Origin of the sequence: Peribacillus sp. FSL R5-0717 (genome assembly GCF_038002945.1) — a bacterium.
Classification (GTDB): Bacteria; Bacillota; Bacilli; order Bacillales; family DSM-1321; genus Peribacillus; species Peribacillus frigoritolerans.
Genome location: NZ_JBBOOF010000001.1, coordinates 3,744,560 through 3,802,230, shown reverse-complemented (window position 1 = coordinate 3,802,230; position 57,671 = coordinate 3,744,560). Strand labels below are relative to the sequence as shown.

Below are 57,671 nucleotides of genomic sequence, written 5' to 3'. Positions count from 1 at the left end.
CATTCCCTGCATCGAAAGATTCCTTTAGGACGATGGGACGCTTAAAAAGCCCATGTTATCCTTTGTTGGATCAAGCTCTCGCATGTCGGATGAAATGTCCGCCATGGATTTCAGATAGTTAATATCTTCTTCCAAAAATACCTTTTACATTTAACTGCGAGTTCCCTTGTAATGGCATCCTTCATTAAAAGTTTGCTGTATGCATAGCATCGCCTTTGTTCTTGGTGATTAAACGGCAGAATGTCGACGCTGCATCCTTCTGGTATATTACCCTCATCCCTATTAAAGGAACCGAGGACTGCAATAGCCGCTTCTCCACTTCTTGTTACACAAGCCGTATGCACAATTACTGCTCACTGATTAAGGCAACAGTTTCGGCGAAATTGTCCTTAACGATTAAAAGGTCTGCCCCGTTTGTTCATTATTAAGCGACATTTAATTTCCATTCATCTATTATAACTATACGTCAAAACTATCATTTTAGTGTCAGTACAACGTTATTAGGAAAGATGTTAATTGCATATCCATACCTAGTATTATCTACTAGTAACAACCTCTTTATTTCAAATGTATAAAGCAAAAAGAATTCCCAGAAAAACAAAATCTTTTGTGAAATACTGAACAAAAAGATACATCATCGGTGTCTATTATATTATGTATTAAGGAGCCAATCATAAGGAAACTTATACTCATCCCTAATGTCTTATGATAACCATGCAATGTTTTATTTGCATGGTTTAATTTGTAGCCAAAAGGGTTCCTATCTAAATTTTAAACCAAAGTTAGTAGGAACGAAAGGTGCAAACGCGCCAAGGAGGCTCACGGACCGCCCGGGGAAAGCGAGTGCCTGGGGGGAATCAACGTTTAAATTGGACAATTCCTAAAAACAGTAAACAATCTCTTTAACAAATATTTTGTTGGTAATCCTAACATTCTCCGGGAGCCTGCTCCTTGAATATATGCCAACTTCACACTCTTTTCTGAGAGAAATAGATTTTTTATTGATTGATTCTTTAAAATAATGGCATTACATTTTCATTCAAGAGATTAATCATAAATACCCAGGGTCATTTTCCCTAACCATAAATCCAGACAACAACATCCTTTTTTTACCACAAATGAAAATCGTGTCCATATTCCCATTTTTCCGGTTACACATGGTAAATGATTAACTGGAGGGGAAAAATGAAAAAAATAAATATTCTACTGGTGGCTGTTCTTGTTTTGTCTTTATTCACTGGACTTAAAACAACTGAGGCAGCCTCAAATGTAAAGGTACATTTCATCAACGTTGGATAAGGAGATTCAATCCTGATACAAACCGCTAATGAAAACGTTTTAATCGATGGAGGCGGTAAAGGAAAGGGTGACGAGGTTGTTGCCTACCTAAAAAAACAAAAGGTAAAAACACTTATTGCATTAGTTTCCACTCCCAGATGCGGATCATGTTGGCGGTCTTGCTCATGTGATTAAATCGCTTAATGTAAAATCTGTGTATGCCCCTAAAGTTTCACATACTACCCAGGCATACAAAGACTTTTTAACGGCTGTCAAGAAGAAGAAGCTTACAATAAAAAAAGCGAAGTCGGGCGTGGAAATCAACACTAAAGCAAAGGATAATTCCCTTAAATTCATTGCACCTATTAATGACTATGCTAAGTCTGACTTAAACAATTGGAGTGCTGTCCTGTTGCTTAAACACGGCAAAAAAACATTCTTGTTTACAGGTGATGCCGAAGAAAAAGCAGAGAAGGATATGCTGGCTAAAAAACTGGGACCAAGTGTGGATGTACTTAAAGTAGGCCATCAAGGTGCAAAAACATCGACAAGTTCAGCTTTCATCAACAAAACAAAACCGAAATATGCCGTAATCAGTGTAGGGAAAAATGGCTATGGGCACCCTACTTCCACTGTAAAACGGTTGAATTCAGTGAAAGCCAAAACTTATCGAACAGATAAATCAGGTAACATTATTTTTACTTCTACAGGTCAGAAAATTACTGTAAAGACGGTGAAATAATTGGTACAAGGAATTATTGATCGCTTCGAAGGTAAGATCGCTGTCGTTGAAATCGATGGTGGTGACATGAAGGATTTCCCTAAAAGTGCTCTTCCCAAGGGAGCAAAAGTAGGAGATATGCTGATTATCGATGGTGATACCATCACCATTTCCAAAGAAGGAACTGAAAAATTAAGAAAAGAAATTGACGATTTAATGGATGAATTATTCGAAGATTGATTCCAGGGCCCTTCTTTAATAAGAAGGGCTTGCTTTAAATTTGATTATTCCCGTTTGCATTCTTCTCTGATTTTCCCCCTGAACCCCCTCTTATCGCGGTATATACTTTGAGATTACCTCTGAAGCCTTGACTCCATTAGCATCAGTGAACAGATAAAAGGATTTCCTCTTTGTTTCCTCAATCCTCTGGATCAATTTCGTTTTTAAAAAAGAGGTCCGGTGCAGCTGGTTTTCGAAAGAGCTGCATGACACTGCTATTTCGATGGTTTGTCTATTCCTGAATGTGATGGTTGTATGTTTGGAATCCAGGCGCTCATAGGATACCACATGTTCATGTGATAACCAGATGCATTGAGGACGTAACGGAGATGTAGTTGGAAAGAAGAATATCGAACTGGTCGGATCAATCGCGATCGGTGCTTTATGTGTGATGTTTATGAGCTGTTTCGTGCCTTGCTTGCGTCCTTCATAACTTGATCCGAAGAACTCGCAGCTTTTCTTTATTATTTCCATAGGTTTAAACGGGGAGATGAACTCGTCCTCCATTTCAATGATACGGGCATATATTTTACTGCCGTAATTAATTGGCGCAACCATTAGTGTATGTGGCGTGATTTCATATTCCTCGATGATTCCCTGATTGTTTTCCTTCATTTTTAATCCACCTCTTCCTCATTGCTAAACATCGCTATCACTTTCCAAAGCTTATATTCTTAATTGCTTGTACCCTTCCATTCCTGTCCAAGAAGAGTGAAGGGGGATAGTAAATGTATGTTAAATTACTCACTATAATAGCATAGACCTTAAACATATAAAGCAAGTTCACAAAAAATTTGAAATTCTTTTATATAGTGGCTTTTTCGTCATCTAAACGACACATTCTCTATCATAATTTAAATTTTTTAAATTTTCAGTTGATTTTATCCACTCAAATCCATATAATAATAAAAAGGGTCAGGGGTGGTAACTTTGAAAAATGAAAAATCTTATTCAGAGTCAGTGAAGTCCTTATCAATGAGCGAAATGAAAAACGATGCCGTGGTTCAGGAAATGTTAATTGATATGATTATTCAGGAAGCCGTCCTTACTACCAAAAAGAATCTCCTTGCAAAACAGATCGATGATGCCTTGGATATGAAAAACAAACCTTTATTCTTAAAACTAAGTTCTGAAATGAACGTTTTACTAAAACAATTTGGAAATTAACATTCATGATCAAAAAAGCCTCCCATAATGTCAGGAGGCTTTTCTCATTATCATCACTCTTTATGAAACATACCCATGACCTCGGCAGTTTCGGTTATATTAACAAAAGCATTCGGATCCACTTCTTTTATCATCGTTTTTACATCGGTTAACTGATAACGTGTAATGACTGTCATCATTACTTTGCTCTTTTCTCCTGAATATGCACCTTCACCATCCATGACTGTAATTCCACGATATAGGTTGGTCAGGAGCTTCGTTTTCATTTCGTCACTCTTTTTGGTAACGATCATCAATGTTAATTTAATGTGATTGGAATGGATCGTATCGATCACCTTTCCTGCTGCATAAATGGAAATCAGCGTATATAATGCGGCATCCCAACCGAAGATGAAGCCTGAGATTACCACCACAACAGCATTCATCACCGAAAGCAATGTACCAAGCGGAAAGTCGCTCTTCTTAGCCAATAGCATGGCAATGATATCAAAGCCGCCCGAAGACCCCGAAGCGCGAAAGACGATGCCTATACCGATTCCCGATATGATTCCGCCAAATAAAGAAGACAAAATCGGTTCAGTGGAAATACCGTGAACTGGAATGAGGTATAAACTGATGGAAATCACGACAACTGATAATATCGTATAGGTGATAAAGCGTCTCCCTAATTTCAGGTAACCAAGAATAAGCAATGGCAGGTTCATCAGAAAATTCAATATCCCTGTGTTGACTGGGGTGATGATTCCGAACATGATCGCAAGTCCACTAAGTCCGCTGCTTAAAATTAAATGTGGTATCAAAAATAAGTTGTAGGCCACTGCCACAAGCACTGAGCCTATAGTGATCAAAAGTACATTATACATATCCGATCTCCTTAAAACGAACTAGGAATTTAATTTATTATAGTAGAGAACCTAAGATTTTTTAAAATAATAGTTTTTTCTGAAAACGACTACAAACTTCCACTTTCCGAAGAAAAAAAGCCAGCTGGTTTTCAGCTGGCTTTCACTCACCCTTTGAATCTGCATTTTCAACCGTTGAAATCCGTTCGAGCATGGTCGGATGGGAATACCGCAGCCATTTAACCAGGAATGGCGGGTTGACCTGACTCAAACCCGACCTCGTGAGTTCCTGGAAAGTCGTGATTGCTGATTCTTTGTCCCCGGTCATTTCAATGGCATAACGGTCAGCCCTTGTTTCCTGATATCTGGAAACATAATTGGACAGCGGACTCGAAGCAAAGAGCAGCACAGACGTTATCAAGAGAAATAACGGAAGAGATGATATGCTGTCAACCGAACGGACCTTTAACTGATGGCCCCAGCGACCAATGATAAAATTCATGATTTTCGAAGTCAGCCACAAACCGATTAATGTCAGTCCTAAATAACCTGCAATCCCTATATAAATGTGCTTTTCCACATAATGAGCCATTTCATGTGCCATGATAAAAAGGATTTCATCTTCCTTCAGTTTGTTCAGGGTCGTATCCCAAAGAACTATTCTTGAGTTGGAACCTATACCGGTCACATATGCATTCAAGGCATTTGTCTTTTCCGCCATATTTACTTCATACACGTGTTCAGCCGGAATCTCAGCCTGTGAGGCTAGTGCCAATATTTCCGTTTCCAGCTCTTTATTTTTGAGAGGATAGAATTCATTGTACAGCGGATCAATCAATACAGGCTGAACGAACATCAGGAACAAGGAAAAAGGAATGGACAACATCCAAGCATAGAGCCACCACTTCTTCACACTTTTCTTCATTAACCAATATAAAACGGAAACGATGATGAACATCATCCCAAAATTCACCCAGAATTCGATGACTCCATCCTTCATCCACGAGGTGAAACTTTGTGTACTTATGTGGTAACTCTTGCTCATCCGATATCCAATGAAACTGATTGGAAATAGAGCCAGGTATGAAATAACGGAAAGCCAGAATAAGTAAATGCCCGTTCTAATCGCTTTCCGTCTCGAGACTGCCATTGACGATTTTTCAAATGCCTTTGAAAAACCGAATAATAATATGAAGAAATACAGAAGCCATTCATATGGCGTCGATACGAAAAAAATAAAATTCCGCAGTCCTGAATACTCTTCACTAAGCTTTAGTTCCCTTGCATTCAGGAATGTTACAGGATCTGCTGCCGTTCCACGCAAAGCTTCGGGAATGGTCGTATCCGCTCCATAAAAAATATACCAATACATCGCTGCTGCATAAAGGATATATAATATAATCGCTCTTCCAGCCCATTTTCTAACCATGATTACCTCCTTAAAACGAATCTCCCTCTTAATAGTTTAATCCAAAATGGACAGGTTAGAACCGGATTTCCTTTATTATTCACTTCTTACAATTCCCATCATTTTGTTGAATATTTCACAGAATACACCATCAGTCAAACATGCACTTCCGGGATGGGAGGCAAAATATGTTTATGCAGAAACACTAAAAAACGGAGGGATGGGAGTTTTAAGGCAACGACGAACTTATTCCTTTGCCTAATTGCTAAGATGAAAATATCAAAGGGAGTTTGATTTATAATGAATGAGACCGATTAACGGAACGGCGGGCATGATTGGTCATCCCTTCATCCCGCTATTTTGCAAACCATACAAAAGTGCCATAAGCTCCGGTCGATTATTAACATTCAGTTTTTTGTAAATACGGCTTATATAGTTTTTTACCGTGCCGATCGATAGAAAAAGTTTTTTGGAAATTTGCTGATTCGTTTCGCCTTGGGTTAGCAGGATAAGCAGTTCATGCTCGCGTTTAGAAAAAGCCCCCAATTTTCCGATTGCCTTTTCCAAAGTTACTGGTGATCTTTCAACATCCCGCTCCAGCCTTTTCATTAAAATTGATTTGAATGAGGCAGGATAAACGATCTGACCGTTGGCACATTGACGGATTGCCGACAACACTTGTTTCATTCCGCCATCCTGTAACACATAACCTGCTGCACCATGGCCTATTGCCTCGATAAGATAGTGATTTTCTGAATAGTCAGTAAAAACGACGAAAGGAGTGGATGGGTGTTTTTCCTTAAGGACTTGCATGACTTCCTGTCCATACTTCCCTGATGAGCGGGCATCAATAAGAATGACATCTGGTATGACTGATGTATGATCAGAATCAAGAAGGTCCATTTCATTTCCAGTCATCCCCATGACCTTAATGTCACCTTCTTGTTTGATGATTCCTCAATTCCTCCCTGACCACCATATATCATTAGCTTAATCGACTTCATAACCTCACCTGTTACTTTCTTTATTTGTTATTAATCCGATAGTTTTTTATAATTGTTCGCCATGGAATAGTTCTAATGGTCTATATTTTACATCATTAATTCACCTGTTAACAAATTTAAACTGTAAAAAATACTTTTAATAATTGTGTTCCTCCTGACAATAAAAAAGGCTATCAACCCGTTTGACTTCAGGATGATAGCCTTTTTCTTTGTTCCTCATCTATGAGCGTATCAAGTTTCATGATGCTTTCCTTTGCCCGGGGAAAATCAATTTTGCGATAATGGTGTTTTCCACCTTCTTCTTCATCTTTTTCGTCGGCCCATTTGACGACTTGCTGAAGCGGTGTACGAATAATATCATTCGAAGGTAAGAACGAATCGGTATGAAATAAAATGGCGAGGGAAATGGTCTTTGCCTTGATCGGGTTTTCTCCCAAGCGGATTAACAGTTTATGTGCTCGTTCGGCACCTTTGATGGGGTGAATATCATTTTGTTTATAAAGATCATAATCCCATTTACCATTGCGATACCAGGTGAAATGACCCATATCATGCAATAGCCCGGCTTTAGCGGCAATATCAGGGTCGACATTATATTCATTTGCTAAGTGAAACGCATGGTATGCTACCGCAATCGCATGTGCCAGACCTGAACGGTTCAAGTATTTTTGAGCAATGGGATGTGTAAAAATATCCAAAAGTTTTACATCTCTCATCTAACCCCTCCTTACAATATTGTGGAAATTTTTAATGACAATCATAACTCTTTTCGAAACAAGAATCAAGGTTTTAAGATTCTTCAATATATTTTATGCAACCTCATACACTTTGGTTGTACAAAAAAGGACCATTGCCGGTTATAGGCAATGATCCCCTCATGATCAATGTAATTCAGTTTTGCAGTACATGGTTTTTCAAGGAACGTCGTAAAATTTTACCAGTCGCGTTTTTTGGAAGTTCATCCAAAAACTCAATTTTTGCCGGCACCTTATATTTGGCCAAGTGTTCCATGCAATGGGCAAGCAGCTCTTCCTCGGTCAATGCATTGTTTTTCTTTACCACAAAGCATTTAACCACTTCCCCCTGATTGGGATCGGGAACGCCAATGGCTGCTGCCTCAACTACTTCAGGATGGGCATACAAAACCTCCTCCACTTCACGTGGATAGACATTATAGCCACCGACGATGATAAGCTCCTTTTTACGATCTACAATGAAAAAGTAGCCTTCATCATCCATCCTGGCTAAATCGCCTGTATATAACCAGCCATTTTTCAAGACAGCGACTGATTCTTCAGGCATTTTATAATAACCTTTCATTACATTCGGACCCCTGACAATCAATTCTCCTACACCATTGATCGGCACTTCTTCTCCAAGCTCATTGACCACTTTGTTTTCCACCCTAAGGATGGATGTTCCGATGGAACCCGCCTTCCTTGGACGGTCCAAAGGATTGAAGCAGGTAACAGGGGAAGCTTCGGATAAGCCATATCCTTCTGAAACCCTAACATTAAATTTCCGCTCGAATGATTCAAGCAGGGACACTGGCATGGCGGATCCGCCAGATATGCATATCCGCAAAGACTTCAAAGCATCCTCTTTCGCATCTGGATATTGAAAAAGAAAGTTATACATCGTAGGCACGCCAGCAAAAACGGTCGCATCATATTTTTTGATTTGCCTGAATATTTCCTTTGGACTGAATTGCGGGACAATTAAAAGCGTACCTCCGCTTATCAACGGGGCATTCACAACTACCGTTAAACTGAAAACATGGAACATTGGCAATGTCGTAATGACACGGTCACTTTCCGTGATATTTAAATATTCACCAATATCATGTGCATTGGAGTAGATATTGGTATGTGTGAGCATGGCCCCCTTTGGTTTCCCCGTTGTCCCGGAAGTATAAAGTATGATTGCCGTATCTTCAGGATCCAGTTCAGGACCTTTAAAGCCTTCATCCCCCGATTCGACCATTTTTGTAAACGATTTCATTTTATTGCAGATGTTAAATTCGCTACTATCCCCACTATGCAGCTGCGTTTCACAAATTACATATTGTTCTACGCTTGAAAGGATAGGGTTCATTTTCTCCAGTAAGGGTAAAAGCTTATCTAATGCCACAACAACCTTTACATCGCCATTATTCAGGATATAACCAATCTCGTCAGGTGTGTATATTGGATTGACGGGAATTACGGTCGCCCCTGCTCGCATAGCTCCATACAATGAAATGATGAAATGTGGAGAGTTGCCTAATAACAGCGCAATGTTATCACCTTTTGAAACACCAAGCCTATGTAATTCGTCCGCGAACTTCGTAACGGCTTTATCCAATTCCCCATATGAAGTGGATTGATCCAAAAAGTAATATGCTGGCTTATCCGCCTTTTTTAAAGCCATTTGATGAAGCTGTTCAGATAAATTCATCTTTCTCCCTCCCCTGCAAATAGCATGAATGAATGGTCATTCATTTTTATGGTGAACTAAATACATTTTTATTATATTAAAAGAATGCGATCACAGCAACCATTTTATCCATATTCAAGCAATTACTGTCATTATTAGTCACAAAAGCCGTCCTAATAAGTCGGGACGGCTTTCAGGCTTAATATATTAAAGCCAATATTTCTTCTTTTGTTACATTGCCAAAATAATGACGAACATCGATCTCATCCAGTACTCTGCTGATTGCTTCCTTTTCATAGCGTGTTCCAGTAAGCATTCGTTCAATATCCGCGACCTCTCCAACCCCGAAGAAATCACCGTAGATCTTGCAGTTTTCAATGATTCCCCTGTTCACTTCAAGGCGGATATCAACAGATCCCACAGGAAATCTATGTGAGTTTTGCAAGTTGAATTTAGGTGATTTTCCGTAATTCCACTCCCAATTTTGATACCTATCTTCCGAGATTTCATGAATTTTTTCCCAATCCGTTTCTGTTAAAACATACTCTGTAACCTTTCCGGTTTCTTTGAAAATATTTTGCAGAAGGAATGAACGGAATTCTTCAACAGACATCGGTTCTTTTAGAAAATCGGCGATATTACCAACACGGCTTCTTATCGATTTGATCCCTTTGGACTCGATTTTATCTTTTTTCACTTTTAAAGCGGATACAATGTGATCCATTTCTGATTGAAACAGCAATGTTCCATGACTGAACATTCTGCCCTTCGTTGAAAACATCGCGTTTCCCGAAATTTTCTTTCCTTCAGCCAGAATATCGTTACGACCGCTCAATTCAGCATGTATTCCTAGTTTCTCGAGCGTTTCCACGACAGGCTGGGTGAATTTCTTGAAGTTATGGAAACTATCCCCATCGTCTTTCGTAATGAAACTAAAATTGAGATTCCCTAGGTCATGATAAACCGCTCCACCCCCGGAAAGGCGACGAACAACTGTAATGCCCTTTTCATCTACATAATCGGAATTGATTTCTTCGATCGTATTTTGATTTCTGCCTATGATGATTGAAGGTCGATTAATGTAAAATAAAAGATATGTTTCATCTATGTTTAAATGTTTAAGCGCATATTCTTCGATGGCCAGGTTAATTCTTGGATCTGTAATTCCCTTATTATCAATAAAAAGCACAGTTGTTCCTCCTTGTAGACTTCATATCACTGATGTTTCATTTATAGTTGGAACTCGAGATTGGTTTTGGCTACAGCTATTTCCCTTTTGAATACCTCGGATGCTTCTTTTTTCAGTTGATCGAGATTCCCATAATGAGGGAGGTGAGTTAACAGCAAAAGCTGGACGTCAGCCTTTTCTGCCAGCATGCCCGCTTCCCTTGCCGTCATATGCCCCGCCTTTGAACCATCCATATCACTGTAAAAGTTACTTTCACATAATAAAACATTTGCGTCTTTAGCGAAATCTGCAAGTTCATCCATATATGAACTGTCACCTGTGTAAACTATCGAATGATTTTCAGCTTCGATCCTCATTGCAAAACAAGGGACTGGATGTTTTGTTTTCATGAACGTAAATTTACACGGTCCAATGGTTAAGGGGTGATCAGCAGAGATGGCTATCCCCTTTGTCACGTCTTTGTATGTTAACTTACCAAATTCGACTTCGTCCAAATCATGACCATATATAGGAATCGTCCTTTTTTCGCTGCCCAATATCTGCTGTATGAACGCAGCGTGCTGCAGGACACCAATATCCGCTACATGATCAGGATGATAGTGGGATAATACAACTGCACCAAGATCCTCCGGCTTCATATGGTTTTGAAGCTGTGATAGGACACCGCTGCCACAATCAAGCAGAATGCGAAAATCTTCATATTCAAGCAAATAGCCGGAACTTGCCTCATTTTTAGCTGGATAACCGCCCCAGCACCCAATTACGGTGATTTTCATTCTTAGGCACTCCTTTTTTTCTCTCAATGACTTCCCCATTAATATAAACTATTCTTGCCCTTATTTCACCTTTTTTACTTATGTTATAAAACATTCGTTGACATCTAAAATCTGTTATAATACAATAAAACCATAGAAAAGCGAATAATAAAAAAATTCAGGAGATGATGTTCATGATTCAAAGTAGCGTTGAGTTCTTTAAAAATCTGCCACCGAAACAATGCACGGAATGCGGAAAAAAAATTGAAGAACAGCACGAATGTTATGGAAACCACTGTGATCATTGCCTTTCTGGAGAGTAGTAGTCTTTATGTTTCACCATCCTCTTCCCAAATAGCAGGATGAATTCATAGATGTTTCGGTTTCGCAGCTGAAAAAAACCCCAATAAAAGAAGAGATACCGATAATCGGCATCTCTTCTTTTATTAGGGTTCATTGCCTATCAGCAAAAAAATTGAATGATTACGTAACGGATAATCCTTTGAACAAATATATTTTAAATAGTTCAGCAATTTCCTCTTTCTCTAATGGGGCATGGTTCCTTTCCCAATCAAAGATCAAGGCAAGGTACATCTTTAGCATCAGGAAAGCTGTTATCTCCGGATCGCAAGGTTGTATATGGCCCTTATCAATCGCTATTTTTAGTTTTTCCTTAATGTAGGATACAATGGCTTCTTCCATTTCATTAACCATTTCCTGAACGGCCGGCGTACCAATTTCCCGCTCTTCCTGAAGAAGTTTTAATGATAATTGATGTTCCTGCCTGAACTCCAGAATTCGATAAACGGCCCGATGCAGGTTTTCAAAAAAGGAAAGTTGGTCATCCAAAGATTGTTCCGCCTCATATTTCATTTCCTCTATCATCCGCTGAACGATTTCTTTAAATAGCTCTTCTTTATTTTTATAAAAGGTATAAATGGTCCCTTTTCCCACATTGGCAATTTTAGCGACTTGATCCATCGTCGTTGCCTTATAGCCAAAAAGTGAAAACGACTTGGTCGCAGCTTCCAAAATTAATTTTTTACGATCAACAGACATTTCCCACCTCAATTCTGACCAGACGGACAAAACAGTCATTATGTTCAACGATATCATACCAAAAATTTTCAGTTTTTTCAATTATATTTTCAATTCCCAAGAGAAACAATGGCCATCCCCGTTACTGGACAGCCACTTTTCGAAAATACATATTTATTTAAATCTGCAAGGCCAAAGGTAGCGTCGCTTTTCCAGTGAATAACATAACTTCAAATGAAAATATGCAGAGCACATGGCAAGCATGGTTAAACTAATTTCCCCCTATTGACTGATCATTTTTCCTGTAATCTGTTTAAAATGATCGTGGCCAAAGCATCGATGAATTCAGGTTTAACATTGGGCATATCCGGCCTATAGTAGCCTGCGCCAATCTCTTCCGTCACAACCTTACATTCATAATCGTTATCATAGAGGACTTCAAGGTGCTCGGCAACAAAACCAACAGGAATATATATGAAAGCTTTATAACCTTTTGCTTGATGAAGATCTCTGGTTAAATCCTGTACATCGGGTCCCAACCATGGTTCAGGAGTTTGTCCAGCGCTTTGCCAGCCTACTGCATAATTGGTAACCCCTGCGCCTTCAGCGATCATGTCTGCCGTTTCTTTCAGTTGATTTGGATACGGATCTCCCGATTGCAAGATTTTTTCCGGGAGGCTATGTGCCGACACAATCAAAGCGAAATTATCGCGTTCTTCCGAGGTCATTTTCCCAATCACTTCTTTTACCTGTTCTACCCAATATTGGATGAATTTTGGCTCATCATACCAACTTTCAACGGAAGTGATGGTCAGATCCCCCAATTTAGCGGCTTCATCCTGGGCACGTCCATTATAAGACTTCACGCTGAATGTTGAAAAATGCGGTGCCAATACGATACTGACCGCTTCTTTGATTCCATCTTCATGCATTTGTTTCACTGCGTCTTCAACAAAAGGTTCAATATGCTTCAGGCCAAGATATGCCTTGAATTCAACTTCCTCCTGAACGGAATTCAATTTCTTTTCAAGCGCTTCAGCTTGTCCTGCCGTTATTTTTGCAAGCGGGGATAATCCACCGATCGCTTCATATCTGCCTTTTAGGTCGGCAATCAATTCGTCGCTTGGCCGTCTCCCATGACGAATATGTGTATAATACCTTTCAATATCCTCTTCAGTGTATGGAGTACCATAAGCCATGACTAAAAGGCCCATTTTTTTTCTTGACATGAAGTTACACCTCTTTTAAAGATTTCGTTCTTTTATTGTGCATCCAATTAAGGAGTTTTAGCAAATGGTTCGCTCACCTTACTTCATTTTTGATGAATATTCATGAATGAAAGCGGTCAGCCTCTTCAGTGTTTCCGGATTTACGGAAGGGAAAACCCCATGACCAAGGTTAAAGATGTAGCCGTCCTGCTCCATGCCCTGATCGAGGATCCTTTTCGTCCGTTCTTCTATAACATCCCATGATGATAATAGCAGGGCAGGATCTAGATTACCTTGTACCGTTTTCTGGATTCCCATTTGTCTTGCTTCTGTAATTGGCAGTCTCCAATCAAGCCCGACTACATCAATCGGAAGATCATTCCACTCAAGTGCCAAGTGACTTGCGCCGACCCCGAACATGATTAGCGGTACATTTTCTTCACGCAATGATGAAAAGATACGAGTCATGATCGGCTTGATAAATACGCGGTAATCTTCAACATTCAAAGCACCCACCCAGGAATCAAAGATTTGGATGGCTTTAACGCCGGCTTTGATTTGCGACTTGACATAGATGATGATCATATCCGCTAACTTATCCATTAATGCAAACCAGGCCTTTGGCTCGGAATACATGAAAGCTTTCGTCTTATTGTAGTTTTTGGAGGGGCCGCCTTCAATCATGTATGAAGCAATGGTGAAAGGAGCCCCTGAGAAACCGATCAAAGGAACGGACAATTGCTCCGTGGTCAATAATTTAATCGTGTCCAACACATATGGGATGTCTTTCTCTGGGTTCAATTCACCTAATTTTTCAACATCTGTCACCGATTGGATCGGATTGGCTATGACTGGACCGATTCCGGACTTAATCTCAACATCGACACCAATGGCTGGTAGCGGTGTCATTATATCTTTATATAAAATCGCAGCGTCTACATCATATTGCTCAACTGGCAATCTAGTTACATAAGCGCATAATTCCGGCTGATGAGTAATTTCAAAAAGTGAGTACTTCTCTTTCAATTTACGGTATTCCGGCTGTGAACGGCCAGCCTGACGCATATACCAAACAGGCACATGATCCGTTTTCTCTCCTCTTGCAGCTTTTAAAAATGTATCATTCGTAATTTCCTTAGACATTAATATCCACCTTTCAAGCAATCACGTTTCTATTTTTATTCATTACCTACATAGAATATCAGAAGGATGTTGAATTTCAAATCGAATCTCCTTAAACTATAGCTTTTTCTATAATATATTTGTCAAAAAATCGACTTTTATATATGTATCTTACCGGTTTACCAGCTTAATGGTTAGTTTGGAAATGGTAAAAGCACTATTCATTGGGTAAAATGGGTATAAAGGTACTATATAGAAATTGGAGGGGAATTTATGAATGTATTCATCACATCAGGTACTTATGATTTTTTGAAATTAAAAAAAGATAAACACCCGAATGAAAAAATATTACTTATGCAGAATGCTCAAAACACAGTACTTTTACATGAAACTACAGGTAAAACGCTCTTCAGCTCGCCACGAAAATATGAGGTAGTCGATGGGAAGGGAACTCTTCAAGATCATGGATATGTGGTCATGAACAATATCCCTGTCAGTGAGGAAGGACGGCCGGTATTTGAACACCGTTTTAAAAACAGGGCCGGATTCATTGAAAATGAACCAGGCTTCGTTGCCCTTCGTATCCTGCGTCCAATCAACTCTGAAACATATGTAATCTTAACGATTTGGGAAAAACAATCGGACTTTATGAACTGGAAGAAATCCAGTTCATTCCAGCAGGCGCATAACAGTGACTCCAAACCTCCTGTTACGAATTCCAGCCAGAAGTTGTTTTCAGGTGAAGCCTTTGTAACGCAGTATACATTGGTGAAAGATTCTGAGGAATAGACTATTTAATGCTTAATAAGGGGCCCATCCTAAAGGATGGGCCCCTTATTAGTAATGCAGAACGTTATTTGGACGCTAAAAGTCATATAACCCTATAACAATCCGACAAATTCCTTCTTTATTTCCGGGGAAATGCAACCGATATTTACATATATTTCATCAGATCAAGTGGCCACGCAATGGTGGGCATTATTTTCTTCAGTATGGTCCTGCTGATCGGTGTCAGCAGGATCGTTATGAAAGTTCACTTTCCAACTGATATCTTGGCAGGTTTTGCATTAGGGGCGGCATATAGTTTAATCTTGTTTAAATTGTATAAATTCAATTCCTGGGATCTAGATGCTTTGATTTTCAGGGCGCACTCTTTTAACATAATTTTTTACCCATTCGTTTAACACATCACCCTCAGCAATTCCGATAGAGAAGACGGCCATGTTCCAATAATCCTTCTTCATTATCCACAAATATAGAACACATAATATGCTTCCAAAACCAATGAACTTGGATTTCCCAAGATAGGTAATGGACTTGAAGAAAGTGAGCGAAAAAGTATTTCCCCTACGGATAAAAGTTCCGTAATATATGTATCGAACGCTAAAGCCTCCACCCTTTGGACTTCATGCATTAAAAAAAAGAATAGCAACACGCAAAGCAAAAACCAAAGCAATCGAGAAATATTTAATCAATATATATCTCTCCTGAAGGTATTTAATACACTTTGGATCATTCAGAATATGATATACTACTTACAATTAATCCAATCATTGGGAGGTGCAAAATGATACAGCGATTACACGATCTTCTGGATGGTTCATATGAAGAAATGGTTTCCATCAGGCGTTATCTTCATCAACACCCCGAGCTTTCTTTTCAAGAAACCCAAACGGCGGCCTTCATCGCTGGATATTATGAAAAACTTGGAATCGAACACCGGACGAATGTAGGCGGTAATGGTGTTATCGCCAAGGTCACAGGCAGTAAGCCTGGTAAAACCGTAGCCCTGCGCGCTGATTTCGACGCCTTACCCATTCAAGATGAAAAAGAAGTTCACTATAAATCTTCCGTACCCGGGGTCATGCATGCGTGTGGACACGATGGCCATACAGCGACACTCCTTGTCCTTGCTAAAAACCTGAATGAACTGAAGGATGAGCTCGAAGGTGAATATATATTTATCCACCAGCATGCTGAAGAATATGCTCCAGGGGGTGCCAAACCGATGATTGAGGCTGGCTGCCTTGATGGAGTGGATGTAATTTTCGGCACCCATTTATGGGCAACGGCCCCAACCGGAACAGTCCAATACGCTTATGGACCCCTTATGGCCGCTGCTGACCGTTTTGAAATCACCATTCAAGGGCAGGGCGGGCATGGAGCCCAGCCGCATAAAACCCGTGATGCAATCTTAGTCGGCTCTCAACTCGTCATGGCCCTGCAGCAAATCGTAAGCCGCCGCCTAAACCCAATAGATTCGGCAGTCATTACCGTCGGGTCCTTTGTAGCAGATAATGCCTTTAACGTCATTGCAGATAAGGCTAAAATAATCGGGACCGTCCGCACATTCAAGGAAGATGTCCGTTCATTCATTAGCGAAGAAATGGAGCGGATTGTTAAAGGAACCTGCATAGCTGCGGACTGTACCTATGAATATCAATACTTTCAAGGCTATCCAGCAGTTATTCCACATGTCGAGGAAACTAAATTCCTCATCGAAAGTACTGAGTCAGTCAAGGAAGTTTTGGTTACAGAGGAAATTGACCCGGATATGACAGGTGAAGATTTTTCTTATTATTTACAAAATGTAAAAGGTACATTCTTCTTTACGGGAGCCAGGCCAAAAAATGAACATACATATCCACATCATCATCCTTTGTTTGACATTGATGAAAATGCGATGCTCATTGCAGCCAAAATATTAGGCACTGCAGCGGTGACCTATCACAATAAAAAACAATCATCCCAAATGGTGAATGAATCTTTATTGCGGTAATAGTGAAGGGACGGGTTATCCCCGTCCCTTACTGTTTAAGAAGTCTGATTCGGTAACAATGGACAGCCGTTTCCCCAAGATGTTCCAACAAATGATGGTTGGCATAACCACCGACAGCTGCCCCAATACCTGGAACGAGCTGGAACATTTTGATGACATCTATGTGATCGCGATATTCCTGCTGAAATTCTTGCCAGTCTATTTCCGGCCATTTCCCTGAATCCCATTCCTCTATTACCCGTAATGTTTCAAATTTCTTCTCCTCGCTTGAAAATGCCATCTGGAAGATATGGAGAATGAATAAACGTTCCTCATATTTATTTGGATCGAAACCGTATATACGGGATAGTTCGAATAATAATTTCATCTTGATGCTAAGCAGTAATGGGAAATCAGCCAATCCAATTAAAAGCCCTGCCGCTCCGGTTCCCACACCTTCTATAACGGCCGTTTTCCGATATGCCGTTACAGTTTCCGCAACCCACTCTTCTTTTTGCTGCAAGGTTAGTAGCACTACATTTTTTTCTTTAGACATATATTTAGAACCTGATAATACGGCCTCTATCATCCCTTTAATACTATCAGTAATTACTTTGTGCACTCGGTCTGGAATATAACTATTCAATTTGATTTGCGCCTTTTTGGACATCCGCTCAAGCCTGCCGGGTTTCTTGGCTACTTTCTTTTTCCATGATACTAGTTCAGATAATGCCTTTTGTTCATATTCATCCATCATTCAACACCTCCGTTAAAATATGTATATACCCCCTATGAGGCTTTTAGTTTCAATTTTCACTTCTTAAAAGAATAAAATAACTAAAACGTTTTTTGGGGGTTGTAAAAGTATCCAATGTTGTTTTCCACTCCAGACTGGTCCATTTCGAACCAAATTTTAGAATAGGTGATCCTTGATATTTTTACTGTAATCCTTAATGGATGGAAGAAATTTGCGGCACCCTGCCGAAAAACTGGCTAGCCGAGACACCCCAGAAGCTTGCGTCGAGGAGGCTTGGCGGACAGTCGGCGGAAAGGGAGCGAATTTCTGAATTCAACTGAAACCTTAATAAAGAAAAGCTGATTTTATGAAAAATCAGCTTCAGCTTAAAAGTTTTTTATTTTCTTTGTTGCATAAATTTTAAAGCCTAATATGAAAACAAGTCCCATTGCCAAGGCGGCTAAAGCGGACATCCATTCCCCTTTCACTAGCAGGACCAAACTGAAGACAAGGTCCTCAAATAATAGGAAATAGGAAATTAGTTTTATTACTGCAGATTCTCTCATTTTTGCTGGCAATGGATACAATGAGACCCATACTTTCCACTCATGTGCCTTCCAAACCGGCAGCAGTTGCAGGGCTGTCATGAATAAGAACATGAACGTAACAATCAAATGTGCAAATATGTTAGTGAATACACTTAAAATCACGGATCCCATGATCGTTAAACGAAAACAAAGTCCCACATAATCATTGGATCGCAGAAGAGTACGGGCGTAAAGATAGGTATAAGTTGACTTATCACCATACGGAATGAGTGCTAATAGCCAGTCCATCCATTTCCTTCTCGCTACCTTCCCTTTTAAATGAGGAACATCAGTAAACATGTTCGCTATTCGATAGAAGGAATTCATCCGTTTGTTTTCCAGTTCCACCAGCCGTTCCCACTTTAACACGAAACCTTTAGTCGCGCTTCGGTAATACATGTAAAGTACTAACAATAATAAGAAGGTTATAAGTGCAAACAGTATATTTGCCCTTGAACAGATGAAATAAAGAATCACGCCATTAAGTAAAAAGCGGATGAGAGAGTCCCAATGGCTCACTGATGTATCCTGATATTTCAATACCAGCCAGCGCATGGTCAAATTCAAAAACTTCAAAATAAGTAAAACGGCCAGGATGATTCCAAGGTCCTTACCTCCTGCACCCGTAACCTTCGCATACATCGGTATCGATGCAATCAGGACAACCAGAAGAATAAAGCCCTGCATGACCCAGCTTAATATCAATGAATTCTTGAAATAACTTCTCAACTTCGTTTCAAGCGGAAGCAGGAATACCGTATCGGGTTCTTTCAAGAAAGTATTTATCGGGCTTCTGGTTACAATGATCGATAAAACAAAGGCCATGATCAATGCAGCAGGGAAATCATTGTTTAACGTCTTCACCCAATCACTGTAATAATAAGCCAACCCACCAAGAACCAAAACCATGACAAAAACAAGATGGCCATTAAAAATATAACGAAGATATTTTTGCGTTTCATTTATATAGCCTAAATATCTTTCCTTCCAGAGATTTTGACTATTCATGACCGATTTCTTCTTTCGTCAATTGGATATATAAATCGTCCAGAGTTGCCCCTGGCATGGAAAATTGTTCACGAAGCTGCTCAAGATTGCCTTTCGCCCGAATCTCTCCATTATGCAGTATGATGAAAGAATCACAATACCTCTCGGCTGTCGCCAGAATGTGTGTAGACATTAAAATTCCCGCTCCGCTCTCTTTCATCTTCCTCATCAAATCAAGCAGGGATTGAATGCCTAGTGGATCAAGACCTACGAAGGGTTCATCGACGATATATAAAGACGGCTGCACTAAAAAGGCGCACATTATCATGACCTTTTGCTTCATTCCCTTTGAAAAATGGGCCGGGAACCATTTAAGCCTTTTCTCCATATGGAATTCCTTTAACAGAACGTCCATCCTTTCTTTAAATGTGGCTTCCGCCAAACCATGTGCCATGGCTGTAAGCTTTAAATGCTCCTCAAGTGTAAGCTCATCATACAAAATGGGCGTTTCTGGAACATAAGTGAATTGTTTTCGATATGTATCCGGGTCCTGAGCTAGTGTTTTACCATGAATCGAGACGCTTCCGCCTTTCGGCTCCATGAGTCCGATGATATGTTTAATCGTCGTACTTTTCCCAGCCCCGTTAAGCCCAATTAACCCAACCAGCTCATTTGGCTGAATGTCAAAACTTATTCCTTTTAAAACGGGCGTTTTCGTGTATCCGCCCACTAACTGCTTTATTTCCAATAAGGACATATAAACGACCCTTTCTATATAGAGGTTCTTATTTCCATTTTATCAAATTCTCCTGCTTTTATATAGTCGAGTGTTCCGGAACTCAATTTCCATAAATAACTAATTATATTTTTCCTGCTTGATGGTCATCATAAATAAGGAAGAAGGGGTTAGTCATTACGTGTGATTCACATCATATTGTAAATGAGGTGTCAGTTAAAGACGTATTACACTGAAATACCCATAAGGTTTATTACAAATGATTTACATCATATTGTAAATGAGGTGTCAGTTAAAGACGTATAAACTGAATTAAACCAGAAGCTTCATAACAAAAATCGCCTCGAGCAAGGAGATGGTTCTCTTGCACGTAAAAGCAGAAAAATCATTCAATAATTATCAATTATGCTTTAAAAGTTGATGAAACTTTAAAGATATAGGAGATGGTTGCTTTGAATGGAAAATCTCTATTTAGATAATAACCATATTTACTACAATGTAGATGAGGTGTTTGTCGCAGAGAATTTATGCTAATGCGAATTTTGAAGCAAAACCCCCTTTTTCGACAGGCAGGGTGCAACTTAATGTTGCATCCTGTTTTTATATTTTTCCTTTTCTCAACGATTCAAGCTATGGTACGATTAACCAAATACATTAACTTTTAAAGGAGCGTTATTCATGAGCGATTGCATTTTTTGCAAAATAATCGATGGGGAAATTCCAAGTAGTAAAGTTTTCGAAAATGAACATGTTTTGGCCTTTCTCGATATCAGTCAAGTAACGAAAGGCCATACGCTAGTAATACCTAAAGTACATAAGGAAAATCTTTATGAGTTGACACCAGAGATTGCCAAGAACCTTTTTGAAGTGGTGCCGGAAATTGCCCGCGCCATGAAGCAGGAATTCCAACCTGTAGGCTTGAACCTTTTAAATAATAACGGTGAAGCTGCAGGGCAGTCCGTTTTCCATTTTCATATGCATTTAATTCCTCGGCATGGGGAAGGTGACGGCTTTGGTGCAGTTTGGAAAACAAATACCAGCGACTATACACCGGATGACCTGAAACAAATCGCTGACTCCATTGCACAGCATATACAATGAGACTGCAATAGCCTGTGAAGAAGGTTTCTTTCTCCTTTCGTTGCTTGAAAAAATGATCCCGAGTTGGTCCTCACTTTAAAGTGCAGGACCTTTTTACTTTGGTCTATCATTAAAAAACGGATTTAAAATTCTAAATTTTCCTCCAATTGAATTTAGTTTTCTGGTAGGATATATGAATAGTCTCAAATACTTTATCACATAGTCGCATAGGAGGAAAAAAATTGAAACGTGCACGCAATTTTAACGCTGGGCCAGCCGCCCTTCCTTTAGAAGTTTTACAAAGAGCCCAAAATGAATGGTTGAATATTGAGGATTCCGGTATGTCTGTCATGGAATTAAGCCATAGAAGTTCCGAATTCGAAAAGATTCATAACCATGCCATTCAATCATTAAAAGATCTTATGGAAATTCCTGAAAATTATGAAGTTCTCCTGCTGCAAGGAGGGGCAAGTCTACAATTTTCCATGATTCCCATGAACATTTTGAAAGATGGAAAAAGGGCAGATTATGTCCTCACTGGTTCTTGGTCGGAAAAAGCATTAAAAGAAGCCAAAAAGGTTGGTGAAACGGCCGTAGTCGCTTCATCCAAAGATGAAAAATATACGTTCATCCCTAAAGTGGAAGATATCAAATTGAATGACGATGCTGCCTATCTTCATATCACAAGCAATAATACGATTTACGGAACGCAATGGAAGGATTTCCCGGAAACAGGCAACATTCCTCTAGTAGCCGATATGTCGAGTGATATTCTCAGCAAAAAGATTGATATTAGTAAATTCGGCATCATCTATGCTGGTGCACAAAAGAATCTAGGCCCGTCGGGAATCACTGTCGTTATCATCCGTAAAGATTTAATAACGGATAATGACAAAATCCCATCCATGATGAACTATTCGATCCATGCGAAAAATAATTCTTTATACAACACTCCTCCGACATTGGCCATTTACTTATTGTCCCTTGTGTTGGATTGGGCAAAAGATCAGGGCGGAGTGGAAAAGATTGCTGAAATCAACGAAGAAAAAGCAAAAGTCATTTACGATGCCATCGACGGCAGTGATGGTTTTTATAAAGGCCATGCCCTACCGGACAGCCGTTCATTAATGAACGTAACGTTCACGCTTCCGTCTGAAGAAGCTGAAGTGCAATTCCTTAAAGAAGTGAAGGAAGCCGGATTCGTAGGACTGAACGGTCACCGTTCCATCGGCGGCTGCAGAGCATCCATCTATAATGCGGTCCCTCTATCCCATTGCCAGGACCTTGCTGATTTCATGAAGAAATTCCAGGAATCGTATAAAGCGAAGGAGGCACAAACTCTTTAATTCAAACAAATATAACTTCTAAAAAAATAGGTCTTATGATATACTATTTTAAACTTCTTGCAACAAGCAATAGTGCATTGTTGAAGAAAAGCTGTTAGTTGAGATGAGAATAGGAGAGATGAGTAAATGAAAACGAAAACCCTTGTGTCACTGTCCCTATTAATCGGGATTGGGGCTGCCCTGCATTTTATCGTACCTGGATTCTTCCTTGGAATGAAACCGGATATGATGCTGTTGATGATGTTTTTGGCGATTACCCTGTTTCCCGCTAAGAAGAATGTATTCATTGTCGCCCTGGCAGCAGGAGCCATCTCTGCCATGACAACTACATTTCCAGCAGGACAGATCCCAAATATCATAGACAAATTGGCAACAGCCTTTCTGTTTTACCTTTTATTCATCAGTCTAAAGAAGTTTTCAACATCCGTTGTCACCGTCAGTATCTTGACTGCCGTTGGAACATTGATTTCCGGCGCTGTCTTCCTTGGTTCGGCTTATTATATCGTTTCCCTTCCAGGGCCTTTCGTTGCACTTTTCGGAGCTGTTGTGCTTCCTGCCGTATTGTTAAATACAGTTGCGATGGTCATCATTTATCCAATTGTGAACGGCATCGTAAGAAAATCAAATATACCCATTAATGCTTAAGCAGCAGGATCATCATACCTAAAAAAGCACCGGACAGTCCGGTGCTTTTTTTTCCAATCATATGAATCTGGAATTCTAGTCAGAATCATCCTCCAATGGTCAATGAATCAATATCCACATAAACCAAATGAAAAGCAGTAAAACCCCGGGGATACCCATAGCGAAGGCTCTAGCCTGGAGCACCCTCCTAGGCGGATAGATGCCAGGAGATTTAGCTTGCCTTAGAAAATACCCCATTCCGCACAGGCATACCAAGCCTAATAAAAAAATGATTTTCATTATTAACCCACCAGTGCCATCCAAGTTCCGACAGCTTGTTTTTATTATCTATATGCCGCTCCTCCCTTTATATGAAGCATTATTATTAAAGCTTCAAGTTATTTTTAAATATTATATATTTACTCTCTAAGTTTAAAAAAATATTTTTGTGATATAAAGATAAAATGGTCGATTCTCTTCCATAAGGATGAAAATTATGGTATTTTGATATCAATAGTATTTCTCTCCCTATTTATCATAATTTCCAATTGATGCAGCAGGGATTAAGACCATGGAAAGCGAAAACATATTATAAAATGAGGTGATCCTAATGAAAGCAAAATCATTACTAATTGGCTTTTTGACCGGAACAGTAGTAGCTGGTGCGGCAACCTTACTTTCGACACCAAGTTCAGGTAAAGACCTACGGACCCGCATCAAGACGAATACCGACGAAATTAAGACTACAATTGATGAATTAAAGGTAAAAATGCAGAATATTAAAGATGACACGATGGAAGCTTCACAAATCAGCAAAGAAACGGTAAAAACATTCATTTCGGATGTTCAGGTCGTCATCGAGAACTGGAAGCGGGAAATCGAACCCAATAAGAATGAATTATTAAAGAACGTACAGGAAATTGAAAATTCTTTGAAAGAATTGGAAGCGGCCGCCCCTACTTCTAAAAATAGCTGACATCGTCACACAAGCTTGATTCTCCATTTTTCCCAATAAATTACATGGTTTATTGGAGAAGAATGGAGAATTCATTAAAAAACTAAAATTTTCTAAAAATTTTGCAAATATTTTTCTTTATTAATTTTTATTTTATTGTCATAATAAATATATAGAATCTTATAAGTAGGTGAGCCCATAATATGCAGAATAAAAATTATTCTATGAAAGAAGCAATGATTTTTAGTCAACGAATTGCACAATTAAGCAAAGCATTATGGAAATCGATTGAAAAAGATTGGCAGCAATGGATCAAGCCCTATGATTTAAACATCAATGAGCACCATATTCTTTGGATTGCTTACCATCTTAATGGATCTTCCATTTCAGATGTTGCAAAATTTGGGGTCATGCATGTTTCTACCGCATTTAACTTTTCAAAAAAATTAGAGGAACGCGGATACTTAACATTTTCAAAAAAGGAAAATGACAAAAGGAATACGTATATAGAAATCACAGCGGAAGGTGAAAAAATTCTCCTTGATTTAATGGAGACATACGACCCAAGTAAGAACTCCGCTTTCTCGGGTGCACTTCCATTGCGTGAGCTTTATGGCAAGTTTCCGGATATGATTGAAATGATGGCTATCATCCGAAATATATACGGTGAAGACTTCATGCAAATCTTTGAACGATCCTTCGATAACATCGATCAGGAGTTTACGGACGTGGAGGGTAAAATCACAAAAAAAAAGATAGAGAAAGAAACTGAGCCAGTTTAATCTCATACTCTATCCATTTCCTTCATGAATGATACATATAAACCTTGTGAGATGCATGCATCAATGCATTCCTTTGTAGTTATTTTTGGATTAACCTTTCTTTCAAATTGATTAAAAAGCGGTCGAAAGTTCATATACCCTTCCGCTTTTTCTATTTCATAGCGTTTGCTCAAGATATCACATGTTTCCAATAATTCTTCCGCTTCCTTCTTCGTGAAATTTTTTTCCACAAATAGATAGTCCAACTTGGCCTCCGGATTGCGTATAAGGTTTAATAAAAGCCGTTGATGAAAACGGAGTATTTCCATTTCTTCATTTATATTTTTCATACATCACTAATCCCCATTCAATCATTCAATTTAACATAAAAAACTTATAACCAATTTTTGATTTTTCACATTCGGTAATCCGCCTGATCCCCATTTCAAAACTGCCCATTGCATGCTTACTCACCAAAGTGATTTCATCTTAAACATAATCCAAGATTTCCATTGCTTTTTCCACCCATTCATCGTAATGTATGTAAGTATATTCAACAGCTTTGGAGGGCTGATTTCGAAATGAATTCGTGGAAAACAATTGACGTGGCAAAACAATATGGGAATTGCCGTCTGCTCTTTTTTTCAGTTTTTACTATATTGATGTCTTTTGTTCTGATCTATACATTATTAAGTGTCTTTTCAACCCATGTTATTTTGTATGGCGATCAAACAATGGTATTTTTTAGCCTATTGCTCTTATTATATCCTGTTCACAAACTATTACACTATTTACCTTTACGATTATTATGTAAAAAAGTGAAAACTTCATGGTCCTTGAAGTGGAACCTGGTGTTGACATGCAGAGTCAATGTGCATGATCCGATTCGAAAGCATCTTTATCTCTTGACCCTTGTGTTGCCTTTCGTCATTATGTCTGTCACTTTGATTGGTTGTGCCCTTAGTTTTCCGCATTACATCCATTATTTCACTATTTTATTATCCCTGCACACCGGCTTGTGTGTATCGGATTTTATTTATATAAAAAACCTGCTTGGTTCCCCAAGGCATTCTTTTATCGAGGAACATCTCGAAGGATACGATATACTTATTCAAAAGTGATTCCTTATTGATTCATAATGATGTCTGCTAAGATTTTTAGGTATCTTTTTTCATTATAATTTGGTATCGTATTTATACATGATGTTTTGCAAGGAGGGATTTTAGGTTTTGATCTCGTTCTGGTTTATTATTTTTGCTATTTTGATCCTTTATAATATTAATAGAATGACAAACTCTTTATGCATTCAAAAGGAAATTGCTGAAGACCGGCAGCCTAAAGTATTCAGGACCATTAATGTATTAATTACTATTATGTTATTATCCTCCTATATTGAAATTTTGTATACGTAGAGATGAGCAACAAATGATGTCCATCATTTGTTACATACATTGGTGATACCCGGGGCATTATCCACATAAAGAAAAAGGGCGAAGCAATAGCTTCGCCTTTTGTTTATGAGCTTAGCACCAAGAAGCTCCAATGATGACTAACAGGATGAAAAGAACGACAATTAGAGCAAAGCCTCCACCTATTCCTCCAGACATTGATCTTCCTCCCTTCCATTCTTAAGTAATAATAATTTAATGCACACTCTTATATCCGCCAAAAGGAATCCATTCCTTTCATGGCTTGAAAATCACTTAAATCTTTTTTGTTGAGCGGCTACCCTATCCTATTCAACTCCATGGCAAAAGGAGTGGGCTCTTTCCATTAGTAATTTTGCAGCCGATTAGCAAAAGGCTGCTCCTACAATTATTAATAAAATGAATAACACCACTAACAAAGCGAAGCCTCCGTTAAATCCATTACCCATTATGCTACCCCCTTTTGTTGTCCTCGATTTATAATATGTAATGGATTAATATCCGGGTAGGCGTACACCCATTTTTCAAAAAAATCTTATTCATGCACCAATATATTATTTTTTGTAAAGTAACCAGAATATGTTATAGTTAATTTTGTGGAAATACGAAAAAGTAGCAAACCAGAAACTTATAACTAGGAGTTGTTTTTATGAAGAAGTGGGCATTATCGATTGCTGTTACTGCAGGGCTGATCGGACTTACAGCATGCAACAGCGACAAGGAAGCAGTCGTGGAAACTAAAGCGGGGGATATAACCAAAGAAGAATTTTACAATGTAATGAAAGACCGTTATGGTGAAACCGTTCTTCAAGAACTTGTTTATGAAAAAGTTCTTTCTGAAAAATATACAGTAACGGATAAAGAAGTTAAAGCTAAAACGGACGAACTTAAAGCGCAAATGGGTGAAAATTTCGAAACGGCCCTGGCTTCTTCCGGATATAAGAGCGAAGCTGATCTTAAACGTGCACTTAAAATCGGCATGCTTCAAGAAAAAGCAGCCGTTGCCGATATAAAAGTTAAAGAAGCTGATGTAAAAAAAGCTTATGAAGACTATAAACCACAAATCAAAGCGAGACATATTCTCGTGGAAGACGAAAAAACGGCCAATGAAGTTAAAGCTAAATTGGACAAAGGTGAAGACTTCGCCAAACTTGCCAAAGAATATTCAACGGACACAGGCACAGCTGAAAAAGGCGGGGAGCTAGGCTGGTTCGGACAAGGTGAAATGGTTCCTGCATTTGAAGAGCAAGCTTACAAAATGAAGAAAGATGAAATCAGCAAGCCGATTAAATCCGATTATGGCTACCACATCATCCAACTTCTTGATACAAAAGAAAAAGAATCATACAAAGATATGAAAAAAGATCTTGAATATGATTTGAAAGTCGCTCAAATTGACCAAACTAAAGTTCAGGACATTCTGAATTCAGAAGTCAAAAAAGCGGACGTGAAGATTAAAGATAAAGACTTAAAAGATGCCATCACTTCTGGTGACGCAGCCAAAGCTGAAAAATAATTGAATAGTAAAAAGCGACAGGATTTACCTGTCGCTTTTTTTTCATCATTCGGGCTATGCTCCCTGATTTATATCCTTTTTACGCCTCTCACGCTCTTCTTCCATGCGGTCAATGTATTTCTGGCCTTCCTTTTCAATCCAAGCATCATCTATGAGGCGTTCCTGCCTAGCTGTCCAAATTGACATGATTGCACTGACAATTATTCCAATAAACACGAACCAGATCCAAATTGGCATGTCCATTCCCTCCCAAAAAATCTACTATTCACTTACTAGAGAATATGCACAAACAAAAAAAATATGCCTCTTTCTCCATCGAGAAAGAAGCATATTTCATTAAAATGTCGGTTTATAGAATGAACGATTATCGAGCGCGAATACTCTTTCCGTAAATTCACCCGGCTTCACTTTTTCCAAGGCGCGGTCCATCATATTTATCTTGGCATCCATATTATCAATATAATGCAGCACTTCCGCTTCCCTAACCATCGGCGGCTTGGGACTGCCCCACTCAGCTTTACCATGGTGGCTTAATATCAAGTGCTTGAGAATCATGATTTCTTCCGCTTCAATGCCCAATTCCTCTGCAGCTTTACCGACTTCATTCACCATGATGGTGATATGCCCCAACAAGTTCCCTTCCACTGTATAAACAGTCGAAACAGGTCCAGATAGCTCATGCACCTTTCCAAGGTCATGCAGAATGACCCCTGCATACAAAAGATCCTTATTGAGGGAAGGATATAGGGTTGAAATGGCCTTAGCCAGCCCTAGCATCGATACAACGTGATAGGCCAGTCCCGACATATACTCATGATGGTTCTTGGTGGCAGCAGGGAACGTCAGGAATTCATTCTGATATTTTTTAATAAGATGCCTAGTCACCCTTTGGATATTCGGATTCCTCATCTCAAAAATAAATTGAGTGATGGTTTCCATCATTTCTTCCTGACTTAAAGGAGCCGTTTGAATTAAATCGGCTTTCGTGACCCCGTCAGTATCTGAAGTAATTCTAATATTACGGATTTTCAATTGGCTGCGTCCTCGATAATTCTGGACTTCCCCTTGAACTTTCACTGTTGCTTCCGCACAGTATGTTTTCTCATCAGCCTCGGAAACATCCCATAGCTTTGCCTCTATCTCGCCGGTTTTATCGCACAAAATCAATGTTAAAAAAGGCTTTCCATTACTTGCCACCGCTTTTGTACTCGTTTTAATGTACATATATATATCTACTACTTCACCAATTCCGTAGTGTATGATCCCATTTCCCATGCGACTGCCTCCGTTCAATTAAATATCAACATTATAACATACCAATCTCGTTAGTGCGTTTAGTTTTCGTTAATAAGTGATAGACATTGGACAGGAAAAGCCAAAGCTTTGCCGTCTCTTATCACTCCACAAGAAAACCAGGCTTGACCCCAAGCCTGGCTCTCCAATCAAATCTATTTCAACAGTTTTTGTTCGGACAATACGCGCACTTCTCCTGGCCATCAATTCGGTAATATAAACAGCATGTCACCCGTTTATAAGGGTTCATTGACTCCGGAACACTTTTTTCCCCAATGAATCGTTTAAAGGGGGAACGCGTTTCAATATTCAGCCATACCTCATCTTCAAGAAGCATTTCAATGTCCTTTTCAACTCGCGTCTTTATATCAGTTTGCTTCAATAACTCACTATACATCCATACCGTATAGCTCCAAATATTTTCCCAGAGAACTAGTTTTGATATTTTAGCAGTTCCGGAAAAGAAGCGAATGGCATCAGCACCAAATCTGTTCAATATGGAATGGAGGGCAGAAGGGCTTTCCTTTTCCGTGACATGGCTCCACCTGTTGGTTTTCAGCAAAAAATTCGGGAGCCAATGCTCATCTTCCGGATCATCCAAAACACCAAAGTCCTGAAGTGTGCCTTCCCAGATAAGCCGATGTTTGCTTAACATATACAATTGTGCCGTGACAAAAAAAGCATAGCGTCTGAACCACATTGAAATGGCTATCCTTGACGTTTCCGCCCCAGTTCGGGCTTGTGCATACTGAATAAGCTCATCAGCATGATCGAAGGTCTTGGAAACTTTAGCTACATCTCGAAAGGATATCCGATATCCCTGAAGTTCTTTTTCAATCGCTGGTGTGAGGTTATGCATTGGCCAGCGCTTTTATCTGAGTTTGTGCGTAGCGCCCTTTACCAAACGGGACGCACATGGGACTGCCGAAAATTGGATCAAAGGATATTTGACATTCCATGCTGAATACATGCTGTACCAATTCAGGCGTGATGATATCCTCCGGCCGGCCTTGAGCATGTATCGCCCCATTTTTAAGTGCCACCAGATTATCCGCATAACGGCAAGCTAAATTCAAATCATGAAGCACCATAACGATCGTTCGGTTCTCAAACTCATTCAAGTCGAACAATAAGTCCAAAATCTCGATTTGATGGGTCATATCAAGATATGTAGTCGGTTCATCCAACAAAATGACATCAGTATCCTGAGCAAGCGTCATGGCTATCCATGCCCGTTGCTTCTGCCCTCCCGATAATTCATCGACTGCCTGATCCTTTAAATCGGTCAGATTCGTTGCTTCAATCGCCTTTTGAACTTTTTCTTCATCCACGGAACTCCACTGTTTCAACCAACTTTGATAAGGAAATCTTCCTTGTTTAACAAGTTGATAGACGGTAAGCCCTTCAGGAGCAACCGGGGATTGCGGAAGAATCGCCATCTTTCTCGCTACATCCTTCGATGGCATGGTTGAGATCGCTTTGCCTTCGAGCAAGACCGAGCCGGATTGAGGTTTTAACAATCGGGCTACAGACCTTAGAAGTGTTGATTTTCCACATCCATTAGCACCGATGAATACGGTGATCTCCCCTTTGGGTATTTCTATATTCATATCATTTATTATTAATTTATCACCATAACCGAGCGATAAAGACTGAGTGTTAATAGCTGGTCGCATTAAAATACTCCCCTTTTAGTCTAATAATACCATTTTAATGAAAATGATTCTCACTGTCAATCTTAAAAAGGAATATAAACCATAACTCCATGTCCCATTCCTCTTAAATGATTCATTAAAATGAATGCTCCTTTAAAGATATGAAGCTTCCTTTGGAAACATTAATCTAAAAAACCAGCACATTATACTTTCATTCATCACTGCCTGTAGCTTTCGAACGATAGTCCATTCTCCCCCTCTGCGAATTACTATTGGAATTTCCAAACTCCATTTAGCGGAAAATAAAAAAAGCCCTCCATATGGAGAGCCTTTTAACCGACAAGCAGGCGATTTGTACAATGTTCCAGGGATTCATCCCTAATGAAGGTAAATAAATCGTGATCGATAAAAGGAATTATTCCTTCTGCAATATTCCATGCATTGACCTCTATTTGATAAAGGATTTCTGATTTTCCTGTACGGTGCAGCTCCTCACTAAGCACAGCAAGATCGGGGTCTAATGCGTGCCCCATCTCATGTGTGAGAATCACCCATGTATAATCCTCAAGCCTTGCAAGCGAGCCTAGGGAGCGTTCACACTGAATTTCAATATCTCTCTCATATAAAGTGATGCGATGACCTATGGCAGAATATTTTCCCCCAACACATCGTTTACCAGGAAACTCCTTTTCGATGATTAACTCCAAAGAAGAATCATGGCGGCTTACAAACTCATTCCTATTCAATGACTTCACTCTCTTTATCTATAGTTTAAGACCCCTTATATTTCGGGGATGATCAAATCATTCATATTTTGGCGCAATACGGGGCTGGATAGACGAATCACTTGATTTTCACTAAAGTGCTCCATTATATATCGGTGGCATGTAAAAAATAAGATTTGCCGCTTTTCCGAAACTTTTTTCAATAACTCAAGCATCCTTTTTGTCCTTTCCGCATCAAAATTGACGAAACTATCATCAATGATGAGAGGGAATGAATCATTTTCAAAAGTATGATCAGCAAGTGCGAGCCTTAAGGAAACATAAATTTGCTCAGCTGTCCCGCGGCTGACCTCTTCAACCCTGAAACTCAAACCATCACTGCGCTGTACCAAAATCCCTTCTCCCGACTGATCAAGGATGATTTTCCGATAGCTTCCATTCGTTAAAAAGGAAAAATGCCGCTCGGCATCAGCGATCACCTTCGGCAGGCGCTCCCTTTTATATCGGTCCAATGTTTTATTCAATAAGCTTTTGGCTATTGCCAATTTCGCCCATTCCTTCGCCTCTTCGTTAAAAGCAGCTTTTTCTTCATGAAAACGATGAAGTAAATCATCATAAATCCCTGAAAATTCAAGCTGTTTTATCTTATGCTTCGCATCCGCCCGCTTCTCTAACAAAAGGGATTTCACCTTTACAGAATCCTTCCGTTTCTGTTCTAAATTCTCAAATGTATAAGTATTGATCCCCTGTTTTAAATAAGATTGGATTTGATCAGGCAGCATTCTGGATTGCCCAATTTGAATGGTAATCAAATCAAGCTGCTTTTGTAAGGTGATTTTCTTTTCGGACAATGCAGCGACATGCCTGAATTCTTCCTCGTCCTTGACCTTCGCTAACTTAAAAAGCATTTCCATTTCTGCATCAAGATAGTCATTTTCCATCGTCAGCTGCTCGATTTCGTTCGTCAAACGACTTCTTTCCTGCATCCATTGCGTTAACTGAACGGAGAATTCAACCGATTTATTCAACTCCCGTTTCAATTGGCCAATCGCTTCCCTCCATGTGGATGTTTCAAAATCAAGGCTATTTGCAAAATGAAATAAAGCCTTTGATTTACCCTCAAATTCTGCCTGGAGAAAATCATGCCTCTTGATTGTTTCATATTTCCTATCAACGGCTTCCTTCCATTTCTCAAGCAGTTCAAATACAGATTCAAGATTAATTTCCATTCCAGGATAAGACAGACCCCAACCACTTAAGATCTTCCTCAATTCTTTATCCAACCGGTCCCTGCTAGCTTCCCAATCGGCATACTCCTGAATCGTCGATTCAAACGCTTCCTCCCTTTCTTCATATTTGAAACTTTCACTTTCAAAGCGCCTTTGGAGACGTTGGTCCAGTTCAAGCAGCCTCCCCATCGACTCTCCTTCACTCCCTTTATTGGTTTCACTCCCAATTGCAGCCCTTTTCCTTTTCATCTCATCCAATTGCCTGATATACCCGGACGATATATCATCACCTTTAAAGAGATACCTGGAAACCGCAAACAGAACAGCTGCGGCTAGAAGTATCACCCCCAACAAAATCTGTTCACTGAAATAACTTCCGATTGCACCTAAACATAGTAGCACTATTAAACTGCCATTCATGATATGTGAACGTTTGTGATTATCCGCTTCCTTCTTCCTCTGTAATCCCAATTGCTTTTCAAGTTCAAGTATTTGTTCATCAAGAATAAGGGATTGTGCTGCTTCAAATTCGATGTTATTCTGCTTGTTGTATAAGGACTCCAGCTCGATTCTTTTTTCATCTGGCAGTAACTGGGCCTTAATCTCCTTCAAGCGGGCTTCTGTCGTTTCCAGACTTCCCTTTTGCAGTTCATATTTCTCATCGAGCTGTTTTTTATCATTTTGGAGCTGATGCTTTTCCCTTTCGGCCCTTTTCACCTTTTCCTTCATGAATGTACTGATATCCAGTTTTCTTATTTGCTCATCAGAAACATCCAAGAATAATTCCTGCTTCACCTTTTCGATATTCTTTTCTTCCAACAGCCTTTCGTGTTCCGCTTTTCTAATATCCAGCTCGAGCTTCTCCAACAATGTTCCTTGATCGATTGCATGTTCAATTTGCTCTTTATGCCCCTTGATGAATGGATTGATTTTGATTTCCGTGAGTTTCCCCTCTAGTTTGTTCATTTTCTCAGTCAATGCAGCAAGTTGGGCTTTCATGGGGATTCCAACTGCCTGTAGCTGTTCAAGTCTTTTTAAGCCATCAACAGGAAAATTCACATCCGGAATTTTACTTATTTCAGCCTCTAGTTCCCCCTGTTCTTCAACCAAGGGTTTAATTCGCAAAAAAGCACTTACGTTAACAAGATTTTCTTCAATCTCTTGAATATTCACCGTGACTTTAGAGAGCTCCTCCTTAAGTTTTGCTTCTTCCTGAAGTAATGCCGTATATGACTGCTGTTCTTCTTCAGATGCTTTCACCTTTTTCTGCAATTCCTTAAGTTCTTTCATTTTCACATTCAGTAAAGGTTTTTGGCCTGATGGCTTGAACCTTGAATCGAGCTCTTTTTGCAATTTCGTTTCGGCTTCAAGTAGTTTATCATTCCCGATCAGCCCGGCTGAAAGCAGATATTTACTCATCGTACCTTCACTTAGTGTATGTAATCCCTGCAGACCTTGAAGGTCGAAAGAAAAAATGGCTTGGTAATAGTTTTTATCAACGCCATGAAGAATCTCATTCAATTCTTCCTCGCCGCCGACCCTTCCATCCTCGAAGGTCAATTTCACATCACCAGTAGCTTTTCCCTTCACACGTTCAATAACGATTTCCCCGTCTTTTTTTGTTATGAGGCTGAGCCTTCCCCCATATTTGGCATGCATTTTGGGCTCGTAACGCGGTTCGATTTGAACCTTTGTCGGAAAACCAAACAGCATACTATGAATGAAAGACATGAGGGTTGACTTGCCCGATTCATTTTCCCCAAAGAAAATCTGCAGCTGTCCCAATTCAGGAAAACGCTGATTTTCCAGTTTGCCGTAACCATAAACATGGAGGTCTTTAATAATCAATTCCGTTGCTCCTCCCTACACTCATTTATTCGCTTCAAAAACGTGCAAAAGCCATCTTTCCGCTTCATCCAACAGTTCCCTCTGCTCATCCGGCTCTATTGAATCAAGAAACCTTCTTGCTCCCTGATGAATGTATAACGGGGCAAGAGCAGCCTCCGTATCATCAAATTCAGAAGCAAGCCTGGATACCTCAGCCAGAAATGGCGATATACTTTCATTAGACCTATTCATAGGAATGGACTGGATGAGTTTGATTTTATACACCCAGACAAATGATTCCCCTTTGTCCCCTTCCTGCAAAATCCGGGTCAATTCTTCAAGATATTCCCCGGAAGCTCCTGCTGCATCACCTGCATCCAGTTTCAACTCCAAAAGAAAGCTTCTCCCATCGAAACCCTTCCGTTCAATTACTTCCTTGCATTGCTTGAACAGGACATCAAATCCACCTTCTGCAGATAATTCAATTGTTTCGCTTTCCCATATCACCTCAGAGGTTTCAATAAAAGAATGGCGTTTCATGCCCCCATCGAATTCTATAAGCATGCACCCTTTGACGCCTGACTCCTTTCTGTTCCTGCCTTGAATATTTCCTGGATATATCACAAGCGGATCTTCCGAAACAACCTGATGTTTATGAATATGGCCTAATGCCCAGTAATCGAAATCTTTGGCAGCAAGTTCCTTCAATGAAAAAGGGGCGTACGGGCTATGTTCGGAATTGCCTTCCAAATTCCCATGAAGCAGACCTATATGATAATCGGCCCCTTCAGCTTTTATGTAGGTTTCGATCATTCTCTCCCTTACTTGACGGCGCGGATAACTGAATCCATAAAGGTGGACAGTCGTCCCATCGATTTTTTCAAATCGTTTCATTTCGGTTTGCCCTGAAAATACGTGGACATTATCCGGCAGCCCCACAGTAATCCATGAGCCGCTAAGGTGATCATGGTTACCATGAATAATATAGGCAGGGATTTGATGTTGCTGGAGTTTTTCCATCTCGGTCCGAAAGCGGACCTGTGTTCGGAGACTCCGATTTTCCCCATCAAATAGATCCCCCGATAACACGATAAAGTCAACCTGACGGGTAATCGCCTCATTAATGATAGTTTGAAAAGCTTTAAACGGACTTTCCCTTAATTCCTTTAATATAGATGACGGCATATCCTTCAACCCTGAAAAGGGACTATCCAGATGGAGATCTGCCGCATGAATGAACTTCACACTGCTCAAAAGTGTCACCTCGATTTCTTTCAATATTTCATATTCAATTTTAACATGAGCAGAACATACTTTCCCATACATTATTATTTTAATACGTCATCATGCAGTATGGGCAAATTCAACAGGAAAAAGACCGAATGGCGAACATTGTTTCATTCACGGCATTCGGTCTTTTTCATCAATTAAAGATATCCATACTTAAATAGCGTTCACCATTATCCGGTGCAATGCATAATACTCGTTTTCCGCTTCCAAGACGACGGGCTTCCTGCAGGGCAGTCCAGACAGAGGCACCTCCTGAAGGCCCAATCAATATCCCTTCCTTCGAAGCCATATCCTTCATGGTGGAAATCGCATCTTCATCAGCCGCTTGAACGATTTCATCAAATACCTCTGTATTTAAGATGCTAGGGATAAAACCAGGGCTCGTACCCACTAACTTGTGGGTACCAGGCTTTCCTCCGGAAAGGACTGGGGAACCCTTAGGCTCGACAACGACAACCCTTAAATTCGGCAGATGTTCTTTCAAGGCTTCACCTGTACCGGTTATCGTTCCTCCCGTTCCAGCAGTAGCGACAAAAACATCCAGGTCTCCATCCATCTGATCCAGAATCTCGACTGCTGTCGTCACTCTGTGAATATCAGGATTGGCTTGGTTTTCGAATTGCTGCGGAATAAAGCTATTAGGAATCTCTGCTGCGAGCTCCTCGGCTTTACGAATGGCTCCCGGCATCCGCTCTGATGCAGGGGTGAGGACAACTTCCGCTCCGTATGCCTTTAATATATTGATTCTTTCTTTCGACATATTATCCGGCATGACCATAATCGCCCGATATCCCTTAGCCGCGGCATTCATGGCAAGCCCAATACCTGTATTCCCTGATGTTGGTTCTATGATCGTAGCCCCGGCTTGAATGATACCATCCAATTCTGCCTGCCTAATTAAATTGAAGGCAGCCCGATCTTTTACACTGCGGCTCGGATTGAAATACTCAAGTTTCACGAATACCTCAGCGTCATCCTCCTCTGTTAAATGATTAATTCTAACAACAGGTGTATCTCCTATCAATTCAGTGATATTATTAACGATTTTTACCGTCATTCAAAAAAACCCCCTTCGATCCATACACTTCCAACATGCACTTTTACTCAAATTTATTATATCATTTATGATTTTTCATTTTAAAGAGAGAATTCCTCTAGTATAAATAGGTTTTGTTTTCATTCTTTCCAAGCTTAAAGGAAAAAAAACGAGAAGTTAGTTCGATAGTTACTTTTTCAAGATATTCATCTATGTATCAATATTCCTTGTCTTAATAGATTCACTCACATAACAATAGTCAAAATTGACAGATAATGATAAAATTTTTATAACAGTTGATAACATTTTTGATAAGGGAGTTTTTGAAAATGAGCAAAATATACAAATTAACCGTTTTTGAACCGTCAGGGGAAAAACTATTGGATGAATCATTTACAGCCGAGAATGATAAACAAGCAAAAGAATTGGGACAAAATCTATTGAAGGAAAAAAACTATCAAGATCAAACACATCGCTGTACATCGCCTTCAGGCGCTTTATTGCTTTTTCATCGCTGATTGAAAATGGAAGCGCAATCACTAAAAATATGATCAAGTATTCCATACTTTCCTTATATAAAAAAGGCCGTCACTAGAAAGTGACGGCCTTTCTTATTCATTTTCCAATGAAGTTCGGTTTCCTTTTTTCCACGAACGCTTTTATTCCCTCTTGGTGATCCGCTGTTTGGCGCATTTTCATCTGAGCAGCTTTTTCAATCTCAAGCATCTTAATTAATAGCGGGCGATTTTTTTCACTAAGGATCTTTTTCGTTTTAATCATGGCCTGCACCGGACTTTGCAGCCAAGATTGCACTTTTTTCTCTACCGCATGTTCCAAGGTTCCGTCTGCCACTTCATGAATGAGGCCCTTTTCTTTTGCTTCAAGCGCTGTAAGCACTTTACCTTCCCAGATCAATTCTTTCGCACCCACTTCACCAAGACGGCGTTCAAGGAAGAAGTGTCCGCCGCCATCAGGGATTAATCCAATCCCGATGAAATTCATCGCAACCTTACTTTCCGAATCGGCAATAAGATGATCCGTTGCAAGAGCAATACTCAACCCTAGCCCTGCAGCTGCACCATGAATGGCACTGATGGTCAATTTAGGCATGAAGTATAGGGTGGTCACCAATTCACTGATTCCATCCATCAGCTCATCGAAAGCGTTTTCTTTTCCAGGCGAGAGCATCATCTTAATGTCACCACCAGCGGAAAACGCTTTCCCATTCCCTTTTAAAATGACGACGTCCACTTCATCATTCTCGCTTACTTCCTTCAGGGCATTAATGAAATCATGCAGCATTTTCGGATTTAGAGAATTCATTGCCTCTGGACGGTTCATTGCAACAGTGGCCGTCCTGTCCGAATATGTGACTAAAACCGTGCCTGCAGATGATGTCGATTCAATACTCAATTTATTTCCTCCTCTTTCGTTCTATGAATCTATTATATATTCATCAACCATTATGAGAATAGGGTGAAAAGTTATAATTAAACAAATATTCCATTATTTATTGATATATTTATCCTGAAGCTGATCACGCAATGCCCTTTTCAAAAACTTCCCAACGCCGGTTTTTGGGATTTCATCCAAAAAGACCACTTCATCCGGCAGCCACCATTTTGCAAACTGCGGTTTTAAAAATTCGATGATGTCTTCCTGGGACACTTGTCCCTTGTATGCCTCCTTCAAGACAACACAGGCGATCGGCCGTTCCTGCCACTTTTCGTGAGGCACTGCAATTACCGCCGCCTCAAAGATTCCTTCATGGGCCATTAAGGCATTCTCTATATCAACGGAAGATATCCATTCACCGCCGCTTTTAATCAAATCTTTAGTCCGGTCAACGATTTTCACGAATCCTTCTCCATCAATCGTGACTACATCTCCTGTATAAAGCCAGCCATCTTTAAACGTATCCCCTGACCGCTCATCCTTAAAATACTCATTGGCAATCCAAGGACCCCTAATCAGCAATTCTCCCATTTCTTTTCCATCAGGCCTCACTTCGCCATCCTTACCGATCACTTTAATTTCTATCATTGGCGAAACAAGGCCCTGCTTGGCCTTCAACTCATAAAGTTCTTCTTCAGGGAGGTCTTCCTGATAGCTTTTGGGTTTCGATATAAATACGAGCGGGCTTGTTTCAGTCATTCCATATGCATGCAGGAATGGTATCCCATACTTTTGTTCAAAGGTTTTAATCATGCTTTTCGGAGCAGCCGACCCTCCGCATAAAACGGCACGAATACTGCTCGTATCATGGCTGCCTTCTTCCAGCTCCTTCAATAAGCCCAGCCATATCGTCGGAACCCCTGCTGCGATAGTAACCTTCTCCGTCTCTATAAGCTCCGCCAAAATTTTTGGGGTGAAATAGGGCCCTGGCAAAACCATCTTCGTTCCAAACCAAACACTGGCAAAAGGCATGCCCCAGGCATTTACGTGAAACATCGGCACGACAGGAAGGGCCACATCACGCTCGCTTATTGCTGTAGAATCGGCAAGCCCCAGTGCAATCGCATGCAGTAAAATTCCGCGATGCGAATAAACCACACCTTTGGGGTTCCCGGTCGTGGCGGACGTATAACATATGCCGGCAGGTGCATTTTCATCCAAGGTTTGGATGAATGGCTGTTTCGGATTTCCTTCGGCTAATAATTTTTCATAATGATAAATAGGTGAAAGGGTCGTTTCAGGCAGCTCATCTTTATCCGTCATAATGATATACCCTTCCACTGTCGTTAACTCATCTTTAATTGCTTCCAAAAGGGGGATGACATCCGGATCTATCAATAATAATCGATCCTCCGCACTATTGACGATATAAGAAACATGTTGAGGGGACAAACGCATATTGATTGTATGTAAGACAGCACCATAACAAGGAATCGCAAAATAAGCTTCTAAATGCCGATGATGATTCCAGGCAAGCGTTCCAATACGGTCACCTGTTTGAATACCGAATTTTTCAAGATTACTGGTCAGCCTTCTTGTACGCTCAGCAATCTCAGCATATGTAAATGTGTGAATGCCACCATCCGTACGCGAAACTACCTCTTTCTTCGGAAAATATTTTTCAGCTCTCTCAATGATTTGAGTCATGATCAATGGAGTATCCATCATTACAATCTCCCCCTTATATTAAAAGCATGCTCATTATATATTCGACCAGAAAAAAAATAATCCTTTTTCCCTAGGTACCTTTTATATTATTTTGAATCTGTCTTTATTTTGATGATATTTTCATATCAGTTTGACGGCAAAAAGCAGATTCAGAAAGGAAGCGGATTTTTGAAATCAACTGGAATGTAATTCAAGAAAAAACGTAGGCCGGACTCATTCCGAAAAAATTTTAGATTAGGTTATTCTTCATGTTTTTTTCTGTACTCCTTAATGGATGGAAGAAATTTGCGACACTCCTGCCGAATTACTGGCTGGCGACCCCAAAGGCGCTTGCGTCGAGGAGGCTTGGCAGACAGTCAGCGGAGCGGATTTCTGAAATCAAGCAGAAACATTTATTAAGAGCGATTTCTGAAAAGTTTTTTTAAATCATCTAAATCTAGTGGTGCAGTTCCATGACAATTTTTTATGTTTCTTTCTAGAAAAAAGAGGAAATAGTAAAGATACAATTATATTTAGAGGGAGCTCATTTATGGTAAATAAAATAAACGAAGAACTAGAAGCTTATTGTGCGAGTGAATATTCAAAGCTATCACGGGTAATTGTTTGTGAACCTCATTATATGGAGATCAGGGAGATCATTAACGAAACACAAAAAGAGTTTCAAGAAGAAAATATCGACCAAGCACTTGCCTTGGAGCAGCACGCACAATTTACAAAGGCTCTAGAACATGAAGGGATTGAGGTCATAAAACTACCGCCTCAATTTACATATCCGGAACAAGTCTTTACGAGAGATATCGGTTTCACTCTTGGCGAAACCGTTTACGTAGCTGAGTTGGCAACAGATATCAGGCAGGGTGAAGAACAAATATTGAAATCCTGGCTTGAAACGAATGGTATTTCATATTTCAACCTCCTCAAAAATCATATTGAGGGCGGGGATGTCCTTATTGACGGAAAAACCATCTATATTGGAATCAGTGAAAGAACGGATGAAACATCCGTCAAGCATCTTCAATCCTTATTACCGGAATACGAGGTCATAGCGGTTCCTTTCATTGAAACATTCCTTCATTTAGACTGTGTTTTCAATATCATATCACCGACAGAGGCGCTTATTTTTCCAGAGTCCTTTACAAAAAAAGAGATGGATTTATTAGCTTCACGTTATGACATGATTGAAGTGACGAAAGAAGAACAATTCACTTTAGGTACCAACGTGCTTTCGATTGGGAATAAAAAATTATTCAGTCTACCCTGTAATAAACAGGTAAATAGTCAGCTTCGTGAACGCGGATATGAAGTCATTGAAGTCGATATAAGCGAAATCATCAAGTCCGGTGGCTCTTTCCGTTGTTGCACCATGCCACTATTGAGGACAACAAAAAAGAAGACTGATTCAGCCTGAGCAGAATGAAAGAAGCCGGACTTGTATGGAAGTCCGGTTTCTTTCACCTTATTGTTGTCAAACATTAATTTTCAATGGAATTTGCGCCCCCCCCTTAAAAAGGCTGGCTGCATTATATAACTCTGATGATAGTCGGGCACATGAGAGTTATATAATGCTTGTCTGGAAGTCTTTGAAAGTAAGGATCTCCTCTATACATCAATTAAGCAGTCTTAATATAATTTCAGAATCCTTTCTATTTAACTGTACATACTGGCTATGTTCATCCTTTGTCAATTCTACAATATTTTCATCCGTATTAACCCAGGCATAATATACGGAAATTTCACCTTCGTTTTTCTGATCATTAAAATAAAAGATGAAGTCCGCCTTAGGATGATCCTTCTCCAGCGCGAATTCTTCCCAATCGGAATTCTTTATTATTTCTTTGGTTTTTTCTGTTTTCCCCAATTCTATCTTTTCTTTATATGCTTCGAATTTGTAGTGTTTACCTTCATATTTTTGAACGGAAATATGTTCTTGCTTTGTTGTGCAACCTGAAGCCAACGTTATTGATAATAAGCAAAGGCCAACAAGGAGCGGTTTCCTTTTCATTACATGTCATCTCCTTATACCCCAATGGATTAATTATCCAATATTTTCATTATACTAGTCCACGCAAAAGAGTAATAGGATTTGTTTGTCGATTTTTTACCCTTTATCCCTTGGGCATATGTCCTTCAATGCATATATTCCGATTATTATTCAACAATTACACCCCTTAAAATGAAATAAATTGTAAATTGATAAGTCCCCCCCTTTTTGAAAAGGCTTATCTAAAATTTGATAATATTGAAATAAACTTGCTATAATTTTCATGAGTAGCGGTATGTAATACAAGATTGAAAGGGGAATGTAAGAGATGAATTATGTTAAAAATCAACTGACAGCCATGCGCAGCAATCTTTTAAAGGAAATTGAGGGAATCGATCCAGAGTTCATGGATGTGCAGCCTGAAGGTTTTAATAATACAATCCATTGGCACATTGGACATGTCCTTACTGCAGCGGAAAAGTTTTTATTGAACTCCAGCAGTAATTTGCCAGAGAGTTACAGCCAGCTATTCGGATATGGTTCAAAACCAGCCAACTGGACCGAAGATGTACCTTCCGTTGAAGTATTAAAGCAACAGTTGCATGAACAACTTGATCGACTTCTTGAAATTCCGGAAGAACGATTGACAGAAAAAACAGCACAGCCTTTCAACGGAATGGAAACAGTGGGAGAATTCATTAATTTTGTAGTCTTGCACGAAACCAATCATATAGGCCAAATTCACGCAATGAAACTATTCATACAATCCAGAAACTGAGATTAAGAAACTGTCACTTTGTTTTTCTTGAAATGGGAGTGGCAGTTATTTAGGACGAAAAATTACAGTTTTGGTGCGTTTGGACATACGTTTGGAGCATATACTCGTGAGTTTTTGGCTTTTACTCGTGAGTTTGCAGCAAATACTCGTGAATAAAATTTAAAAAAGCCCCCGCTTTTTATAGCGTGGGCTTTCGTCTGTTCACCCGTAAAGCTGAGTAAACGCCTCTCAAGTCATCTGGTCCTGGTTATCCATATAATCACTGTATGCTTTTTCCGCTGAGGCTTCCGAAGTGAACAAAGCATCATCATCCTCGATCGTATGAAATGTATCATTCAGAAACAAGGCAACTGCATTGGGATCTTTAGGGTGCGGAACAATCTCCGCTGCCCTGATATTCGAAACTGTAGGGACATGGGGATTATTATAAATCACATACACCTCGTCACCGACCTGCACTTCTTTTGCATTGATTACACCCATTGAATTCTTCCTTTCCATTACTGATTTTCCTTTAGTTTATGGAAAGAAACTTATAATTATTTATGAAAGATGACAGACCTCGCAAGCGGCGTTATCTGAATGGGGCCCCTCCAACAGAAGGAACCCCGCCATTCACTTAAGCATATTCATTTTTTGTAAAAATTCGATCGGATGCTGTTTCCGGAAAAACTCCCTAAGCATATAGGCTACACCATCTTGATCATTGGAGCGCGTCACCCATTTTGCCACTTTCCGTACTTCCTCATCCGCATTGCCCATGGCGACTCCCAGACCAGAACCGGCAATCATCTCCATATCATCCAATCCATCGCCAATCGAGACGATCTCCGTTCTTTTCACCTTTAAATGGTCCGCTAAATACAATACACCACTCCATTTAGATACACCCTTCGGAACGATTGTCAGTTTATGTCCTGGGTGTAAGACTGCATCTACCTCAGGGAACATTTCCTTTATCAATTTCAACATATCATTTCGAGCATTTTTTTCTGGAAATATAATGTCCATCTTCGTCGGGGCCATCGGCTGATCAATAAGCTCTTCACTGATATCATCCACATAATTTTGAGCATAAATATTTTGGTCATTCAAATACATAACCGATTTACCAAGCAAATTCTCCGGGAGGTTCACCCGATTGCCCAGCGAGTATTTTTCATGAATGAGCAATATTTGGCACGTGGTCTTTTCAAGCATTTGCACGAGCTCTGCAGTCAGTTCTTCTGATATTCTTTTTACCATTATCGGCTTTTCCATGGAAGCTCCGACAAAGGCTCCTTGCTGAGCAACGATCATTGGATTTATTTTTAGGGCTTTGGCCACTTTTTTTGCTGAGTGATAGTTTCTTGACGTCACAAGTGCAACATGGACACCTTTTTGGTGAACATAATCTATTGCTTCTTTAGTCGATTTATTTAAACGGCCATTCGACTGGAGCAATGTCCCGTCGATATTGACCGCAAGTAGTCGATATACCATGCTGATCTCCCCCATCTGTAGTATCCTCTTTCAAAATTTATGACTAAAATTTCGAGAATAGAACAAATAGTGGTTCACGACCCTTGCACTTGTGCTTTCAGGGAACAAAAAACCCCCAACCATTATAGAAGGGAGTCTCCAACTGCTTATTGCTGTTGTTCAGGCAAGCCATATAAATCTTCAAGCGGCTTCATGATAATTTTATTGAGGTCTGCGATGACCATGCTCATCCGTTGTTCAGCTTCCATCAATTGTGAAATAGTTGGGTTTTGTTGGACAAGCTGTACCGTCTTTTGTGCTTGCTCAACCTCTTCCGGTGCAATCTCCTGTCCCATCATTTGCTTTTGCTGCAATGACATTTGCAGATTACGGAAGTTTTCAAACATTCCTTTTGTTGCTTCATCAGAATTCACAAGATCATATAAGCGTTGCAAATCGGCATATTCATTACTTGCCCTAATCGCCTTTTCCATTTCATACGCTGCATCATATACGTTACTCATTTATTTCCCCTCCCGGTAATCATTGTATTCCTACACCTTTTCCACTATAACAAATCCGATTGAGAATTACACGTCATCCTATTAAAACAGTTACGAAACCTTGAAATAAACCGATGATTCCACCAACATCACTGACAATATATCAATCGTTCTCGATTGTTCAAAAAATTTAATGCGGCTGAATCTTATCAATTAACTTTTCGTTTCCAATGAACAGCTGAATTAAATTGATCAGCTTGCCCGTTCCTTGAAAAAATCATCCAACATGTCTTCAAGATGGCGTTTGCCTTCCGCACTGTAAAATATTCTTTTCCCTTTTTCACGATGAAATGTGACAAAGCAGGAATCGAGTCGAGGGCTTTTTGCTGAAGGTGCGGGGGGGACGATATCTTTCAGCTCTTGCTCATGTTCTCTTCCGACCATATTTCATATTTACCGAGAATGAATGTTTGTAACCGCTGTTCTAGCGTTAAATGAAGAATTCTTCATTCCCAATTGATCAAGCAATTGAGCAGTACTTTTTGTGTGGACAATGCTTTCTTTACTTCTGCCTGGACGAAAATTTTCATATTCTGTATAGAGGCATCATTGATGACTTTACTTTGAATGCTCCCTGGTGTGATTAAATGATCGACCACCAATTTGCCTAATTGTTTAGCTAACTCATCCTGCCGCTTCGGAATCAACCCTGGTGCTTCCCAAAGTATGGATTGGCTTATACGGTCTGAATAGCATTCTGATAGCCAATAAATTAGTGAAGCCACCTATTACTGCAACAACGACGACCATAAACAGTATCTTTACCCAAAACTCACCCATGAAATTTCTTCTTTTATTGCTTGAAATAAAGGCTTGATGACACCTTCTAATTAAAAAATCATAGAATGTGTTATCCACATTTGCCCATCATTTAATTATTAAAGGATATCAAACTTAGTGCAAACGGGGAATTATTATGAACCTTGACCATCAGAAAGTTTACATTACGGTAAATCCCGCAGAGACTAGAAAGAAGGCGCTATTGTTTATCGAAGAAAAATTATTTGAGGAATGGGACCTTCAATTTGGAGAACCCGTAACGATAATGGCTGGATGCCGTTCCGTCCCGGTACTTGTCCAGCCATTCCCGTCATCCCAGCCTACATTGAAACTTTCATATGATATGAACCAAATTTTATCCTTACCCGTTTTTTCCGATCCAATCTCCGTCTCATACCATGCGGATGAAAGGTCAATTAAAATAGGCCCATTCTTCGCTTCACTCATGAACCAGACTCCCTTGCAAGACGGGACATTCGGCGAGATGGAAAAATTTTATCAGGAAATGAAATCATATTGTAATCAGCAAGGCAACCCCTTCTATTTAGTTAAACTACAGTCTCTTCAAGATGGGGTTGTGGAAGGCTACCTGCCAGGGCAAGGTGGCTGGAAAGCCTTGCCCCTCCCCATCCCTGATGTATTTTATAACCGGATACATTCGCGCAAACTTGAGCAATCGCCTTCTTTCAAGCTGTTTAAAACTGAACTGGAGGAACGGTCGATTCCGATGTTCAACGGAAGGTTCCTCTCCAAACATGATGTACACGAACTACTGATCTTAGAGGATGAGCTATTGCCAAATTTGCCAGAGACGATATTGTTTAACGAAAAGGAACCTTTCTTGACATTTATAGAAAAGCATTCGGTAATCTACTTTAAACCCGCATCGGGCAGCCAAGGCAGGAATATTTGCAGATTAACGCAAGTAGCTGGAAAATGGAAAATCGAGCAATCCGGACATCTCCAGAATGTACATTTTGCTGATACGGATGAAAAGTTGTTTGAAACCTTAAAAAATTTTTCCAGAAAACGATCTTTCATTCTTCAAAAAGGGATTTCCCTATTCGAAACCGATCAGAGAAAGGTTGATTTCCGCATACTGCTTCATCGGAACGAACAGCTTGAATGGAAAGTTACATCAATGGTTGCCCGGATTGGGGATCCTGGTACTATTGTTTCCAATCTTGCACAAGGCGGAGTGATGAAAAATGGGCCGGATTTTCTAAAAGAAGCATTTGAACTTCAGGACGCCAGCCGCATATATCAAAAGCTTGTACGCTTGGCTAAAAACACTGCGGAGGCCTTAGTCGAGAACCTTGACGATTCATTCGGTGAGCTAGGGATCGATTTAGCACTGGATACCGATACCCATCCATGGATCATCGAAGTGAATTCAAAACCTTCGAAAAAATTTCAAGGCAACTATGAAACCTTTCGTCCATCAGTAAAATCAATCATAGATTTCATGCTTGCCCTTAACCGCGAAAACCATCCATAAAAGGAGTTGCTAGCACGTGTTAATAGGATTAATGGCCGCGTCGGATACTCATGAAAACAACTACTTCACCGAAATAGCCAAAACCGCTGAATCATTTAATATGAAAGTTTGCAAATTCTCACCGGAAAATATTGATATGGATTTGAAAAAAGTGAGGGGCGAGCGTTTTGATGCCGAGAACGAAACTTGGATCGCCACATCTTTTGATTTACCTGATTTTGTATATGATCGCTGTTTTCACGGTTTAGTCCGTGAATCAACGGAAACGCGACACAAAATCGAGTGGTTAAAAGATAACTCGAATTTCTTAGGACTGGGCCTTCCTGGTAAGTGGGAAGTGTACCAAATCCTAAAAAACCATCCACACCTACAGGCATTTTTTCCAGAAACCGTACAAGTGACGACACCTGAAGATATTATAGGACATTTGGAACGCCTGGATAAAATCATCATCAAACCTGAATTCGGTGCAGGCGGTACAGGAATCTATCTCCTTTCAAAAACCGAAGACGGGACTCTGGTTTCCATGACGAAAAAGGGCACCAAATATGACCGCCCATTCTCCTCCAAATCTCAGCTTAACAAATGGCTGCAGCATTTATTAAATCGATACCGTTATCTTTGCCAGCCATATTTAGAACTTTGCACCCAAAATAATGAGCCATTCGATTTACGGATTTTACTTCAAAAAAACAAGAAGAATCAATGGATGGAACGGGGCCGCGGAATTCGTACGGGACAAAAAGACGGAATTACTTCAAATCTTGCCACAGGCGGGGAAGCCATTTCATTGGATACCTTCAACAAAAGAAACCCGGAAACGATTTCGATTGCTGTCGAACAAAAGATTCATCATATCCTTCGCACCCTGCCCGTTGAAACCGAAGCTGTCTTTGAAAGATTATTCGAGTTGGGAATTGATCTAGGCATCGATAAAAAAGGCCAAATATGGATAATGGACATTAACTCGAAGCCTGGTAGGAAAATCATTCAGGCACTACAGCCGGAGACCATGAAAGATATTCATCGAGCACCGTTTCAGTATAGCCAGTATTTAGCCGAACAGCTTCAGAAAGCAGGTGAATAGGAAGTGAGAAAGACTTATCCTGCCGAAATTGCCGCTATCCCTGGCAATGTTCTCTACTACCCTTCAGAGCTTGGAGATTTGGCAGAGATTGAATTAATTTATTTCGGACGGCATTCATGTCCTGCCATCGTCAAACAAAACCCGGCCGTCAATCAAACAATGGTACTATCGAAAAGTCTTGCGGAATCTCTACTATTCGATCATACCGATATTCCCCTTCATTTATTCATATACGGCAAGAGCATCCATATCGGACCGCTTGTCGGAATCTTTTCCTCAGGCTTCACGGGCCTTTCAAACAAACCTTTAGGGGAGAGATCTGAATTTTTCGCAAAGCTCCTTTCGCTTAGCAAGACCACAGGCTGTATTCCCTTTGTTTTTGGAGAGAATGTAATCAATTGGGATGAGGAGACAATCAAAGGCTATGTATTTGATAAAGATGACTGGAACATTTATGAATTTCCTTTTCCTAATGTCATCTATGATCGGCTACCAAATCGGTTGACGGAAAACCGTGATGGACCTAAAGAAGTGAAGCAGAAATTCCAAAAAATATATACCATACCATGGTATAACCCCGGATTTTTCAATAAATGGGATGTAAATGAAAGGTTATGTGCAGATGAGCGGGCACTGCCTTATTTGCCGGAAACGTATCCATTTCAATCCATATCCGTGGTGGAAACCCTTCTTTCCCATTACCGGCAAGTTTATATAAAGCCCATTCACGGCAGCCTCGGTCTAGGGATTCACCAAATTCTTTATGATAAGCATGAGAATGTTTACTATTGCCGCTATACAAACGAAGCAAAAGAAAATAAACTGCAACGGTTTTCGACATTGGAATCCATCGTTAAACACATTTTTCACGACCGCCCGCTCGAGAATCTGATCGTGCAGCAGGGCATCCCATTAATTCGATCTGAAAAACGTCCAGTGGATTTCCGGGTCCATACGAACAAGGATAGTAATGGAAAATGGCAGGTGACCGCGATTGCCGCAAAAATCGCCGGCGCCGGCAGCGTCACGACCCATATTAAAAGCGGGGGTGTCATCAAAACGGTTGCCGAACTGTTTGGAGATGACGATGAGGCGACAGAAGTCGAACGAAAGCTATCGGAAGCCGCACTGATTTTAAGTGACAGTATAGAAAAGAACTTGGACGGCATCATCGCAGAAATAGGATTCGATTTTGGATTGGATAAAAAAGGGCAGGTTTGGATGTTTGAAGCCAATTCCAAGCCTGGACGTTCCATATTTTCCCATCCAAAACTCAAGGATTTCGAATTGCTGACCAGAAAGCTAAGCCTTGATTATGCCATTTATCTTACGGAACAGACGATTACAAAATCAATCAGAGTGCCGCAATGAACATTTTTTATGATATCCCCACTGAAAATTGGCACCACACTCATGAGAATGCGGAACTTTTCGCCGGCTCTGCCGAAGAAGAAATCAGCTATAAAAAGAACCATTCGAATCAACCTCTAATTCCAATCACAATATTTCCGGGTAACCGGATGCTTACCGTCGGAATTTTAACTGTTTCCAATCCCAAAAAGGAATCAGGTTTGGGTGGAAACCTGACCCTTTTTCGGGACTTATCATTATATTTATTGAAACATGGAATATTGGCGTATGTATTCACAAGAAATGCCCTTCATTCCGAGTCGATGAAAGGGTATCTTTTTTCCTCCATTTCAAACAAGTGGATTGAATGTAAAGTGCCCTTCCCTGACATCGTCTATAACCGTATCCCCTGGAGGAGCTATGAGGCGTCAGAGGAATTCCAACATCTTATCACACATTTTAAAGATAACCGAATGACTCTATTCAACCCCTGTTTTATAGATAAATATGTGATGTTCGAAGCATTAACTGAAGATGGATCCCTCACCAACCACCTTCCGCCCACCATGGTCTTACGAAACAGCAATTGCCTTGATTCTTTCCTGGAGACATACAGGCATATATACCTTAAGCCATGCAAAGGAAGCCAAGGGAAGGGCATTTATACCATTATCAAAAAAGATGATGATACCCTATTGTTCAATAGCTTAAAGCATAGTGAGTCCTTCCCTGATTTTGCGTCCTTCTGGGATACAAAAAAAAGGGATTTATTAAAAAGGAGTTATCTTGCTCAACAGGCGATCATACCAAAAAAACTCTTTGGACATCGTTATGATTACCGGATTCTCGTCCATTATGAAAAAGGTTTTTATAAAGTGACCGGCAAAGCGGTAAGGATGTCGCAAACCCAGGAAATCACCACCCACACTCCCCGAGGCGGAAAGCTTTTTCCTTATCAGGACCTTAAATCAAAAAAACTGGATCTGAAATTAGCGAATGTCGCCCAAAAATGCGGAGAGATACTTTCAAAAAAGATCGGGTTTCTCGGAGAGTTTTCCATTGATATAGGGGAAGACGAATCGGGCTCGCTTTTCATATACGAAGTGAACTCAAAGCCGATGCAATTCGATGAAGAAGAAATTGAAACAAACAGGCTTTTGCATTTAAAAAATCTTTTCATTGAATTAACTTTTTCCAACCTGAAAAGAAAATAACACCTCCAGCTGCCGTTTTCCATTATAATCGAATGAGAAACAGTATATATGGAGGTAATACATATGATCACTCATTTTCAATGGGAACCATTGCATAAGAATCTGCCAGGATGGAAAATTTCCTTTTATTTCAACAAGCAGGCAGTCAAAGCCTTATATCACAAAGATGGATCCATCGAGTGGACAGCCAATCCGCCTTCCGAAACAGATGAAACCAAACTCAAAAGCATGATACATGATTTAATGATCTTCCATGTTTATGAATGAAGCCCCTTTACATTCATGAAATCTAAACAGAATAAAAAAAACTCCTTTGCCTAAACTAAAGAAAAGGCTAGGAGGGATTTCTTTTGGATAAAGAAAAAATGACATTTTTGAAGGATACCGAATATGATGGCAAGGACTCCGTTTACCTGGATATCGACCGTATCATCAATGAAGGAATGGCGGGCGGAAATGTGTATGAAGTCGCTAACCTTCAGAACATCGAAGAAGCACATGATTTTTATGATGAAACAGATCCCAATGTCAATAAATGAATAATGTGGGCTCTCTTATGGAGAGCTCTCTTTTATATCAGTCAGACCGTTAAACGGATAGCATTCAAATAGTCCCATTCTCCCTTGCACTTAAAATATTTTCGTTTAATATCGATGTAATGATATGCTCTGAATCCTTCATGCCCAGATATCTCGATAAGGGGATAGCGATTCGGTAAAACGACCTGCTGGATTTCATGAACGGTCAGCCCTTGAGAATGCAAGCGTAAAATTTCCCCTTGGAGATTTTCCAGATAATCCAGTTTTTTTCGAAACATCTCCTTCCCATCAGGGACATGCCCAGCATGACAGCAAAACACTTCCCCGAAGTCATAATGAAGCAATCTTTTTATGGAATCGATGATCACCGGGACGGACTCTTCCCGTAAGACAAGTTTTGTTTTTGGGGTTACGAAAAGGTCTCCTGAAAAGAGCACGCCATTATTGTGATTCAAATACACCATATGGTCCTTTGCATGACCTGGGGTAAAAATCGGCTCCCACGTTTGAGTACGGGAATGAATGGCCTTCCCCAGAGGCTCAGCTTTAAAGGCGTCTCTCTTTCCCCAGAAAATTTTGCGGTATTCAGGATATTCAGCATCCTTTGCACAAACCTCAATCGACATCGGGTGAATGAAAAGAGGGACCTTTTTATGTTCCTGTATCCAGGCAGCCCCCCCTGTATGGTCTTCATGATAGTGAGTCAGGGCCACTGAGTCGAAGTCTGCGGATTCATAGAATGGAATAAGCTCTTCCAATAAAATCTGTGCGCCAGTATCTATCAATAGGCCATCCGTTAAAAAGACATACACACTCATCCCCGCCTTGTTCCCACCAGGAGTCCCATGCACGCAAACCACATCATTTATCGTCTTGATCTCTATCATTCGGTTTCCTCCCCATCATTGTATAAATATAGTTTCATCTTCCTTTTTTTAACTTTCTATAATAAATGTAGTACCACTTTACCTTTTTGACAAGGAAATATTGGAATGAATAGCCTCGATGAAAATGCTGGATTATTGCATAATAGCCCATTTTCCATGAATCGTTTTAACGGACTGTACCAGATTTAATGACAAAAAAATAAAAGTAACGATTGACAATGCCGGATTTTACAAATAATATAGATTATATTATAAAACTTGAAATATTCTAAAATAATAATTTACTTATCAAGAGTGACGGAGGGATCAGGCCCTGTGATGTCCGGCAACCGCCCTTAGGGAACGGTGCCAATTCCTGCAGAATGATTGCATTCTGAAAGATAAGCCGAGATATGATTTCGCTGCCTCTTTCTGAATGATAGAGGCAGCTTTTTTAATGTTTAAGGGGGAAAGCTCATGATTGAAATCCGTTCAGTCCGAAAGGAATACGTCTCGAAGAAAAACCGAGTTATCGGAGTGGATAACATATCTTTAACCATTCAAACTGGTGAAATATATGGAATTGTCGGCTACAGCGGAGCTGGAAAAAGCTCATTGCTCCGCTGCTTGAATTTGCTTGAACGTCCGACAGGTGGAAATATCATTATCGACGGCATTGATTTAACCTCTTTATCTAGCAAAGAGCTTCGTAAACAACGGCAAAAAATCGGAATGATATTCCAGCACTTTTCCCTGGTCAGTTCAAAAACCGTTTATGAAAATGTCGCGTTCGCCTTAAGGGCCGCGCATCGATCGAAGGACGCGACTAAGTTACGTGTATTGGAATTGTTGGAAATAGTAGGGCTCAGCGATAAGAAAGATGTCTATCCTGCACAGCTTAGCGGTGGACAGAAGCAACGGGTCGGCATAGCTCGCGCGTTAGCAAATGAACCCACTGTACTATTATGTGATGAAGCGACTTCAGCCCTTGATCCAACCACTACAAAAGCGATTTTACAGTTATTGAAAAAGATAAGCAGTGAGCTTGGTATCACCATCGTGTTGATTACACATGAAATGGAAGTGGTCAAAGAACTATGCCACCGAGTCGCCGTGATGCAGGATGGCCGGGTAATTGAAGAAGGACCCGTTTATGAAATATTTTCACAGCCCAAACAGGAGTTAACGAAGCAATTCATTAGCAGTGTACTGGATTTCGAACTCCCTTCGCACTTGATTGAAGAAAGTGAAGGTACGATTATTAAGATCCAATTCGAAGGGCAAACCGCCGGTGAATCGATTCTTTCGGATACTCTCCAATCCCATGCAGTAAAGGGAAATATTTTACACGGTAAAATTGAGTATATCCAGGATGTTCCTTTAGGCATTTTAATCATCGAGTTAATTGGCGATGCCGGCCAAATTCATTCGGCATTGGAATATATAAAAGATCGTTCCAGTTCTGTGGAGGTGTTAAAACATGTCACTGCTTAATCCCATCGTCAATATTTTACCTGATCTTAATAAAGCCTTTCTTGAAACGATTTATATGGTCGGCGTTTCTCTTGCAGTAGCCCTGCTGATCGGTTTACCGCTTGGAGTATTGCTATTTACAACAACCAGGAATTTATTTTTTGAAAATGGCATCGTGAATCGATCTCTCGGTTTCGCAGTCAATATTGTCCGTTCAATCCCGTTCATCATTCTCTTGGTCGCCCTCCTTCCTTTAACGGACCTACTTACAGGATCGACGATAGGGCCAAGAGCAGCTTCTGTTTCCCTGTCCGTATCCGCAATACCTTTTTTTGCAAGGATTGTTGAAACGGCATTACGTGAAATAGACAGAGGAGTGATTGAAGCTGCAATTGCCGTAGGTGCCACCCCATGGATGATCATTAAGGAGGTACTTCTTCCAGAGGCAAAACCGGGAATCATTCAAGGACTGACATTAACGACCATTTCGCTAATCGGTTACTCAGCAATGGCTGGGACAATCGGCGGTGGCGGAATTGGCGACCTGGCCATCCGGTACGGATATTACCGATATGACAACACAGTCATGATCACGACGATCGTCGTGCTGATCTGCCTTGTGCAACTCATTCAAATGGTTGGTGACAAAGTTTCATACATAGTTAACAAGCGATAGGTTCAATCACTTTTTTTAATGACTCAATACATTTCATTACTCAGGAGGAATTTCAAATGAAGAAAATAGCTTCGTTATTATCAGTCTGTGCACTTGCACTCGGCTTGGCAGCTTGCGGGAGCGATGATGCATCCCCAAATACAGAAGACAAAAAAGAATTGAAGATCGGGGCGACTACCGGGCCGTACGCCGATATGGTTAAGGAGGCCATCAAACCAGGTCTGGAAGATCTCGGATACAAAATAGAGATCGTCGAATTCACCGACTATATCCAGCCGAATAAGTCGCTTGGCAACAACTCGATCGACGCCAACCTTTTCCAGCATAAAGTGTACATGGATAACTTCGCTAAAGAAAATGATTTAAAGCTTTCCGACCTTATCATAGTTCCAACAGCGCCAATGGGCATATATTCTAATAAGTATAATTCATTGAAAGAAGTGAAAGACGGTACATCCCTTGCAGTGCCCAATGATCCGGTTAACCTGGCACGTGCACTAAAAGTGCTGGTGGATGAAGGGGTGATTGAAGTCGATCCAAATGTCGACCCTTTAAAAGTATCTGAAAAGGATGTAACGAAAAATCCAAAAAACATCCAGCTAAAACCATTGGAATCCGCTCAGTTGCCCCGCGCAACAGACAGCGTCGACCTATCGGCGGTCCCTGGCAACTTTGCTCTTGCAGCGAAAATGGACCTCAAGGATGCCCTAGTTTTAGAAAACATGCCGGATATGTATCGAAACGTTGTTGCAGTGAATACAAAAGATGTAGACTCTCAATTTGCCAAGGATATTAAATCTGTAGTGGAATCCGACCAGTTTGAAAAAGTGATCGATGACAAATTTGCCGGATTCGGAAAACCAGACTGGATGAATTGATCAAATAATCAAGGCCTGCTTCCCCTTTACCGGGAACAGGCCTTTCATTAAGGAGAGAAAATATGAATACCTTACTGGAGGTCCGCAGCGGCCCCGCTTATTACGCCTGTAAAGCAAATGTCCTTGAAAACCTGCAAGTGAAACTGAGTAGAGGGAACATTCGTAAAGTGCTCGTTATTCATGGACAAAAATCCTGGGAAGTTACTGAACCCATCTTTCCTTCCTTAGAAAATATTGAGACGATCTTTTTCACATACGGCGGGGAATGCAGTGACCCGGAAATTGAACGCGTCAAGAAGGCAGCTCTTGAACATGGTGCAGATGCCTTAATTGGCATTGGCGGCGGTAAGTTGCTCGACCTCGCCAAATCGGCCGGAAACTCGCTTCAAAAGGAAATCATCCTCATTCCAACCTTGGCTTCCACCTGCGCTGCCTGGACACCGTTGAGTATCATTTATGATGATAATGGTTCATATGTCCGTTATGATATTCATGAAAAAAGCACTTGGATGTTATTGATCGAACCAGGAATTCTTCTTAATTCGCCGATTAACTATTTACGTGCTGGAATCGGCGATACATTGGCGAAATGGTACGAGGGCAATGCACTGGCCGAAAAGCTTGCCACCAAGTCCGTTTGTATTGAATTGGCCCATCTGGCCGCAAGGCAATGCCAGGAAGTTTTATTCACTTATGGCGAGGAAGTCTTAGCTGATTTGGAAAAAGGGAAATGGACAGATGCGCTGCAGCGTGTAATTGAAACGAACATCTACCGGGTGCTTAAATTGCCGATGACATTGCTTGATATTGGCCTGACTGTTGAACATAAGGCGGAACTTCAACAGATTGCAGCCCACTCTGTCAAAGAAGGTGAAGACATCCATCTTCTTTTCCCTGATATCAACAAGGAAAAAGTGACAGCCGCCATGGAAAACCTTGAAATCCTTACAAACCATGCAAGCCCTTCCTAAAAAAGCGATGGGGTTTTGACCCCATCGTTTTTTTTGATTCCTCATTGTATAAAATCATCCTTTCCACCAAGCATACATAATGTTCCATTAATCTTCAGTATAATAAAAGAAGGTCTCAACCTATTGTCTGTTTCCATAATCCAAGAAGATCACTTTCATGTTGTCTGTGCATGCCTGCTTTTCTATCGGCGGATTCCGGACGGCCCTTTTCCCAATTCCATATATCTTCGAGAGTATCTGATAGGGGACGGAATGTTAGTCCATTATTGATTGCTTTATCGTTGTCGACAGCCAAAAACCCATTCAAAGGTTCCTTACCTCCTGGTAAAGGGAATTCTTCCGGTATCCATAAAGGCATTTCTCCCCACGGCTCTACTTTATTGTCATTTAAAAATTTTTCAGAGACCCATGTAAAGGCAGCATTACTTCTTGTTACCTTTTTGCAGCCTTCAAGTATTTGACCCATAGTCAGTGTGTATTCTGGCCCAACGGCATTATACGTACCTGTCATGCCCTTTTCCATCATTTGGATGATCCATTCAGCCAAGTCCCTTGCATCGATAATTTGGATTGGACGTCCAGGGCGTCCAGGCGCTAAAACTTCTCCCCCTTCCGCTATTCTTTTAAGCCAGTACGGCATTCGGTCAGTGTAATCATATGGACCTACTATTTGCCCGGCACGAATTGACAAGACTTTCCCCGGCAGTTCTTTTTCAGCTGCTTTTTCGCTTAATGATTTTAACGGTCCATAATATTCACCGTATATCGGTCCAGCCGTTCCGCGGGTTATTTCTTCTGCTTTATCATCATTTAGTGCATGAACCTCTCCATTTTCATCAATACCTGGTTCGGTTGGATCACTATAAACCGAGATGCTTGAAATATATGTATAATGTTTAACTTGATTAAGCAACCGGCAAGATTTCGATACAGTTCGAGGGATAAAGCCTGATGTATCAATTACTGCATCCCACTGTCTTCCTTTCAGCATTTCAAGATCCCCGTCGCGGTCCCCTTTTAACTGTTCTATTTCGGGGAAAACATAAGGGTCATTTCCACGATTAAAAAGTGTGACATCATGCCCCTTCTCTATTGCAGCTTTTGCTATATATCGGCCTAAAAACCGTGTACCACCCAATATTAAAATGTTCATGGATCTCCTCCTCTTAAACGATATTCCATAAAGCATACGCAATACCCTTTCCTGAAATTAATAATACTTGCAACTTTTCTTTGGTTTTCCCTTCTCGGAAAAACTAAAGATATCCTAATCTTTTGAACTTTATTCTTTTTCGCTATAATGATATGGAAAGGGAGAAAGAAGGTGGAACCGATGCTTGAAAATCTTAAACAAAAATTCCCGAACGCTCTTACCAATAAAAAGGATACTGATGATATTTCTAATTATGTTTGGTTCGAAGACTTCAGAAGTATACTTG

The 57,671-nt window shown here is 40.2% G+C and carries 62 protein-coding genes, 1 pseudogene and 1 riboswitch (1 of these 64 cut by a window edge); of the genes and pseudogenes, 29 read left to right on the top strand and 34 right to left on the bottom strand.

Going from position 1 to position 57,671, the window contains the following annotated elements; translation table 11 throughout:
• Positions 1–1,185 precede the first annotated feature (1,185 nt).
• Both NYE65_RS18345 and NYE65_RS18340 read left to right on the top strand, forming a co-directional pair.
• Positions 1,186–2,020 (top strand): annotated as a pseudogene (locus NYE65_RS18345) (ComEC/Rec2 family competence protein).
• Positions 2,021–2,239 carry a DUF3006 domain-containing protein gene (locus tag NYE65_RS18340; protein WP_057275817.1) on the top strand — a complete coding sequence of 73 codons (219 nt, stop codon included), beginning with the start codon at positions 2,021–2,023 and terminating at the stop codon, positions 2,237–2,239. It abuts the pseudogene before it with no gap.
• A gap of 90 nt (positions 2,240–2,329) precedes the next feature.
• On the opposite strand, the gene NYE65_RS18335 is transcribed toward NYE65_RS18340, so the two are convergent.
• On the bottom strand, positions 2,330–2,893 hold the full coding sequence (locus NYE65_RS18335) for a competence protein ComK (RefSeq protein ID WP_328176071.1): 564 nt from the start codon (positions 2,891–2,893) through the stop codon (positions 2,330–2,332).
• 315 nt (positions 2,894–3,208) lie between these two features.
• On the opposite strand from NYE65_RS18335, the gene NYE65_RS18330 reads away from it, so the two are divergent.
• Positions 3,209–3,445 (top strand): IDEAL domain-containing protein, encoded by a 237-nt coding sequence (locus tag NYE65_RS18330; RefSeq protein ID WP_048680068.1) that lies wholly within the window; start codon positions 3,209–3,211, stop codon positions 3,443–3,445.
• A gap of 53 nt (positions 3,446–3,498) precedes the next feature.
• Here NYE65_RS18330 and NYE65_RS18325 read toward each other — a convergent pair whose 3' ends face one another.
• From NYE65_RS18325 to NYE65_RS18295, 7 genes are all read right to left on the bottom strand, one after another.
• A complete protein-coding gene (locus NYE65_RS18325; RefSeq protein WP_328176072.1) occupies positions 3,499–4,308 on the bottom strand; it encodes a YitT family protein in 810 nt (269 codons plus the stop codon).
• Positions 4,309–4,450: 142 nt separating this feature from the next.
• On the bottom strand, positions 4,451–5,716 hold the full coding sequence (locus tag NYE65_RS18320) for a M48 family metallopeptidase (protein WP_340861411.1): 1,266 nt from the start codon (positions 5,714–5,716) through the stop codon (positions 4,451–4,453).
• 318 nt (positions 5,717–6,034) lie between these two features.
• Complete coding sequence (locus NYE65_RS18315; RefSeq protein ID WP_063577102.1) at positions 6,035–6,619, bottom strand: LuxR C-terminal-related transcriptional regulator; 585 nt, start codon at positions 6,617–6,619, stop codon at positions 6,035–6,037.
• 268 nt (positions 6,620–6,887) lie between these two features.
• A complete protein-coding gene (locus tag NYE65_RS18310) occupies positions 6,888–7,415 on the bottom strand; it encodes an HD domain-containing protein (protein WP_034314654.1) in 528 nt (175 codons plus the stop codon).
• 175 nt (positions 7,416–7,590) lie between these two features.
• A complete protein-coding gene (locus NYE65_RS18305) occupies positions 7,591–9,135 on the bottom strand; it encodes a fatty acid--CoA ligase family protein (protein ID WP_328176074.1) in 1,545 nt (514 codons plus the stop codon).
• Positions 9,136–9,313: 178 nt separating this feature from the next.
• Complete coding sequence (locus NYE65_RS18300) at positions 9,314–10,303, bottom strand: lipoate--protein ligase (protein WP_328176075.1); 990 nt, start codon at positions 10,301–10,303, stop codon at positions 9,314–9,316.
• A gap of 41 nt (positions 10,304–10,344) precedes the next feature.
• Positions 10,345–11,079 carry an MBL fold metallo-hydrolase gene (locus NYE65_RS18295; RefSeq protein ID WP_106026630.1) on the bottom strand — a complete coding sequence of 245 codons (735 nt, stop codon included), beginning with the start codon at positions 11,077–11,079 and terminating at the stop codon, positions 10,345–10,347.
• Between the two features lie 173 nt (positions 11,080–11,252).
• Between NYE65_RS18295 and yhfH the strand changes: the two genes are divergently transcribed.
• Positions 11,253–11,381: a protein YhfH gene (gene yhfH / locus NYE65_RS18290; protein WP_065310849.1), complete on the top strand. Its 129-nt coding sequence runs from the start codon at positions 11,253–11,255 to the stop codon at positions 11,379–11,381.
• Positions 11,382–11,541: 160 nt separating this feature from the next.
• Here the strand turns inward: yhfH and NYE65_RS18285 are convergent, their stop codons facing one another.
• The 3 genes from NYE65_RS18285 to hemE form a co-directional block, all read right to left on the bottom strand.
• Complete coding sequence (locus tag NYE65_RS18285) at positions 11,542–12,117, bottom strand: TetR/AcrR family transcriptional regulator (protein ID WP_057275809.1); 576 nt, start codon at positions 12,115–12,117, stop codon at positions 11,542–11,544.
• A gap of 272 nt (positions 12,118–12,389) precedes the next feature.
• A complete protein-coding gene (gene hemH, locus NYE65_RS18280) occupies positions 12,390–13,325 on the bottom strand; it encodes a ferrochelatase (protein ID WP_340861410.1) in 936 nt (311 codons plus the stop codon).
• 78 nt (positions 13,326–13,403) lie between these two features.
• Complete coding sequence (gene hemE, locus NYE65_RS18275) at positions 13,404–14,447, bottom strand: uroporphyrinogen decarboxylase (protein ID WP_057275808.1); 1,044 nt, start codon at positions 14,445–14,447, stop codon at positions 13,404–13,406.
• 252 nt (positions 14,448–14,699) lie between these two features.
• Between hemE and NYE65_RS18270 the strand changes: the two genes are divergently transcribed.
• The 3 genes from NYE65_RS18270 to NYE65_RS18260 all read left to right on the top strand — a co-directional run bounded on the left by NYE65_RS18270 (position 14,700) and on the right by NYE65_RS18260 (position 17,205).
• The gene (locus tag NYE65_RS18270) at positions 14,700–15,215 is read left to right on the top strand and encodes an antibiotic biosynthesis monooxygenase family protein (RefSeq protein WP_057275807.1); all 516 of its coding nucleotides are present in this window, start codon (positions 14,700–14,702) and stop codon (positions 15,213–15,215) included.
• A 143-nt stretch (positions 15,216–15,358) separates the two neighbouring features.
• Positions 15,359–15,610: a phosphatase PAP2 family protein gene (locus NYE65_RS18265; RefSeq protein ID WP_340862147.1), complete on the top strand. Its 252-nt coding sequence runs from the start codon at positions 15,359–15,361 to the stop codon at positions 15,608–15,610.
• 383 nt (positions 15,611–15,993) lie between these two features.
• A complete protein-coding gene (locus tag NYE65_RS18260; protein WP_268590627.1) occupies positions 15,994–17,205 on the top strand; it encodes a M20 family metallopeptidase in 1,212 nt (403 codons plus the stop codon).
• A 28-nt stretch (positions 17,206–17,233) separates the two neighbouring features.
• Here the strand turns inward: NYE65_RS18260 and NYE65_RS18255 are convergent, their stop codons facing one another.
• The 3 genes from NYE65_RS18255 to NYE65_RS18245 all read right to left on the bottom strand — a co-directional run bounded on the left by NYE65_RS18255 (position 17,234) and on the right by NYE65_RS18245 (position 20,251).
• Positions 17,234–17,941 carry an EcsC family protein gene (locus tag NYE65_RS18255; RefSeq protein WP_328134875.1) on the bottom strand — a complete coding sequence of 236 codons (708 nt, stop codon included), beginning with the start codon at positions 17,939–17,941 and terminating at the stop codon, positions 17,234–17,236.
• Positions 17,942–18,306: 365 nt separating this feature from the next.
• The gene (locus NYE65_RS18250; protein WP_340861409.1) at positions 18,307–19,515 is read right to left on the bottom strand and encodes an ABC transporter permease; all 1,209 of its coding nucleotides are present in this window, start codon (positions 19,513–19,515) and stop codon (positions 18,307–18,309) included.
• On the bottom strand, positions 19,508–20,251 hold the full coding sequence (locus NYE65_RS18245) for an ABC transporter ATP-binding protein (protein ID WP_048677969.1): 744 nt from the start codon (positions 20,249–20,251) through the stop codon (positions 19,508–19,510). The genes NYE65_RS18250 and NYE65_RS18245 overlap by 8 nt, the downstream gene beginning before the upstream one ends.
• 657 nt (positions 20,252–20,908) lie before the next feature.
• Here NYE65_RS18245 and NYE65_RS18240 point away from each other — a divergent pair.
• From NYE65_RS18240 to NYE65_RS18220, 5 genes are all read left to right on the top strand, one after another.
• A complete protein-coding gene (locus NYE65_RS18240; RefSeq protein WP_057275801.1) occupies positions 20,909–21,331 on the top strand; it encodes an HIT family protein in 423 nt (140 codons plus the stop codon).
• 221 nt (positions 21,332–21,552) lie between these two features.
• Complete coding sequence (gene serC / locus NYE65_RS18235) at positions 21,553–22,656, top strand: 3-phosphoserine/phosphohydroxythreonine transaminase (protein WP_340861408.1); 1,104 nt, start codon at positions 21,553–21,555, stop codon at positions 22,654–22,656.
• Positions 22,657–22,782: 126 nt separating this feature from the next.
• Entirely contained in the window at positions 22,783–23,301 is a 519-nt protein-coding gene (locus NYE65_RS18230) for a tryptophan transporter (protein WP_034314684.1), read from the top strand.
• 589 nt (positions 23,302–23,890) lie between these two features.
• A complete protein-coding gene (locus NYE65_RS18225; RefSeq protein WP_095392002.1) occupies positions 23,891–24,256 on the top strand; it encodes a YtxH domain-containing protein in 366 nt (121 codons plus the stop codon).
• Positions 24,257–24,438: 182 nt separating this feature from the next.
• On the top strand, positions 24,439–25,017 hold the full coding sequence (locus tag NYE65_RS18220; protein WP_034314691.1) for an HTH-type transcriptional regulator Hpr: 579 nt from the start codon (positions 24,439–24,441) through the stop codon (positions 25,015–25,017).
• Positions 25,018–25,019: 2 nt separating this feature from the next.
• Here NYE65_RS18220 and NYE65_RS18215 read toward each other — a convergent pair whose 3' ends face one another.
• On the bottom strand, positions 25,020–25,346 hold the full coding sequence (locus tag NYE65_RS18215) for a DUF1878 family protein (protein ID WP_053534080.1): 327 nt from the start codon (positions 25,344–25,346) through the stop codon (positions 25,020–25,022).
• A 231-nt stretch (positions 25,347–25,577) separates the two neighbouring features.
• Between NYE65_RS18215 and NYE65_RS27275 the strand changes: the two genes are divergently transcribed.
• Together NYE65_RS27275 and NYE65_RS18210 are read left to right on the top strand one after the other, a co-directional pair.
• On the top strand, positions 25,578–26,117 hold the full coding sequence (locus tag NYE65_RS27275) for a DUF3267 domain-containing protein (protein ID WP_445670422.1): 540 nt from the start codon (positions 25,578–25,580) through the stop codon (positions 26,115–26,117).
• Positions 26,118–26,225: 108 nt separating this feature from the next.
• On the top strand, positions 26,226–26,408 hold the full coding sequence (locus NYE65_RS18210) for a hypothetical protein (RefSeq protein ID WP_034314696.1): 183 nt from the start codon (positions 26,226–26,228) through the stop codon (positions 26,406–26,408).
• 111 nt (positions 26,409–26,519) lie between these two features.
• Here the strand turns inward: NYE65_RS18210 and NYE65_RS18205 are convergent, their stop codons facing one another.
• Together NYE65_RS18205 and NYE65_RS18200 are read right to left on the bottom strand one after the other, a co-directional pair.
• A complete protein-coding gene (locus NYE65_RS18205; protein WP_057275797.1) occupies positions 26,520–26,603 on the bottom strand; it encodes a YjcZ family sporulation protein in 84 nt (27 codons plus the stop codon).
• A 185-nt stretch (positions 26,604–26,788) separates the two neighbouring features.
• Positions 26,789–26,872, bottom strand: coding sequence for a YjcZ family sporulation protein (locus tag NYE65_RS18200; protein ID WP_083450669.1), 84 nt, complete (start codon positions 26,870–26,872; stop codon positions 26,789–26,791).
• 200 nt (positions 26,873–27,072) lie between these two features.
• On the opposite strand from NYE65_RS18200, the gene NYE65_RS18195 reads away from it, so the two are divergent.
• A complete protein-coding gene (locus tag NYE65_RS18195) occupies positions 27,073–27,939 on the top strand; it encodes a peptidylprolyl isomerase (RefSeq protein WP_034314704.1) in 867 nt (288 codons plus the stop codon).
• Positions 27,940–27,993: 54 nt separating this feature from the next.
• Here NYE65_RS18195 and NYE65_RS18190 read toward each other — a convergent pair whose 3' ends face one another.
• The 8 genes from NYE65_RS18190 to cysK form a co-directional block, all read right to left on the bottom strand.
• Positions 27,994–28,176, bottom strand: a complete 183-nt coding sequence (locus NYE65_RS18190; protein ID WP_057275795.1) for a sporulation YhaL family protein — start codon at positions 28,174–28,176, stop codon at positions 27,994–27,996.
• A gap of 99 nt (positions 28,177–28,275) precedes the next feature.
• Positions 28,276–29,214 (bottom strand): 3'-5' exoribonuclease YhaM, encoded by a 939-nt coding sequence (yhaM, locus tag NYE65_RS18185; RefSeq protein WP_034314712.1) that lies wholly within the window; start codon positions 29,212–29,214, stop codon positions 28,276–28,278.
• A gap of 178 nt (positions 29,215–29,392) precedes the next feature.
• On the bottom strand, positions 29,393–30,091 hold the full coding sequence (locus tag NYE65_RS18180) for a (2Fe-2S)-binding protein (protein WP_264640501.1): 699 nt from the start codon (positions 30,089–30,091) through the stop codon (positions 29,393–29,395).
• Positions 30,084–30,908 (bottom strand): ABC transporter ATP-binding protein, encoded by an 825-nt coding sequence (locus NYE65_RS18175; RefSeq protein ID WP_268590633.1) that lies wholly within the window; start codon positions 30,906–30,908, stop codon positions 30,084–30,086. Before NYE65_RS18175 ends, NYE65_RS18180 begins: the two co-directional genes overlap by 8 nt.
• Before the next feature lie 311 nt (positions 30,909–31,219).
• Positions 31,220–31,633 (bottom strand): hypothetical protein, encoded by a 414-nt coding sequence (locus NYE65_RS18170; protein ID WP_328109586.1) that lies wholly within the window; start codon positions 31,631–31,633, stop codon positions 31,220–31,222.
• A gap of 35 nt (positions 31,634–31,668) precedes the next feature.
• Positions 31,669–34,689 carry an ATP-binding protein gene (locus NYE65_RS18165; RefSeq protein ID WP_340861407.1) on the bottom strand — a complete coding sequence of 1,007 codons (3,021 nt, stop codon included), beginning with the start codon at positions 34,687–34,689 and terminating at the stop codon, positions 31,669–31,671.
• 21 nt (positions 34,690–34,710) lie between these two features.
• Positions 34,711–35,913, bottom strand: a complete 1,203-nt coding sequence (locus NYE65_RS18160) for a metallophosphoesterase family protein (protein WP_340862146.1) — start codon at positions 35,911–35,913, stop codon at positions 34,711–34,713.
• A gap of 178 nt (positions 35,914–36,091) precedes the next feature.
• Positions 36,092–37,015: a cysteine synthase A gene (cysK, locus tag NYE65_RS18155; RefSeq protein ID WP_340861406.1), complete on the bottom strand. Its 924-nt coding sequence runs from the start codon at positions 37,013–37,015 to the stop codon at positions 36,092–36,094.
• A 308-nt stretch (positions 37,016–37,323) separates the two neighbouring features.
• Here cysK and NYE65_RS18150 point away from each other — a divergent pair, with 308 nt between their 5' ends.
• Positions 37,324–37,512, top strand: a complete 189-nt coding sequence (locus NYE65_RS18150) for a YhzD family protein (protein WP_328176083.1) — start codon at positions 37,324–37,326, stop codon at positions 37,510–37,512.
• A gap of 97 nt (positions 37,513–37,609) precedes the next feature.
• Here NYE65_RS18150 and NYE65_RS18145 read toward each other — a convergent pair whose 3' ends face one another.
• A complete protein-coding gene (locus tag NYE65_RS18145; protein ID WP_098865885.1) occupies positions 37,610–38,407 on the bottom strand; it encodes an enoyl-CoA hydratase in 798 nt (265 codons plus the stop codon).
• A gap of 93 nt (positions 38,408–38,500) precedes the next feature.
• Positions 38,501–40,117, bottom strand: a complete 1,617-nt coding sequence (locus tag NYE65_RS18140) for a long-chain fatty acid--CoA ligase (protein ID WP_328176084.1) — start codon at positions 40,115–40,117, stop codon at positions 38,501–38,503.
• A gap of 529 nt (positions 40,118–40,646) precedes the next feature.
• Between NYE65_RS18140 and NYE65_RS18135 the strand changes: the two genes are divergently transcribed.
• The gene (locus NYE65_RS18135; RefSeq protein ID WP_328176086.1) at positions 40,647–41,525 is read left to right on the top strand and encodes a dimethylarginine dimethylaminohydrolase family protein; all 879 of its coding nucleotides are present in this window, start codon (positions 40,647–40,649) and stop codon (positions 41,523–41,525) included.
• Positions 41,526–41,723: 198 nt separating this feature from the next.
• Here NYE65_RS18135 and NYE65_RS18130 read toward each other — a convergent pair whose 3' ends face one another.
• The gene (locus NYE65_RS18130; protein ID WP_340861405.1) at positions 41,724–42,119 is read right to left on the bottom strand and encodes a hypothetical protein; all 396 of its coding nucleotides are present in this window, start codon (positions 42,117–42,119) and stop codon (positions 41,724–41,726) included.
• 307 nt (positions 42,120–42,426) lie between these two features.
• Between NYE65_RS18130 and NYE65_RS18125 the strand changes: the two genes are divergently transcribed.
• Complete coding sequence (locus NYE65_RS18125; RefSeq protein ID WP_328176088.1) at positions 42,427–42,876, top strand: DinB family protein; 450 nt, start codon at positions 42,427–42,429, stop codon at positions 42,874–42,876.
• Positions 42,877–43,104: 228 nt separating this feature from the next.
• Here the strand turns inward: NYE65_RS18125 and NYE65_RS18120 are convergent, their stop codons facing one another.
• The 4 genes from NYE65_RS18120 to NYE65_RS18105 all read right to left on the bottom strand — a co-directional run bounded on the left by NYE65_RS18120 (position 43,105) and on the right by NYE65_RS18105 (position 45,625).
• Positions 43,105–43,377, bottom strand: coding sequence for a transcriptional regulator SplA domain-containing protein (locus tag NYE65_RS18120; RefSeq protein ID WP_223255807.1), 273 nt, complete (start codon positions 43,375–43,377; stop codon positions 43,105–43,107).
• Between the two features lie 114 nt (positions 43,378–43,491).
• A complete protein-coding gene (locus NYE65_RS18115) occupies positions 43,492–44,358 on the bottom strand; it encodes a Cof-type HAD-IIB family hydrolase (protein WP_057275891.1) in 867 nt (288 codons plus the stop codon).
• Between the two features lie 146 nt (positions 44,359–44,504).
• Positions 44,505–44,861 carry a YlbF family regulator gene (locus NYE65_RS18110; protein WP_034314741.1) on the bottom strand — a complete coding sequence of 119 codons (357 nt, stop codon included), beginning with the start codon at positions 44,859–44,861 and terminating at the stop codon, positions 44,505–44,507.
• Between the two features lie 485 nt (positions 44,862–45,346).
• Positions 45,347–45,625: a DUF445 family protein gene (locus NYE65_RS18105; protein ID WP_340861404.1), complete on the bottom strand. Its 279-nt coding sequence runs from the start codon at positions 45,623–45,625 to the stop codon at positions 45,347–45,349.
• A gap of 191 nt (positions 45,626–45,816) precedes the next feature.
• Here NYE65_RS18105 and NYE65_RS18100 point away from each other — a divergent pair, with 191 nt between their 5' ends.
• From NYE65_RS18100 to NYE65_RS18075, 6 genes are all read left to right on the top strand, one after another.
• Positions 45,817–47,178, top strand: a complete 1,362-nt coding sequence (locus NYE65_RS18100) for a YheC/YheD family endospore coat-associated protein (protein ID WP_340861403.1) — start codon at positions 45,817–45,819, stop codon at positions 47,176–47,178.
• Positions 47,179–47,194: 16 nt separating this feature from the next.
• Positions 47,195–48,265 carry a YheC/YheD family endospore coat-associated protein gene (locus NYE65_RS18095; protein WP_340861402.1) on the top strand — a complete coding sequence of 357 codons (1,071 nt, stop codon included), beginning with the start codon at positions 47,195–47,197 and terminating at the stop codon, positions 48,263–48,265.
• Positions 48,266–48,268: 3 nt separating this feature from the next.
• On the top strand, positions 48,269–49,636 hold the full coding sequence (locus NYE65_RS18090; protein ID WP_340861401.1) for a YheC/YheD family endospore coat-associated protein: 1,368 nt from the start codon (positions 48,269–48,271) through the stop codon (positions 49,634–49,636).
• The gene (locus NYE65_RS18085) at positions 49,633–50,829 is read left to right on the top strand and encodes a YheC/YheD family endospore coat-associated protein (protein WP_340861400.1); all 1,197 of its coding nucleotides are present in this window, start codon (positions 49,633–49,635) and stop codon (positions 50,827–50,829) included. The genes NYE65_RS18090 and NYE65_RS18085 overlap by 4 nt, the downstream gene beginning before the upstream one ends.
• A gap of 63 nt (positions 50,830–50,892) precedes the next feature.
• Entirely contained in the window at positions 50,893–51,096 is a 204-nt protein-coding gene (locus NYE65_RS18080; RefSeq protein WP_034314751.1) for a YheE family protein, read from the top strand.
• 83 nt (positions 51,097–51,179) lie between these two features.
• Positions 51,180–51,368: a hypothetical protein gene (locus tag NYE65_RS18075; protein ID WP_034314753.1), complete on the top strand. Its 189-nt coding sequence runs from the start codon at positions 51,180–51,182 to the stop codon at positions 51,366–51,368.
• A 41-nt stretch (positions 51,369–51,409) separates the two neighbouring features.
• Here NYE65_RS18075 and NYE65_RS18070 read toward each other — a convergent pair whose 3' ends face one another.
• The gene (locus NYE65_RS18070; RefSeq protein WP_340861399.1) at positions 51,410–52,255 is read right to left on the bottom strand and encodes an MBL fold metallo-hydrolase; all 846 of its coding nucleotides are present in this window, start codon (positions 52,253–52,255) and stop codon (positions 51,410–51,412) included.
• A 282-nt stretch (positions 52,256–52,537) separates the two neighbouring features.
• Positions 52,538–52,642: riboswitch (SAM riboswitch) on the top strand.
• A 69-nt stretch (positions 52,643–52,711) separates the two neighbouring features.
• Between NYE65_RS18070 and NYE65_RS18065 the strand changes: the two genes are divergently transcribed.
• From NYE65_RS18065 to NYE65_RS18050, 4 genes are all read left to right on the top strand, one after another.
• Positions 52,712–53,728: a methionine ABC transporter ATP-binding protein gene (locus tag NYE65_RS18065; RefSeq protein ID WP_340861398.1), complete on the top strand. Its 1,017-nt coding sequence runs from the start codon at positions 52,712–52,714 to the stop codon at positions 53,726–53,728.
• A complete protein-coding gene (locus NYE65_RS18060) occupies positions 53,715–54,383 on the top strand; it encodes a methionine ABC transporter permease (RefSeq protein ID WP_340861397.1) in 669 nt (222 codons plus the stop codon). Before NYE65_RS18065 ends, NYE65_RS18060 begins: the two co-directional genes overlap by 14 nt.
• 56 nt (positions 54,384–54,439) lie before the next feature.
• On the top strand, positions 54,440–55,261 hold the full coding sequence (locus NYE65_RS18055) for a MetQ/NlpA family ABC transporter substrate-binding protein (RefSeq protein ID WP_340861396.1): 822 nt from the start codon (positions 54,440–54,442) through the stop codon (positions 55,259–55,261).
• Positions 55,262–55,323: 62 nt separating this feature from the next.
• On the top strand, positions 55,324–56,232 hold the full coding sequence (locus NYE65_RS18050) for an iron-containing alcohol dehydrogenase family protein (RefSeq protein ID WP_340861395.1): 909 nt from the start codon (positions 55,324–55,326) through the stop codon (positions 56,230–56,232).
• A gap of 115 nt (positions 56,233–56,347) precedes the next feature.
• Here the strand turns inward: NYE65_RS18050 and NYE65_RS18045 are convergent, their stop codons facing one another.
• Positions 56,348–57,385 (bottom strand): NAD-dependent epimerase/dehydratase family protein, encoded by a 1,038-nt coding sequence (locus NYE65_RS18045; RefSeq protein WP_340861394.1) that lies wholly within the window; start codon positions 57,383–57,385, stop codon positions 56,348–56,350.
• Positions 57,386–57,565: 180 nt separating this feature from the next.
• Between NYE65_RS18045 and NYE65_RS18040 the strand changes: the two genes are divergently transcribed.
• On the top strand, positions 57,566–57,671 hold the 5' end (the start) of the coding sequence (locus tag NYE65_RS18040) for a PucR family transcriptional regulator (protein WP_340861393.1). It continues 779 nt past the right edge of the window; the window shows 106 of its 885 coding nt (coding positions 1–106); the start codon lies at positions 57,566–57,568; the stop codon falls past the right edge of the window.

Excerpts from the sequence above, each read along its gene's own strand:
- NYE65_RS18335 (WP_328176071.1), bottom strand. The coding sequence starts at position 2,893 with ATGAAGGAAAACAATCAGGGAATCATCGAGGAATATGAAATCACGCCA.
- NYE65_RS18325 (WP_328176072.1), bottom strand. The coding sequence starts at position 4,308 with ATGTATAATGTACTTTTGATCACTATAGGCTCAGTGCTTGTGGCAGTG.
- NYE65_RS18320 (WP_340861411.1), bottom strand. The coding sequence starts at position 5,716 with ATGGTTAGAAAATGGGCTGGAAGAGCGATTATATTATATATCCTTTAT.
- NYE65_RS18315 (WP_063577102.1), bottom strand. The coding sequence starts at position 6,619 with ATGGGGATGACTGGAAATGAAATGGACCTTCTTGATTCTGATCATACA.
- NYE65_RS18310 (WP_034314654.1), bottom strand. The coding sequence starts at position 7,415 with ATGAGAGATGTAAAACTTTTGGATATTTTTACACATCCCATTGCTCAA.
- NYE65_RS18305 (WP_328176074.1), bottom strand. The coding sequence starts at position 9,135 with ATGAATTTATCTGAACAGCTTCATCAAATGGCTTTAAAAAAGGCGGAT.
- NYE65_RS18295 (WP_106026630.1), bottom strand. The coding sequence starts at position 11,079 with ATGAAAATCACCGTAATTGGGTGCTGGGGCGGTTATCCAGCTAAAAAT.
- yhfH (WP_065310849.1), top strand. The coding sequence starts at position 11,253 with ATGATTCAAAGTAGCGTTGAGTTCTTTAAAAATCTGCCACCGAAACAA.
- NYE65_RS18285 (WP_057275809.1), bottom strand. The coding sequence starts at position 12,117 with ATGTCTGTTGATCGTAAAAAATTAATTTTGGAAGCTGCGACCAAGTCG.
- hemH (WP_340861410.1), bottom strand. The coding sequence starts at position 13,325 with ATGTCAAGAAAAAAAATGGGCCTTTTAGTCATGGCTTATGGTACTCCA.
- hemE (WP_057275808.1), bottom strand. The coding sequence starts at position 14,447 with ATGTCTAAGGAAATTACGAATGATACATTTTTAAAAGCTGCAAGAGGA.
- NYE65_RS18270 (WP_057275807.1), top strand. The coding sequence starts at position 14,700 with ATGAATGTATTCATCACATCAGGTACTTATGATTTTTTGAAATTAAAA.
- NYE65_RS18260 (WP_268590627.1), top strand. The coding sequence starts at position 15,994 with ATGATACAGCGATTACACGATCTTCTGGATGGTTCATATGAAGAAATG.
- NYE65_RS18255 (WP_328134875.1), bottom strand. The coding sequence starts at position 17,941 with ATGATGGATGAATATGAACAAAAGGCATTATCTGAACTAGTATCATGG.
- NYE65_RS18250 (WP_340861409.1), bottom strand. The coding sequence starts at position 19,515 with ATGAATAGTCAAAATCTCTGGAAGGAAAGATATTTAGGCTATATAAAT.
- NYE65_RS18245 (WP_048677969.1), bottom strand. The coding sequence starts at position 20,251 with ATGTCCTTATTGGAAATAAAGCAGTTAGTGGGCGGATACACGAAAACG.
- NYE65_RS18240 (WP_057275801.1), top strand. The coding sequence starts at position 20,909 with ATGAGCGATTGCATTTTTTGCAAAATAATCGATGGGGAAATTCCAAGT.
- NYE65_RS18230 (WP_034314684.1), top strand. The coding sequence starts at position 22,783 with ATGAAAACGAAAACCCTTGTGTCACTGTCCCTATTAATCGGGATTGGG.
- NYE65_RS18225 (WP_095392002.1), top strand. The coding sequence starts at position 23,891 with ATGAAAGCAAAATCATTACTAATTGGCTTTTTGACCGGAACAGTAGTA.
- NYE65_RS18220 (WP_034314691.1), top strand. The coding sequence starts at position 24,439 with ATGCAGAATAAAAATTATTCTATGAAAGAAGCAATGATTTTTAGTCAA.
- NYE65_RS18215 (WP_053534080.1), bottom strand. The coding sequence starts at position 25,346 with ATGAAAAATATAAATGAAGAAATGGAAATACTCCGTTTTCATCAACGG.
- NYE65_RS27275 (WP_445670422.1), top strand. The coding sequence starts at position 25,578 with ATGAATTCGTGGAAAACAATTGACGTGGCAAAACAATATGGGAATTGC.
- NYE65_RS18205 (WP_057275797.1), bottom strand. The coding sequence starts at position 26,603 with ATGTCTGGAGGAATAGGTGGAGGCTTTGCTCTAATTGTCGTTCTTTTC.
- NYE65_RS18200 (WP_083450669.1), bottom strand. The coding sequence starts at position 26,872 with ATGGGTAATGGATTTAACGGAGGCTTCGCTTTGTTAGTGGTGTTATTC.
- NYE65_RS18195 (WP_034314704.1), top strand. The coding sequence starts at position 27,073 with ATGAAGAAGTGGGCATTATCGATTGCTGTTACTGCAGGGCTGATCGGA.
- NYE65_RS18190 (WP_057275795.1), bottom strand. The coding sequence starts at position 28,176 with ATGCCAATTTGGATCTGGTTCGTGTTTATTGGAATAATTGTCAGTGCA.
- yhaM (WP_034314712.1), bottom strand. The coding sequence starts at position 29,214 with ATGGGAAATGGGATCATACACTACGGAATTGGTGAAGTAGTAGATATA.
- NYE65_RS18180 (WP_264640501.1), bottom strand. The coding sequence starts at position 30,091 with ATGCATAACCTCACACCAGCGATTGAAAAAGAACTTCAGGGATATCGG.
- NYE65_RS18175 (WP_268590633.1), bottom strand. The coding sequence starts at position 30,908 with ATGCGACCAGCTATTAACACTCAGTCTTTATCGCTCGGTTATGGTGAT.
- cysK (WP_340861406.1), bottom strand. The coding sequence starts at position 37,015 with ATGACGGTAAAAATCGTTAATAATATCACTGAATTGATAGGAGATACA.
- NYE65_RS18150 (WP_328176083.1), top strand. The coding sequence starts at position 37,324 with ATGAGCAAAATATACAAATTAACCGTTTTTGAACCGTCAGGGGAAAAA.
- NYE65_RS18140 (WP_328176084.1), bottom strand. The coding sequence starts at position 40,117 with ATGATGGATACTCCATTGATCATGACTCAAATCATTGAGAGAGCTGAA.
- NYE65_RS18135 (WP_328176086.1), top strand. The coding sequence starts at position 40,647 with ATGGTAAATAAAATAAACGAAGAACTAGAAGCTTATTGTGCGAGTGAA.
- NYE65_RS18130 (WP_340861405.1), bottom strand. The coding sequence starts at position 42,119 with ATGAAAAGGAAACCGCTCCTTGTTGGCCTTTGCTTATTATCAATAACG.
- NYE65_RS18125 (WP_328176088.1), top strand. The coding sequence starts at position 42,427 with ATGAATTATGTTAAAAATCAACTGACAGCCATGCGCAGCAATCTTTTA.
- NYE65_RS18120 (WP_223255807.1), bottom strand. The coding sequence starts at position 43,377 with ATGGAAAGGAAGAATTCAATGGGTGTAATCAATGCAAAAGAAGTGCAG.
- NYE65_RS18115 (WP_057275891.1), bottom strand. The coding sequence starts at position 44,358 with ATGGTATATCGACTACTTGCGGTCAATATCGACGGGACATTGCTCCAG.
- NYE65_RS18110 (WP_034314741.1), bottom strand. The coding sequence starts at position 44,861 with ATGAGTAACGTATATGATGCAGCGTATGAAATGGAAAAGGCGATTAGG.
- NYE65_RS18100 (WP_340861403.1), top strand. The coding sequence starts at position 45,817 with ATGAACCTTGACCATCAGAAAGTTTACATTACGGTAAATCCCGCAGAG.
- NYE65_RS18085 (WP_340861400.1), top strand. The coding sequence starts at position 49,633 with ATGAACATTTTTTATGATATCCCCACTGAAAATTGGCACCACACTCAT.
- NYE65_RS18080 (WP_034314751.1), top strand. The coding sequence starts at position 50,893 with ATGATCACTCATTTTCAATGGGAACCATTGCATAAGAATCTGCCAGGA.
- NYE65_RS18070 (WP_340861399.1), bottom strand. The coding sequence starts at position 52,255 with ATGATAGAGATCAAGACGATAAATGATGTGGTTTGCGTGCATGGGACT.
- NYE65_RS18065 (WP_340861398.1), top strand. The coding sequence starts at position 52,712 with ATGATTGAAATCCGTTCAGTCCGAAAGGAATACGTCTCGAAGAAAAAC.
- NYE65_RS18060 (WP_340861397.1), top strand. The coding sequence starts at position 53,715 with ATGTCACTGCTTAATCCCATCGTCAATATTTTACCTGATCTTAATAAA.
- NYE65_RS18055 (WP_340861396.1), top strand. The coding sequence starts at position 54,440 with ATGAAGAAAATAGCTTCGTTATTATCAGTCTGTGCACTTGCACTCGGC.
- NYE65_RS18050 (WP_340861395.1), top strand. The coding sequence starts at position 55,324 with ATGAATACCTTACTGGAGGTCCGCAGCGGCCCCGCTTATTACGCCTGT.
- NYE65_RS18045 (WP_340861394.1), bottom strand. The coding sequence starts at position 57,385 with ATGAACATTTTAATATTGGGTGGTACACGGTTTTTAGGCCGATATATA.